A 56,409-nucleotide genomic window follows, 5' to 3' on the forward strand; every position below is an offset into this window, starting at 1 on the left:
TCGTGTGGCCCGTGCGGTCCGTGCCGTGCTCGAACGAGACGGTGCACCGGTAGATCCGGCCGCGGCTCTTGCGGTTCAGCCCGTGCATGACGCGCCCACAGTGGCAGTGAGCAACACCGGACAGCAGATAGCGGTACTTCGACTCGGAGGACTGCCGGCGCTCCGGCGCCGTGAGAATCCCCTCGAGCGCGCGGAAGTCCGCCAGCGTGACGATGGGCGGCCAGGTGTCCGCCACCGTCTCCCCGTGGAACGTCAGCAGGCCGGCATTCCGGGGGCGGAGTAGGCGTTGCCGTACCTGTGTGGTGGTCAAGGTGCGGCCGGTGCGCCCCGTGACGCCCTCAGCGGCCCAGTAGCGGGCCACGTCGCCCAGGGTGTGCCCCTTGAGCACCATGTCCGTCCCCTCCTTGATGAGGGGGCCCGCCACAGGGTCCACTACGAACCGCCCGCCCTGGTGGCGGCGGTTCTCCAGCACCACGTGGGCGACGCGCTGCCAGCCCCACGGGGCCGGCCCTCCCAGGTGCTTCCCCGCGCGCGCGGCCTGTACCTTCTGGGCCCGGATCCGGTCGGCGCGGTGCTCGGACTCGTGCTGCGCCCAGGCGCCGCGCGTCTTAGCGACGGCCCTCCCGGTCGGCGTGGACAGGTCCAACGTGCCGGACGTGACGGTGTACGTCGGGACGCCGCGGGGGTCGCACAAGTCGATGTACCGCTCGAGCTCCCGGGTCTGCCTCAACAGCCGGTCGTGATCCCAGACCACCACGCCGTCCAGGGCGCCCCCTGCAATGTCCTCGATCAGCCGCTCGAACTGGGGGCGGCGGCGGGCCTTCATGGCGGACAGGTCGTTGTCGACGTACTCGTCTACCACGTGCCAGTCCATGCGCGTGGCGAGGTCGCGGCACGCCTCGAGCTGGCGCTCAACGCCTTCCCGTTCGCCCGTGTCGTCCCGGCTGATCCGGGCGTAGATCCCTACCCGCTGTGCGCTCATGGTCCGATCCTACCGGTGTGGTCACTTGACACGCTGGCACCATACGGCATCCTCACGCTCGCCGCCGTCGGCTTCGCCGGCGTCCTGGCCGTCCTGCTCACCAGCCCCGAGGTGCAGGAGATGCTCAAGGACATCATCGCCGAGGCCCTCAAGCGTGACTGAGTCCCGCAACGGCGCGCCCCGGCCCGGACACCCCCGCGGTGGCCGGGCCGGGGCCGTGCCCCGTCGTGAATCGGACGCGCCTCGTCCTGAGGCGGCCATGCCCCGCCCCCGCACCGCGTCGGCAGGCGAGCGCGGCGCCGTCACGGCCGAGTACGCGGCCCTGCTGCCGGCGGTCGTGCTCATCCTCGTGGCCGTGGTCCTCGCCGGGGCCGCCTCCGTCCAGCAGGTGCGCAACGGGGACGCAGCGGCGTCGGCGGCGCGCCTCCTCGCCCGCGGAGACGACGTCGGCGAGGCCAGGAGGACCGTCGAGCGCATAGCGGGGGAGGAGGCCCGCCTGGCGCACGAGGAGGGGGACGGCTGGGTGACCGTGACCGTGAGCCATCCCGGCCCGGGCCCGCTGGGGTGGATCGAGCCGATCGCGCTCGAGGCCGGTGCGGCGGCGCCGCTGCAGCATCCGAACCCGGGGGAGGCGTCGTGACCCCGCACCGCGGCGGTGCGCCGGCCAGGGCACGGCAGGCCCTCGCCGACGAACGCGGCGCGGGCGGGGTCACGGCCCTCGGCACGGTGGCCCTCGGGGCGTCGCTCGTGATCGCGGTGGCCGCCCTGGGCGCGGCCTCCGTCACCGCGTCGCAGGCGGCCGGCGCGGCGGACCTCGCCGCGCTCGCGGCCTCGGACGCCCGCCGCGGGATCACCGCGCAGGAGCCGTGCGCCCTCGCCGCGGAGACGGCCGAGCGGAACCACGCCCGGGTGCTGGACTGCTCGGCGTCCCCGCAGGGCTCGGTGCGCGTCGAGGTGGAGGTGGCCCGGGTGCCGCTGCCGCCCGCCCGCGCGGTGGCCGTGGCCGGCCCGCCCTCGGTGCGGTGAGGAGGCGGTCAGTCCTCGGCCGCCTCCGGCTCATCCACGTCCACCTCCGCGAGCGCATCGAACCGCTCGATCAGGAAGCGCAGCACCGTCAGCGCCCCGGCCTTGTCCAGGGGGCTGTTGCGGTTGCCGCACTTGGGGGACTGCACGCAGGAGGGGCAGCCCTCCGGGCACTCGCACGTGTGAATCGCGGCCGCCGTCGCCGTGACCCAGCGGCGCGCCTGCTCGAAGCCGCGCTCCGCGAAGCCCGCCCCGCCGGGGCGGCCGTCGTACACGAACACCGCGGGCGAGCCGGTGTCCGGGTGCAGCACCATGGACACGCCGCCGATGTCCCAGCGGTCATTCGAGGCCACCAGGGGCATCATCCCGATCATGGCGTGCTCGGCCGCGTGCAGGGCGCCGGGCAGCCGGTCCATCGTCAGGCCCGCCGCCACGAGCTCCTCGGAGGAGGCCTGGAACCACACGGCGGAGGTGAACAGGTCCCGGGCCGGCAGATCGAGCGGCTCCTCGCCGAGCACCTCGCCGGAGAGCAGGGCCTTGCGCTGGAAGGAGACCACCTGCGTGCGCACCTGCACGTCGCCCAGGCACCAGCGCAGGGAGCTGCCGTGCGCGTCGAGCCGACGCTCCACGGCCACGATCTCGATCTCCGTGACGTCCCGGGCCTGCGTCGTGAAGTCCGGCCACGCGCGCGTGACGAGCACGGCGTGGGCGTCCTCGTCGAGGTCCTCCACGAGGAACGTGCGGTCCTGGTGCACGTACACCGCGCCCGGGTGCGCCTGGTAGTGGGTCTGCGGGGAGTCCATCGTGCCCAGCAGTGCCCCAGACTCGACGTCGATGATGTCCATGGGGCCGCCGCCGTCGTCGCGGAGGGAGACCAGTCCGGCCGCGTGCTCGGCGTGCGTCCAGAACCAGCCTGCGGGGCGCCGGCGCAGCAGGCCCTGCGCCACGAGGGCGTCGAGCAGCTCCCGTACGCGCGCCGGCGTGCCGAACCAGCCGAGCGCGTCCGGGGTGATCGGCAGCTCAGCGGCGGCGGCGCACAGCTGGGGGCCGAGCAGGTGCGGGTTCTGCGGGTCCACCACGGTGTCCTCCACGCCCAGGTCGAACACGGCCTCGGGGTGGTCCACCACGAAGGTGTCGAGCGGGTCGTCGGAGGCCACGAAGAACGCGAGCGCGTCCTGACCGCCGCGCCCGGCCCGGCCGATCTGCTGGAAGAAGGACGCGCGGGTCCCGGGCCAGCCGGCCACCACCACGGCGTCGAGCCCGGCCACGTCGATCCCCATCTCGAGCGCCGGGGTCGAGGCCATGCCGAGCAGCCGCCCCGAGCGGAGGGCCTCTTCGAGCGCGCGCCGCTCCTCCGGCAGATAGCCGGAGCGGTACGCCGCGATCCGGGTGCCGAGTCCGGCCTCGACCTCCTCGAGCTGACGCTTCGCGGTGCCCGCGATCGCCTCCGCGCCGCGTCGGGATGTGATGAACGCGAGGGTGCGGGTCTGCTGGAGGGCGAGGTCGGTGACGAGGTCGGCGGCGGTCGCCATGGCCGAGCGCCGCACGGGAGCGCCGTTCTCGCCCCGCCGGTCGGTCAGCTCGGGCTGCCAGAAGCCCACGTGCACCGCGCCGTGGGGGGAGCCGTCCTCCGTCACCGCCCTCGCGGGCGCACCGATCAGCGTGGTGAAGTGCGCGGCCGGGTCCGCCGAGGTGGCGGAGGCGCCCACGAACACGGTCTCGGGGCGTTCGCCCCGGCAGTGCGCCGCCACCCGGCGCAGGCGGCGCAGCAGGATGCCCACCTGCGAGCCGAACACCCCGCGGTACGTGTGCGACTCGTCGACGATCACGTGCGTCAGGTTCCGGAAGAACACGGCCCACCGCTCGTGGTGCGGCAGGATCCCCACGTGCAGCATGTCCGGGTTGGTCAGCAGGATGTTCGCGTGCTCCCGCGCCCAGACCCGGTCCTGGGGAGCGGTGTCCCCGTCGTAGGGGGCGGCGCGCAGCCAGCGGGCGCCGTCGCGCTCGAGGGCGCGCCACGACGCCAGCTGGTCGGCGGCGAGGGCCTTGGTCGGTGCCAGGTAGAGCACGGTGGCGTTCGGGTCGGCGGCCAGGGCCGTGCCCACCGCCAGCTGGTAGCCGAGGGACTTGCCCGACGCCGTCCCCGTCGCCAGCACCGTGTGCGCGCCCTGTGCCAGGGCGAGGGCGGCCTCCACCTGGTGGGCCCAGGGCCGCTCGACGCCCCGGGCCGCGAAGGCCTCGACCAGCCCCTCCGGTGTGCCCGCCGGCCAGTCGACGGGGCGCGCCGCGCGGGACGGGACCGTGCGCACGTGCAGCACCTGCTCCGGCAGCATGCGGCGCCCGAGCGCCGTGGCGAGGGCCGCGCGCGCGTGGTCGGGAGCGGCCGGGGGCACGGGCACGTCCCACCCGGCGGCGGGGTCCTCCCAAGGCGAGGGGACGTCAGAGGGCGGGGGCGGCGGGGTCACCCACCCATGGTGCCCGTGTGCTCGGGGGTCGCGGCGCCCTCGACACGGTCGCGGCTGAAGATGGCCACCGGAGCCACATCGGTCCAGCCGAGGTGGGCGTAGAGCTTCTGGCCGTCCGGGGAGGCCACGAGCAGGCCGCGGCGAACCTCGCCCTCGCTCATCACCTCGCTGGTCAGGTGGCGCATCACGAGGGAGCCCATGCCGCGGCGCCGGTGGTTCGGCGCGGTCCAGATGCGGTCGTAGACGGCGGTGGCGTCCTGGAACGTGACCCAGCCGAGCGCGGCGAGCTCCTCCTCGCCCTCGGGCGCCGTGGAGGCCCCCACGGCCACCACGCGCAGGCGGCGGCTGCCGTCCACGGGCTCGTCCACGCGGGCCTCGTACCCCTCCGGGAGCAGCGGCGGCTCGACGTCGAGCAGTTCGGGGTCCATCTCGAGGGCCATGAGCCGCTCGGCGTCCACCTGGCAGGCCAGGCCGAGGCCGGCGAGGTCCCCCTCGGCCTCCCCGAACACGGTGACGAGGGAGTCGGGTGCGTCGTCGAGGATGGGCTCCAGCGCGTCCAGCTCCTCCTGGCCCGGCGTCACGAGGACGTGCTCCCACGTGGCGGGGACGTCCACCGAGGCCCGGCCGGAGCCGCCGGGGATCATGCGGGCGGGGCGCTGCGTGCGCAGGGCCGCGCGCCGGCCGCCCTCCGTGTCGGTCCGGTAGCCGCGCGAACGGGCCCACGCCTCGAACCAGGTGTCCACCAGTGCCGTGTCCAGATGCTGCGTCATGACACGAGGCTAAGGTGTGACCGCCGTCACGGGAACACCCGTGACCCCATTGCAACATCCGAGGCCACAGAGGCGGTGCCGCGCCGGGACCTACCCTGGACCGGTGAGTCCTTCCCCCGTCTCCCGCATCGCGCTCTACTACCGCTTCACGCCGCTCGCCGATCCCGAGGCCGTGCGGCTGTGGCAGCGCACCCTGGCGGCCTCCCTGGGCCTGACCGGCCGGATCATCGTCTCCCCGCAGGGCATCAACGGCACGGTCGGTGGGCCGGTCGAGGCGGTGAAGGCCTACGTCAGGGCCACGCGCGAGCACCCCGCGTTCCGCGCTCTCGACGTCACGTGGTCCGCGGGCTCCGCGGCGGACTTCCCCCGCCTCTCCGTGAAGGTCCGCCCCGAGCTCGTCGCCTTCGGCGCCCCCGAGCGGATCCGGGTGGACGAGCGAGGCGTGGTCGGCACGGGGGAGCATCTCACGCCGCAGCAGCTCGCGGACCTCGTCGCCGAGCGCGCCGCCACGGACAGCCCCGTCCGGTTCCTGGACGGGCGCAACAGCGTCGAGGCCGCCATCGGCCGGTTCGAGGGGGCCGTGGTGCCCCAGGCGGAGACCACGCGGGACCTGCTGGCCGCCGTCGACTCCGGCGCCCTGGACCACCTCAAGGACGCGCCCGTCGTCGCCTACTGCACCGGCGGGGTGCGCTGCGAGGTCCTCTCCGCCCTGCTCAAGGACCGCGGCTTCGCCGAGGTCTACCAGCTCGAGGGCGGGATCGTCCGCTATGGGGAGGCCTTCGGCGACGCCGGCCTGTGGCGCGGCGAGCTCGCCGTCTTCGACCGGCGCATGGCCACCCGCTTCACCGACGACGCCGAGACCATCGGCCGCTGCCACCTGTGCGGCGAGCCCACCTCGGACCTGCGCAACTGCGCCGACCCCGCCTGCACCACCCTCGAGGTCCGCTGCGCCGCCTGCGCCGCGGCCCACCCCGACCACCGGTGCCACGTCTGCGCCGAGAGGAGCGCCGCCTGATGCACGCCGCCACGCCGTCCACCCCGCTCGGCTCCCACCCCGCGCCCCGCCTGACGCCCGTGGCCGCCGCCGCGCTCGCGGCCGATCTCGCCGACCTCCCCTACACCGCGGAGTCGGTCGAGGCGCTGCTCGGACCCGTCGCCGCGGACTCCCTCGCGCGCGAGCGCCCCGAGGCGGCCCGCCTCGCGGTCGCCCGAGCGCGGGACGTCGAGGGCCTGGAGGACGAGGCCACGGGCCACGACGCCGCCCTCCCGCGGTCGGCGCACCGTCCGCTCGCCGCGCTCGTGGGAGCGTGGATGCTCGGCGACCCCGTCCCCGCCTCCGACCTCGCCGCCGCCCTGCCGCGCACGGGCCTGCCCGGTGCGCTCGCGGCCGGCCTGGTGGTGGAGGCCGGCGAGGGGCTCGTGCGCGGGACCGTGGAGCTCACCCCGTACGAGGTGGACGAGCCCGGGCGGATGTGGGTGGCCGCGGACCAGACCGCGCTCCAGCGCCGCGGTCCGCTGCCGGAGGACCACGTGCTCGGCATCGGGCGGGCCTCGCTCACCCTCGCCGGTGCCACGCAGCGCCGTCCGGTGGGTCGCGCCCTGGACGTCGGCACCGGCTGCGGCATCCAGACCCTGCACCTGCTCGCCCACGCCGAGCACGTCACCGCCACGGACCTCTCCGAGCGGGCCCTCGGGTTCACCCGGTTCAACCTCCTGCTGAACGCGGAGGTGCTCGGCCTCGACCGGGAGCGGATCGAGGACCGCGTGCGCCTGCTCGCCGGGGACATGCTGGCCCCGGTGGCGGGGGAGCGCTTCGACCTCGTGGTCTCCAACCCGCCGTTCGTCATCACGCCGCGCACCGACCCGGACGCCCCCGTCCTCACCTACCGGGACGGCGGCCGCGAGGGCGATCGGATCGTGGCCGAGCTGATCGCCGCCCTGCCGGATCACCTGACCGAGGGCGGCACCGCGCAGCTGCTCGCCAACTGGGAGATCCCGGCCGAGGGCGACGGCGCCGCCGCCTGGGACGCGCGCCCCCGCTCGTGGATCGCCCCCGGCGTCCAGGCCTGGATCATCCAGCGCGACGCCCAGGACCCGGCCGGCTACGCCGAGACCTGGCTGCGGGACTCCTCCCTGGAGCTGGACCCGCACGCCTACGAGGCGGCGTATCGCGGCTATCTGGAGGACTTCGCCGCCCGTGGGGTCTCCGGGGTGGGCTTCGGCCACGTGTGGCTGCGCCGCCCCGCCGCGGACGGCTCGCAGGGTCGGGGCTGGACGGTCGCCGAGGAGCTGACCCAGCCGGTCGACGAGGCGCTCGGCGCCGCGTGGGCGGCCGCCGTCGCCCGCCGGGACCGGCTCGCCGTGGTCCTGGACCGCGCCGGTGGCGTGTCGGGCGACGTCGTCGGCGACCCGGCGCTGACCGCCCTGCGCTCCCTCCACCTGCGCGTGGCGGACGACGTCACGGAGGAGCGCCACCAGCGCTTCGGCGCCGAGCACCCGGAGGTGATCCTGGCCCGGCAGGGCGGCGGCTTCCGGCGCACCGCGCGCCTGGACACCGCGACGGCGGGCGTCCTCTCCGCCTCGGACGGCGAGCTGAGCGTGGGGCAGCTGGTGGGCGCCGTCGTCGCCCTGCTGGAGCTGGACGACGCCGGCCGGGCCGGCCTGCTCGCGGCGCTGCGGGAGCTCTACGAGGACGGGTTCCTCGTGGAGGGGGCCTGACCGCTCCGCTCCGCCTCCTCTGCGGGCGCACGGAGACCCAACCGTTATGGTGGGCCACGCGCCCCCTACGATGTGGGGACGTCCGTCCGCCATGTCCGCGCCACCCCGGCGCCGCCGGCAGGCCCGCAGCACTCACCGTCCAGGAGGACTCCGTTGACCACCACCCCCGCTTCCGTGACCGGCTCCGTGCCCCAGGGCAAGAAGCTGGTCATCGTGGAGTCCCCGGCCAAGAGCAAGTCCATCGCGAAGTACCTGAACGCGGTGGGCGAGGGCTGGGTGGTGGACTCCTCCGTGGGCCACATCCGTGACCTGCCCAAGCCCTCCGACCTGCCGGCGGACATGAAGAAGGGTCCCTACGGCAAGTTCGCGGTGGACACGGAGCACGGCTTCGACCCCTACTACGTGGTGCACCCGGACAAGAAGAAGAAGGTCACTGAGCTCAAGCGCGAGCTCAAGGACGCCGAGGCCCTCTACCTCGCCACGGATGCGGACCGCGAGGGCGAGGCCATCGCGTGGCACCTCCTGGACACCCTCAAGCCCAAGGTCCCCGTGTACCGCATGACCTTCGGCGAGATCACCAAGGAGGGCGTGCAGCGCGGCCTGCAGAACATCCGCGACTTGGACACCCACCTGGTGGACGCCCAGGAGACGCGCCGCATCCTGGACCGCCTCTTCGGCTACGAGCTCTCCCCGGTGCTGTGGCGCAAGGTCTCCCGCGGCCTCTCCGCCGGCCGCGTGCAGTCCGTGGCCACCCGCCTCGTGGTGGAGCGCGAGCGTGAGCGCATGGCGTTCGTGCCCGCGCAGTACTGGGGTGTGGAGGGCACGTTCACCGTCGCCGAGGGCGCGCAGGCCGCCGACGCCGTCGGCGCCTCCTTCACCGCCCGACTCTCCACCGTGGACGGTGAGCGCGTGGCCACCGGCCGCGACTTCGACGACGCCGGCCGCCTGAAGTCCGCCCCGGGCAAGAAGGTCGCGCACCTGGACGCGGCCGCCGCCACCTCCCTGGCCGAGGGGCTGCGCGGCGCGGACTTCACGGTGGACGCCGTGGAGGACAAGCCGTACACGCGCCGGCCGGCCGCGCCGTTCACCACGTCGACCATGCAGCAGGAGGCCTCGCGCAAGCTGCGGATGAGCTCCCGCGTCTCCATGCAGGTGGCCCAGCGCCTGTACGAGAACGGCTACATCACCTACATGCGCACCGACTCGGTGAACCTGTCCCAGGAGGCCATCGGGGCCGCCCGCACGCAGGCCGCCGAGCTCTACGGGTCCGACGCCGTGCCGGCGCAGCCGCGCACGTACGCCAAGCGCTCCGAGAACGCGCAGGAGGCGCACGAGGCCATCCGCCCCGCGGGCGACTCCTTCCGCACCCCCGCCCAGGTGAAGAACGAGCTGCGCCCGGACGAGTTCCGCCTCTACGAGCTGATCTGGAAGCGCACCGTGGCCTCCCAGATGGCGGACGCGAAGGGCTACACCGCCACGCTGCGATTCTCCGCGCAGGCGAAGGACGGCCGCACCGCCCAGTTCGCCGCCTCCGGCACCGTGATCACGTTCAAGGGCTTCCTCGACGCCTACGAGGAGGGCAAGGACGCGGAGAGCGAGGAGGAGAGGGCCGAGGCCAGAGACCGCCGCCTGCCGCAGGTGGCCGAGGGGGAGCGGCTGACCGGCGAGCCGATCGAGGCCACCGGTCACGAGACCTCCCCGCCGGCCCGCTACACCGAGGCCTCCATCGTGGCCGAGCTGGAGCGCCGGGAGATCGGCCGCCCCTCCACGTACGCCCCCACGATCTCCACGATCATGGACCGCGGCTACGTCACCAAGCGCGGCAACGCCCTGGTCCCGTCGTGGACCGCGTTCGCCGTGATCGGCCTGCTCGAGGACTACTTCAGCAGGTACGTGGACTACGACTTCACGGCCCGCATGGAGGACGACCTCGACCGCATCGCCGCGGGCGAGCTGGCCCGCGAGGCCTGGCTGCAGACCTTCTACTTCGGCGCCCCGGCCTCGGATGCCGAGAAGGGCATGGACGGCCTCCAGCAGGTGGTGGAGAACCTGGGAGACATCGACGCCCGCGCGGTGAACTCCCTGCCGATCACCGAGGACATCACCCTGCGCGTGGGCCAGTACGGCCCGTACCTCGAGAAGCCGCTGCCCGCCGGCGCCGAGGAGGGCTCGACGCCGCCGCGCGCCAACGTCCCCGAGGACTTGGCCCCGGACGAGCTCACCCCCGCCAAGGCGGAGGAGCTGTTCGCCACCGCCAAGCCCTCCGAGCGCGCGCTGGGCACGGACCCGGAGACGGGCCACGCCGTCGTCGCCAAGGACGGGCGCTACGGCCCCTACGTCACCGAGGTCATCCCCGAGATGACCGAGGAGCAGCTGCAGGCGTGGCTGGACGCGCAGCCCACCGAGTACTACAAGAACGGCAAGCCGAAGCCCAAGAAGAAGCCCGCGGCGCAGAAGCCCCGCACCGGCTCGCTCTTCACGAGCATGGCCGTGGACACCGTGACCCTCGAACAGGCGCTGCAGCTGATGTCCCTGCCGCGCATCGTGGGGGCGGACGCGGAAGGTGAGGTCATCACCGCGCAGAACGGCCGGTTCGGCCCCTACCTGAAGAAGGGGACCGACTCGCGCTCGCTCGAGTCGGAGGACCAGATCTTCAGCATCACCGAGGACCAGGCCCGGGAGGTCTACGCCCAGCCCAAGCAGCGCGGACGCGGCACCGCGAAGCCGCCGCTCGCGGAGTTCGGCGAGGACCCGGTGTCCGGCAAGAGGGTCACCGTGAAGGAGGGCCGCTTCGGCCCGTACGTCACGGACGGCGTCACCAACATCACCGTGCCCCGCGGCCGCGTGCCCGAGGAGCTGACGGCCGAGGAGGCCTACCAGCTGCTCGCGGACAAGCGCGCCAAGGGCCCGGCTCCCAAGAAGGCACCGGCCCGCAAGCCGGCCGCCACGAAGGCCCCTGCGAAGAAGCCGGCCGCGAAGACCACCCCTCGGAAGAGGGCCTGACGCATGCGCCTCGGCGTGCTGGACATCGGCTCGAACACCGTCCACCTGCTCCTCGTGGACGCCCACCCAGGCGCCCGCCCCACCGCGTACGCCGACCACAAGCGCTCGCTGCCGCTCATCCGCTTCCTCGACGCCGAGGGCGCCATCAGCGAGGAGGGCCAGCGCGAGCTCGTGGACTTCATCCAGGAGGCGGTGGCCTTCGCGGAGGAGAACCGCGCGGAGGACATGGTCTCCTTCTGCACCTCGGCCATCCGCGAGGCGGCCAACGGGAAGGCCGTGCTCGCCCGCGTGGAGGAGCAGACCGGCGTGCACCTCGTGGAGCTCTCCGGCGAGCAGGAGTCCGCGATGACCTACTTCGCGGTGCGCCGCTGGCAGGGCTGGGACGCCGGCTCCATCCTGAACTTCGACATCGGCGGCGGCTCGTTCGAGATCGCCTACGGTCAGGACGAGCTGCCCTCCCACGCGGTGTCCCTGCCGCTCGGCGCGGGGCGCCTCACGCGGGACCGCCTCCCGGACGACCCGCCGCACCCCAGGGACGTCAAGCAGCTGCGCAAGTACGTGTCGACGCACATGGAGGCGGCCTTCGCCTCCTTCCCCCCGGTGACCCCGCCGGTCGTCGTCACCGCCACGTCGAAGACGTTCCGCTCGCTGGCCCGCCTCACCGGCGCGGCGCCGTCCGCCGCGGGACCCTTCGTCAAGCGGCACCTGCGCGCGGACGACCTGCACCTCTGGGTCAACCGCCTCGCCGCGATGCCCTCGGCCGAGCGCGCGGACCTGCCCGGGGTCTCCGAGGTCCGGGCCCAGCAGATGCTCGCCGGCGCGATCGTGGCGCTCACCGCGATGCGCACCTTCGGCGTGGTGCAGCTGGAGATCTGCCCCTGGGCCCTGCGTGAGGGCCTCATCCTCAACCGCCTGGACGCCCTCATGCTCGAGGGCCACCTCACGCGGGACGGCGTGCCCGGCGTCGGGCGCGTGGACCTGAACACGGACACGCTGCTGCCCGGCCTGCGCCTCGGGGTGCGCTGAGATGCCGCTGATCTCCACCGGGCATCTCGCCCCCGCCCCGCGCTTCGGCGCGGACATCCCGGTGACCCTGTCCTCGTCGTCGGTGTTCCCCCTGGGGACGCAGGACGTCTTCGCCACCGCGCAGGACCTGGGCTACGACGGCGTCGAGGTCATGGTCACCCACAACGGATGGAGCCAGGACGCCGACCGGCTGCGCACCCTCGCGGAGCGCACCGGCATGCGGATCGACTCGATCCACGCGCCGACCCTGCTCTTCACCCAGCAGGTGTGGGGATCCGCGTGGACGAAGATCCGGCGCTCCGTGGAGATGGCCCAGGCCGTGGGGGCGGCCACCGTCGTGGCCCACCCCCCGTTCCGCTGGCAGGGCACGTACGCCGAGCGCTTCGCGGAGGGGATCGCCGACCTCATGGCCGAGTCCGGCGTGGTGATCGCGGTGGAGAACATGTACCCGTGGCGCGCCTACGGCCGCGAGACCAAGATGTACCTGCCCCACTGGGATCCGGTCCCGGAGCCGTACGAGCACGTGTGCTGGGACTTCTCCCACGCGGCCATCGCCCGCGAGGACTCCCTCGCGGCGCTGACGGCGCTCGGGCCCCGCGTGCGCCACGTCCACCTCACCGACGGCACCGACAGCCACAAGGACGAGCACCTGATCCCCGGCGAGGGCACCCAGCCCGTCGCCGCGTCCCTGCGCCACCTCGCCCGCACCGGCCTGGCCGGCACGGTGTGCGTGGAGGTGGGCACGCGCGGCATGGACTACGCCGGGCAGCGCGAGGAGCGGCTCGCCGCCTCGCTCGCCTTCGCCCGGACGCACCTCACCCTCGACGACGAGACCACCGACGACGAAGGAGCACGATCGTGAAGCTGACCATCCTGGGCCTGGGCACCATGACGGGCGCCATCCTGACCGGCGCCCTCGACTCGGGCGCCGTGCAGGCCGCCGACGTCACCGCCACCACCCGCTCGGAGGACTCCGCCGCGGCCGCGCGCGAGCGCTTCGCGGGGGTGGACGTGCGCGCCGCCGGCGGTGCGGACGAGGCCAACGCGGACGCCGTGCGCGAGGCCGACGTCGTGCTGCTCGGCATGAAGCCCAAGGACCTCGTGGCCGCCGCGCGCGGCATCGCGGACGCCCTGCCCGCGGACGCCGTGGTGGTCTCGGTGGCTGCCGGCGTCACGGCCGGGACGATCGCGGGCGCGCTGCGTCCGGGCCAGCCGCTCGTGCGCACCATGCCGAACACGCCGCTGACGGTGGGCTCGGGCGTCGTGGGCGTGGCCCCCGCCGAGGGCGTGGGGGAGGAGCAGGCCGCTGCCGTGGAGGGTCTGTTCTCCGGCTCGGGCCTGGTCGTGCGCGTGGACGAGCGGCAGCTGCCCGCCGTCGTGGCCGCGGCCGGCTCGGCCCCGGCCTACGTGTTCCTGCTGGCCGAGGCGATCGCGCAGCATGCCGTGGAGCTCGGCCTGGACCGCGCGGACGCGGAGGCGATGGCCGCCGCGACCGTGAAGGGCGCGGGCCTCATGCTCGAGCGCGCGGTGGAGTCGGGAGAGCAGACCGCCGAGGACCTGCGCCGCGCCGTCATGAGCCCCAACGGCACCACGGAGCGGGCCGTGACCGCGCTGCAGGACGGCGGTCTGCCGCAGCTCGTGGCCCGCGCGATGCACGCCGCGGCCGAGCGCGACCGCGAGATGGGTCGCGAGTTCGCCGGCTGAGGCGAGCGGCACGGACCGCCACGCGGCCGGGGGCCGGGATGCGGCGCGGGCACCCGGCGGGCCCGTGGCTCAGGGGCGGGCGGCGAAACGGTCGATCAGCTCGGTGTGCCCGGAGACGATGAGCGTGTCGCGGGGCCCCACGCGCGTGTCCGGCTGGGCGTAGGTGAAGTCCTCGCCGGGGGTCTTCACGCCCACCACGGTCACGCCGTACTTGGCGCGCACGTTCGACTCGCCGAGGGTGAAGCCCACGCACTCGGACGGCGGGTACATCTTCACGATCGCGAAGTCGTCGTCGAACTCGATGAAGTCCATCATGCGGCCGTTCACGAGGTGCGCGGCGCGCACGCCCGCGTCGTGCTCCGGGAAGATGATGTGGTTCGCGCCGATCCGCCGCAGGATGGTGCCGTGCTTCTCGCTGATCGCCTTGACCCACACGTGGGGGATCTCGAGGTCCACGAGGTTGACCGTGATGAGCACGGACGCCTCGATCGAGGTGCCCACGCCCACGACGGCGGTGGAGAAGTCCTGCGCGCCGAGCTGGCGCAGGGCCTCGGCGTCGGTGGCGTCGGCCTCCACCACGTGGGTGAGCGTGGGGGCGAAGCGCTGGACGAGCACGGGGTCCCGCTCGATCGCGAGCACCTCGCGGCCCTGGGAGACGAGCTCCTCCGCGGTCGCCGCTCCGAAGCGGCCGAGGCCGACCACGAGCACGGGGGCGTTGGGATCGGAGCGCTGGTGCTCAGCCAAGGATCGGCCTCTCGTTGGGGTAGCGGTAGAGGACGCGGCGCGAGCGCAGGGCCAGGGCCGCGGCGAACGTGATCGTACCAACGCGGCCGGCGAACATCATGGCCGTCAGGAGGTACTTGCCGGCCGGCGGCGCGGCCTCGGAGATGCCCACGGAGAGGCCGCACGTGCCGAACGCGGAGATCACCTCGAAGAGGGGCCGCTGCAGCGACTCGTCGAGGATCGAGACCAGGATGAGGGTTGCCACGAGCACGAGGGTCGCGCCGAGGGCGAGCACCGAGATGGCCACGCGGAGGGTCTCCGGGGCGATCGTGCGGCCATGCGCGGTGACCTCGCGGTCGCCGCGCGCCTCGGCCATGATGGCCAGGAACATGACCGCCAGCGTCGTCACCTTGATGCCGCCGCCGGTGGAGGCGGATCCGCCGCCCACGAACATGAGGGCGTCCATGAGGAGCAGGGACTCCGGGCGGTGCACGTCCGGGTTGTCGATCGCGAACCCGCCGGAGCGGGTCATGATCGAGCCGAAGAGCGAGTGGCCGACCCGCTCCCAGAACGTCAGGTCGCCCTGCGTGAGCGGGTTGCCGGACTCGAAGACGAAGAGCAGGACGGCGCCCAGCACCAGCAGGATCAGCGTCACCTCCACCGTGAGCTTGGTGTGCAGGTTCCACGCGCGGAAGCGCCACCCCTTGTCCATCAGCACCATGACCACGGGGAAGCCCAGTGCCCCGGCGAACACGCCCACGGCGATCACGGTGAGGATCACGGGGTCGTGCGCGAACTCCGCGATGCCGCCGGGGTGGATGGCGAACCCCGCGTTGTTGAACGCGCTGATGGAGTAGAACACGCCCTCCCAGAGGCCGGTCAGCCACGAGCCGGAGTGCGCCGCGAAGCGCGGCACGAGGAACACGGCCACGGCTGCCTCGCACGTCAGGACGGTGAGGACGACGACCCGCAGCAGGCGGGCGACCTCTCCCACGTTGCCCGTGGTCATGCCCGCCTCCTGCGTGTTCAGCTTGGACTTGACGCCCAGGTGGCGGGAGACGGCGAGCGTCAGCAGGGACGCCATGGAGAGGATGCCGAGGCCGCCGACCTGGATGGCGAGCAGGATGACGATGTCCCCGAACACGGACCAGTGCTCCGCCGTGTTCACGGCCGTCAGACCGGTCACCGAGAACGCGGAGACGGCCGTGAACATCGCGTCGTGCAGCGGCGTCACCTGACCGTCCTCGGCGGCCGCGGGGAGCATCAGGAGGGCGGTGAACAGCAGGGACATGAGTGCGAACGCGGACAGGGCCGCGCGGGCGGGGGAGCCGCCGACCGCATCCGTGACGCGGCGCCGGGAGCGGTGCAGCGCGGTCGCCAGGCCGCCGGAGGGCTCCAGGCTGGACCCGGCACCGGGCCGGGGCGTCACCCGTGGCGCGGGGCGCCGGCGGGAGCGCGCGAAGCCCACGCGGGCCGGGTCGTCGTCGAGGGAGGCGCGGCGCGGCGCCCAGTCGCCACGGCCCGGTCCGCCCTGTGGGTCCGTGGCCCGGGGGCGAGTGCCCATGGTGCACCTCCTGCGTGCCGTGACGGGTGTCGGACCGCGTGCGGGCCCGTCCCAGTATCGCCCCGCGCCCGTCATGCGCCGGTCATGTGCGCGTCCGCCCATGGCCTCGGGCGGTCGAGGGATCTACTCTGGAACGTGATGAGTGCCACCCTCGAGCCCGATGCCCCCACGCCCGCCGCGGTCGTGTGGGATCCGAGCCTGCTCCGCTACCGCTTCAGCGCCGAGCACCCGATGGCACCCCTGCGGCTGGACCTCACCCACCGCCTCGTGGACGCCCTCGGCCTCCTCGACGCCCCGCACGTGAGCATCCTGCAGCCCCCGGTGGCCACGGACGACGAGCTCGCCGCCGTGCACGGGCGCGAGTACATCGCCGCGGTGCGCGCGGCCTCGGCGCAGACCTCCTCCGACGACGCCGCACACGGCCTGGGCACGGAGGACTGCCCCGTGTTCCCCGACCTGCACGAGTCGGCGGCCCGCATCGCGGGAGGCTCGCTCGTGGCCGCCGAGGCCGTCTGGTCCGGGCGCGTGAGCCGCGCGGTCAACTTCGCGGGCGGGATGCACCACGCCGCGCGGGACAAGGCCTCGGGGTTCTGCATCTACAACGACTGCGCCGTGGCCATCCAGCGCCTCCTCGACCTCGGCGCCGAGCGCGTGGCCTACGTGGACGTGGACGCGCACCACGGGGACGGCACGCAGGCGATCTTCTACGACGACCCCCGCGTCCTGACGATCTCCGTCCACGAGACCGGCATGAGCCTCTTCCCGGGCACGGGCTTCGCCAACGAGACCGGCGGGCCTGCGGCGGAGGGGACCGCGGCCAACGTGGCCGTCCCGCCGCGCACGGGCGACGCCGGCTTCCTCCGCGCCGTGCACGCCGTGGTGCCGCCGCTGCTGCAGGCGTTCGCCCCGGACGTGATCGTGAGCCAGCACGGCTGCGACTCCCACCACGCCGATCCCCTCGCGGACCTGCGCCTGACGGTGGACGGCCAGCGCCAGCTCGCCTTCGACATGGCGGACTGGGCGGAGCGCTTCGCGCACGGCCGGTGGCTGGCCACGGGCGGCGGCGGATACAACCCGCTCAAGGTGGTGCCGCGCGCGTGGACGCACCTGACCGCCGCGGTGCTGGGGACGCCGGTGCCGCTGCGGGCGCCGATCCCCGCCGAGTGGCTGGCCCACGCCCGGGAGCTCACGTCGGAGGACCTCACGGGGGACATGTCCCTGCACGAGGGCGCGGAGGACGAGCGGATCCCCACGACGATGGGCGAGGACGCGGACGTGTGGTGGCGCTCGTGGGAGGTGGGCTACGACCCCGCCGATCCTGTGGACCAGTCGATCATGGCCACCCGCCGGGAGGTCTTCCCGCTGCACGGGCTGGATCCCTGGTTCGACTGAGGCTCGTCCGCCCGGTATTGTGACCGAGAACGTTTTCATGCGTTCCACACCCGGTGGAATGCGGGTCGGCGTGTCCGGGAGCCCGGATGCCCGCGGTCCCCACCAGCCGCCGACCCTCACCCCGACGCAAGGAGTCCCCATGGGATCTGTCATCAAGAAGCGCCGCAAGCGCATGGCGAAGAAGAAGCACCGCAAGCTGCTTCGCAAGACCCGCCACCAGCGTCGCAACAAGAAGTGACGCCCGCGCTCGTCGAGAGCGCCAGCGAGGCCGCCCGTTCCGTCAGGAGCGGGCGGCCTCGTCGTGTCCGTAGCATGGTCGCCATGACCGCCGACCTGCCCGCCTCCGCCGCCCGCGTCCAGCTCCTCGTGAAGCCGGGGTGCCACCTGTGCGAGGAGGCGGCCGGCGTCGTCGCGCAGGTGTGCGCCGAGCGGGGCCAGACGTGGGAGCCCGTGGACGGCGCGGCCCACCCCGAGCTGCTCGAGCGGTTCGCGGACGAGGTGCCCGTGCTGTTCGTGGACGGCGTCCAGCGCGACTTCTGGCGTGTGGACGCCGCGCGCCTGGGCCGCCTGCTCGACGCGGCCTGAGAGCCCCGCCGCCGGCGGCGTCAGCGGCGTCCGGCGCGCTCCCACGCCTTGAGGCGCATGAACTCGGTGGCGTCCTTGCGGTAGGCCATGACGATGCCGGCCACGCCCAGGCCCACCCAGAGCAGCTCGAACACGGAGAACGCGCCCATCGCCAGGTTGGCGAGCAGCATGAGCACGGAGAGCACCGCGAGCACGGTGCCCACGGTGCGGGCGGCCCGGGATCCGCCGCGGATCTTGACGGCGATCAGCAGGTAGAGCAGGAACCCGAGAACGCCGAGCACGGCCGTCGTCGTGAGGACGGCGGGCACAGCGCCCAGCATCATGGCTTCCATCTCGGACGCCTGGTCCGCCGGCAGGCCCGCCTGCCCCACCGCGTCCCGCAGGGTCTGCTCGAGCAGGGCGCGGCCCTCCGGGGTGTTCGCGGCGAGCAGGCCGAGCGCGGTGCTGAGGAGCTGGACGAGCCCCGCGGACACGATCAGCCAGAAGGCCGCGGTGATCGAGCCGGGGCGCGCGGGGGCGGGCATGCCGACGCCGGGCACGGCGCCCTGCGGGTGGCCCACGCCCGGCATGGCCGCCGGGGAGGGCGAGGGCGCCTGGGCGCCCCACGGGGCCGCACCGTCCTCGGGGCGGCCGTACGGGTTCTGCTCGTGCGCGCCGGGGGCGGTCCCGTAGGGGTTCGCGGCGCCCGCGGGCTCCTGCCCGGACGGAGTGCCCTGGCCGTACGGGTTCTGGCCGTAGGGATTGGTCGAGCCGGTCATGGGTGCCTCCTGGGGAAGCGCCGCCGCGGGGAGGGCGACGGCGGCGGGGACGGTGGGAGCCCTGTGCGCCCGGCGCTCGCGACGCCGGCGGGCTGCTGCTCCCCACCGTACCGGGCCGGCCGGTCTGCCAGACTGGTGGCATGCAGACGATCGCGACCGTCCACCTCGTCCGTCACGGCGAGGTCCACAACCCCGACCGCGTCCTCTACGGCCGTCTGGACGGGTTCGGCCTCTCGGAGCTGGGGCACCGGATGGCCGACGGCGTGGCCGAGTGGTTCCTGCACCGCGCGAACCGCATCCGGCGGCATCCGGCCCTGGTGGCGGCCTCCCCGCTGCTGCGCGCTCAGCAGACCGCCGCGCCGATCGCCGGCGCCTTCTCCCGGCCGCTGCTCACCGAGCCGAACCTCATCGAGGCCGAGAACGCCTTCGAGGGGATGTCCCAGGTGGTCGACTCCCTCAAGCGGGACCCGCGCCTCTGGCCGAAGCTGCGCAATCCCCTGCGCCCCTCGTGGGGCGAGCCCTACCACCAGCAGGCCGCGCGCATGCTCGAGGTGGTGGACCGCGTGAAGGGGGAGGCGGTGGACACCCTCGGCCCCGGCGCGGAGGCCATCCTCGTCTCCCACCAGCTCCCCATCTGGGTCACCCGCCTCGCGGTCGAGGGCCGGCCCCTGTGGCACGATCCGCGTCAGCGCGAGTGCTCCCTCACCTCGGTGACCTCCCTCGTGTTCGAGGAGGGCCGGGCCACCCCGCGCGTCGAGTACCACGAGCCCAACCGCGAGCTCCTCAAGGACGCCTCCTCCCTGCCCGGCGCCTGAGGCCCCCGGGACGGCTGACGCCCAGGGTTCAGTCAGGATCAGGGGCGGAGGGTAGACTCGATCAGGCCCCCGCGGGGGCCCTCCGACTCCCTCCCGTCCGCCTCGCCTGGAGCGCCCGCCCATGACCCTGCAGTCCCCGCTCACCCGCCGTCGCGTGCTCGCCGGCCTCACGGCCGCCGGCCTGGCGCCCGTGCTCGCGGCCTGCTCCGGCGGGGATGACTCCCTGGCCGCTCAGGCCGGCAACGGGGACGGCAAGAACTACATCGCCGGCGACGGATCGGTGCTCGAGTTCGCCCCGGCCGACCGCGGGGAGCCCGTGGAGTTCACCGCGACGCGCTTCGACGGCACGCCCGTGAGCGGGGAGAGCCTGCGCGGCGCGCCCGCCCTCCTCAACTTCTGGTACGCCGCGTGTGCGCCGTGCCGCGTCGAGGCGCCCCACCTGGTCTCGCTCCACGAGGAGTTCGCCCCGCAGGGGGTGAACTTCCTCGGCGTGAACGTGCGGGACACGGCCACCACGGCGCAGGCCTTCGAGCGGTCCTTCGAGATCCCCTACCCCTCCGTGGAGGACGCGCGCGGCGACGTCCTGCTGCGCATGACCGACTACGTGCCCCCGCAGGCCGTGCCGTCCACCCTCGTGCTGGACGCCCAGGGCCGCGTCTCCGCCCGCGTGCTCGGCGCGATCGAGGAGTCCACGCTCCGGGCGCTGCTCAAGACCGTGGTGGACGAGGCCGCGGCCTGAGCCGCCGGCAGAGCCCATGCGCGACAACCCCTTCGCCGAGATCGCCCTGCAGGGCTCCCTCCTGCTCGCGGCGCCGGTCGCTCTGCTCGCCGGCCTCGTCTCCTTCCTCTCCCCGTGTGTCCTCCCGCTCGTGCCCGGCTACCTCGGCTACGTCACCGGCCTGGGCGGGGACGTGCTCACCTCGCGCCGTCGCGGGCGCCTCGCCCTCGGGGCGGTGCTCTTCGTGCTCGGGTTCGCGGTGGTCTTCGTGGCCGTCAGCGTGGTGTTCACGCAGGCCCTGTTGTGGCTGCAGCGCGACGGCGTGTGGGTCACCCGCCTGCTCGGCGTGCTCGTGATGCTGATGGGCGTCATCTTCATGGGCGGCGGCGGGCGCCTGCAGCAGGAGCGCCGGGTGCACGCCAAGCCCGGCATGGGCCTGGCCGGCGCCCCCCTGCTCGGCATGACCTTCGGGCTCGGCTGGGCCCCGTGCATCGGCCCCACGATGGCCGCCGTCCTGGCGATGTCCACGGTGGGCGGCGGCGAGGGCTCCCTGGGCCGCGCCGCGCTCCTGGCCTTCCTCTACTGCCTCGGCCTCGGCGTGCCGTTCGTGCTGATCGCCCTGGGCATGGAGCGTGGCCTGCGGGCCCTGGCCTTCTTCCGCACGCACCGCGTGCTCATCATGCGCCTGGGCGGCGCCCTGCTGATCCTCCTCGGGCTGCTCATGGCCACCGGGGTGTGGACCGTGTGGACCACCCAGCTGCAGTTCTGGTTCGCGAACGAATGGGAGATGCCCCTGTGAGCTCCTCGACGGGCCACGGCTCCTCGGCCCCCCAGCCCGCCCGCGCGCGGGACGTCGCCCTCCCCTCGCTCGGGCTGGCCGGGACCCTGCGCTGGATGTGGACGCAGCTGACGAGCATGCGCACGGCGCTCATGCTGCTGCTCCTGCTGGCCGTGGCCGCCGTGCCCGGCTCCCTCGTGCCGCAGCGCCGCGCGGGCCCCGAGGTGGTGGACCGCTGGATCGAGGACAACCCGTTCTGGGGCCCGGTGCTGGACGCGCTGCAGTTCTTCGACGTCTACACCTCCGCCTGGTTCTCCGCCATCTACCTGCTGCTGTTCATCTCCCTCGTGGGCTGCGTGTGGCCCCGCGCCGTCAAGCACGCCCACGCCCTGCGCCAGCCCCCGGCGCGCACACCGCGCCGCCTCGAGCGGCTGCCGGAGTCCGGCGTCGTGGTGCTCGAGGAGGGCGGCCCCGCCCCCGAGGACGCCGTCCGGCAGGCGCAGGCCTGGCTGAAGAGGCGCCGCTACCGCGTGGAGTACCGGCCCGAGGAAGGCGGCGCGTCCGTGGGGGCGGAGCGCGGCTACGTCCGGGAGATCGGCAACATCCTGTTCCACCTCTCGCTCATCGGCGTGCTCGTGTTCATGGCGTACGGCGGCATGACCAAGTACACGGGGCAGAAGATCATCGTGGAGGGGGAGGGCTTCGCCAACAACCTCGTGGCCTACGACTCCTTCACGCCGGGCGCCCGCTTCGACCCGAACAGCCTGCAGCCCTTCTCCCTGGCGCTGACGTCCTTCGACGCGCGGTTCGAGCGCCAGTCCGAGGCGCACTGGGGCCAGCCGCTCGACTACACGGCCGTGATGGAGGTCCGCGAGGGCGCCGGCGGCGAGGCCCACGAGGAGATCCTGAAGGTCAACCACCCGCTCTCCGTGGACGGCGCCCGCGTCTACCTCATGGGCAACGGCTACGCCCCGGTGGTCACCGTGCGGGACGGCAACGGGGACATCGCCTTCCAGGGCCCCGTGGTCACCCGCGTGCAGGACCAGAACTTCAACTCGATGGCCGTGGTCAAGGCGCCCGACGCGCGGCCGGAGCAGCTGGGCTTCGTGGGCCAGTTCATGCCCGCGGCGGACGACCCCACGGGCTCCGGGGTGCAGGTCTCGGTGGACCCCGAGCTGCTGAACCCGACGCTGATCCTCAACTCGTACGCCGGGGACCTCGGCCTGGACCGCGGCGTGCCGCAGAACGTGTACGTGCTCGACACCGAGTCCCTCACCGAGCTGAACAGCCGCAAGAGCGAGAACGGCGGCATCACGCTGACCCCGGGGCAGACCCACCAGCTGCCGGACGGCAAGGGCTCGATCAGCTTCGACGGCGTCCGCCGCTATGTGGGCGTGGACATCCACTACGACCCGGGCAAGTGGGGCGTGGGCCTGTTCGCCGTGACGGCCCTGCTCGGCCTCGCCACCAGCCTGTTCGTGCGGCGCCGCCGCGCGTGGGTGCGCGCCGCCGTCGGCGACGACGGCCGCACCCGCGTCGAGTACGCCCTCCTCGCCCGCGGCGAGGAGTTCGGGCTGCGCGAGGAGCACCTCGCCCTGCGCGCGGCCATGGACCGCATGTGGCCCGTCTCCGCGCCGGACGCCGAGGAGCACCGGCCCGACCCCTCCGGCGCGGTGGCCGCGACGGCCGCGCCCCGCGCCCCCCACGCCGACCCCGGCATCACCCATCCCGCCTCAGGAGCCTGACTGTGTACAACCCCACGGCACCCGTGAACGAGCAGCTGGCGCAGTACAGCGACCTGTTCATGCTCATCGCCGCCCTCGTCTACGCGGCGGCCTTCATCCTCTTCGCCGTCGACATGGCGATCTCCTCCTCCACCATCCGTCGCATCGAGACCCAGCTCGCGGCCGAGCGCGGCACGGCCGGCGTCGTCCCCGCGGCGACGCGGGAGCCGGCCGGCGTCGGCGCCCGCTCCGCCGCCAACGGCACGGTCGGCGGCTCCGGCACCACCGCCCTGCCCGCCGAGACGCGCCACGCGGGAGCCGGCAACGGCCTCGTGGACGAGGACATGGACTACACCGGCACGGGCCGCCGCCCCGTCGCCAACGTGGCCGTGGCCGTGCTCGCGATCGGCTGGGCCCTGCACGCCTTCGCCGTGGTCGCCCGCAGCATCGCCGCGCACCGCGTGCCGTGGGGCAACCTCTACGAGTTCATGACCACGGGCGCGCTCGTCATCGTGACGGTGTACCTCGCGTTCCTGATCCGCAAGGATCTGCGCTTCGTGGGCTCCTTCGTCACGGGCCTCGTGGTGGCCATGATGTGCGCCGCCACCATGGGCTTCCCGACGCCGGTGGGCCACCTCCAGCCGCCGCTGCAGTCGCCGTGGCTCGTGATCCACGTGTCCATCGCCGTGCTGGCCAGCTCTCTCTTCGCGCTGACCGCCGCCATGTCCGTGCTCCAGCTCCTGCAGGACCGCGCCGAGCGGCGGGCCGCCGCGGGAGAGCACTCCTGGTCCTTCCTGCGCCTCGTGCCCTCGGCCTTCGCGCTCGAGAACTGGTCCTACCGCCTCAACGCGGTCGCCTTCGTGATGTGGACCTTCACCGTGATCGCCGGCGCCATCTGGGCCGAGGCCTCGTGGGGGCGCTACTGGAACTGGGACACCAAGGAGGTCTGGTCCTTCGTGATCTGGGTGGTCTACGCGGCGTACCTGCACGCCCGCGCCACCCGCGGCTGGACCGGCTCCCGCGCCGCGTGGCTGAGCATCGTGGGCTTCGCCTGCATCGTGTTCAACTACACGATCGTCAACAAGTTCTTCCCCGGCCTGCACTCGTACGCGGGCCTGCCGAGCTGACCGGAGGTCAGGCCTCGGGACCGTCCGGCTCCTGACCCGTCTCCCGGCGGCGGCGCAGCTCCTCCTCGCGGGCGCGCAGCTCGGCGTCCCGCCGGTCCAGCTCGCGCTCCCGCTCGGCCTGACGACGCTGGGTGCGCAGGGTGCGCAGGAAGTCCTCGTCGTCGTCGGGGGAGGCGGGACGGGCGGGGGGGCGGCCCGTGGCGCCCGCCGGGCGGGCGCGGCCGAGGCACAGCCACAGCAGGGGCCCCACGAGCGGGACCAGCACGACGACGGCCACCCACGCCCACTTGGGCATCGAGCGCACCTGGTGCGCCGGGGTGAGCAGCGCCTCGAAGAGGGCGTACAGGGTGAGGCCGACGAGGACGATCGCGGCGGGGATGAGGAAGCGGCCCATCGGTCCAGTCTATTCGGCGGCGGAGCGCTCCTAGAATGGACGGGTGCGTCTCTTCCTCTACGGCCTCGTCCGCGTGCTCCTGTTCTTCGCCGTCTGGGGCGTCAGCCTCTGGCTGGGCCTGGGACTGGTGATGTCCACGATCGTGGCCGCGGTGCTGACCTTCGCGATCAGCTACCTCTTCCTCACACGGCTGCGCCTGGGCGCCACGCAGGACCTCGCGGCCGCGTGGGAGGGCCGGCCCGGGCGGCGCGGCCGGATCGAGCAGACCGACGCGGACGCCGAGGACGCCTACACCGAGGGACGCTTCCGGGGCTGACGAGCCCCGGCACCGGTCAGAGGGCCGCGCCGAGCGCGAAGGTGATCGCGTAGAGCAGGCCGATGACGCCCGTCGCGCGCAGCACGGGGATGAGCCGGCGGCGGTCCTGGGCGCGCAGCACCGTGCGGGCCGGACGGACGGCGAGCGCCGCCGCCAGCAGCACGAGCAGCATCCACGGGTGGGAGTCCACGAACAGCAGCGGCAGCAGCACGGCGACCGCCAGCATGACGGCGTAGGATGCGCGGGCCGGGGCGTCCCCGATGCGGGCGGCCAGGGTCATCTTGCCGGCCGCGCGGTCCGTGGGGATGTCCCGGATGTTGTTCACCATGAGCAGTGCCGTGGAGATCAGCCCGCAGCCCACGGCGCCGGCCCAGGTCAGGCCGGAGACCGTGCCCGCCTGGGTGTACGTGGTGCCGAGCACCGCCACGAGGCCGAAGAACACGAACACGAACACCTCGCCCAGGCCCAGGTAGCCGTAGGGCTTCTTGCCGCCCGTGTAGTACCACGCGGCCGCCACGCACAGCAGGCCCACGGCGATCAGCCACCACTGGCCGGCCAGCAGCACGAGCCACAGCCCGGCGAGCATCGCCAGCGCGAAGCAGGCGAACGCGGCGAGCTTCACATGCTTCGCGGGAACGAGCTTGGACGCCGTGAGGCGGAAGGGGCCCACCCGGTCGTCGTCGGTGCCGCGGATGCCGTCGGAGTAGTCGTTGGCGTAGTTCACGCCCACCTGCAGGGCGAGCGAGACCACGAGCGCGAGCAGGGCGCGGCCCACGTGGAGGGACCCGAGGTCCGCCGCGGCGGCCGAGCCGACGATCACGGGCGCCACCGCCATCGGCAGCGTGCGCAGGCGCGCGGCGGCGACCCACTGGGAGAGCGAGGCGGACATGGTCGGGGGACCTCCTGGAGACGATGCGATGCGGGGCGATGCGATGCGGGGCGGTGCGAGGCGGGTCAGCGAGGGGACGCGTGCGACGTCGACGCGGTGGGGGGACGTCCGGCTCGGGGATGGCGCACTTCACGAACGCCTCGAACGGGGGGACTGCGAACTCAGCGTAGCCGTGCTGGGGGGTGGAGAGGAGGCCGAGGGTGATGACGTCGGCCTCAGGGGGCGACCTGGGATGACGCGCGGCCCATCCGGGCGGCCACGGCCTGCGCCCTCCGCCTCCCCGGGCCGAGCTCCGCCCTGGCCGGCTCCCCCACCGCGCGGACGGCGTCATCCGTGTCCCGGCTGCCGCTCCGGGGAGAGGCAGCGTCACGCCTCGGCGAACCGCCGGGTGAGCTCCTGCCGGTCCGTCTTCCCGGTGCTCAGCAGTGGCAGCGCGTCGAGGGCCAGCCACGTCTTCGGGACGGCGGCCGGCCCGAGCCCGGTGCGCACGCGGGAGCGCAGCTCATCCTCGAGGGCCGCGGGGAGGGCCCCGCCGGGGAGGACGTCGCCCTCGGCCGGCACCACCGCCGCGCACAGCCGCTGCCCCCACTCGGGATCGGCCACGCCCGCCACGTGGGCGGCCGCGACGCCCGGGTGCGCCTCGAGCGCGGCGGCCACCGCGGCGGCCGAGACCTTCACACCGCCCGTGATGACGACGTCGTCCAGGCGCCCGGTGACGGACAGGCGCGTGCCGCCGTCGGGGGTGCCGGACACCGTGCCCGTGTCCTCGGTGAGGAAGGCGGGGGCGCCGTCCGCGCCGCGCGGGAAGTGCGCCGCGGTGCGGACGGGGTCGTCGAGGTAGCCGGCGGCCACCATGGGCCCGGCGAGGCGCACCCGCGGACTGGCGGCCGGGTCGGCGGGGTCGGACGGGACGGTGTCCGCCGTGACGCCGGGCAGCGGGACGCCGTCGTACACGCAGCCGCCGCACGTCTCCGCCATGCCGTAGGTCGCGGTGACACGCACACCGGCGGCCTCGGCGGACGCGCGCAGCTCGGGGGCCAGGCGCGCCCCGCCCACCAGCACGCGGTCGAAGGCGCGCAGCGCCGCCACGCCGGCCGGGTCGGCTCCGGGCGCCAGGAGCCGGGCGAGCTGGGTGGGGACGAGCGAGACGAAGCGCGGGCCGCCGTCGTCCGGGAGGCGGGCGGCCCCTGCGGCGAAGGCGGCGGGCGTGAACGGGCCGTGCGGCAGCGCGACGGGCGCGGTGCCGGCCGCGATGGTGCGGGAGAGCACGGCCAGGCCGGCCACGTAGTGGACGCCGACCGCGAGGAGCCAGTGCCCCTCGCCGCCCGTGCCCTCCCCGCCGAGCCGCTGCGCGGTGGCGGCGGCCGAGGCGCGCAGGGCGCCGCGGGTCAGGACGATCTGCTTCGGCGTGCCCGTCGAGCCGGACGTGCGGACGACGGCGACGGCGTCCGGGTGGCCGCAGCGCGCCGGATCGCGGGCCTGGGGGCGCAGGGCCACGGTGCCGTCCGCCGTGAACTCGACGGGCGCGCCGCCGTCGAACGCCGTGGCGAGGGCGGAGCGGGCAGTGGCCAGGGCGTCGGGGGTCAGCGGCATGAGACCACGGTAATCGTGGGCGGGGACGCTCTAGGCTTCACGCATGACCGCCCCGGACACCGCCGCCACGCCCGCCGCCGAGATCGGCCCCGTCACGCTCACCGGCCGCCTCGTCCGGCTGGAGCCGCTGAGCCACGACCACCACGACGAGCTCGTCGAGGCGGTGCAGGACGGCCGGCAGTGGGAGCTCTGGTACACCGCCGTGCCCACCCCCGAGGGCATGGCCGCGGAGATCGACCGTCGCCTGGCCCTGCAGGAGGCCGGGTCCATGGTCCCCTTCGCCACCCGTCGGCTCTCCGACGGGCGGGTCATCGGCATGACGACGTTCATGAACATCGACCGTTCCGTGCCCCGCGTGGAGGTCGGCAGCACCTGGAACGCGGCCTCCGCCTCCGGCACGGGGACGAACGCCGATGCCAAGCTGCTCCTGCTCGGCCACGCCTTCGAGGTCTGGGGCGTCGCGGCCGTCGAGTTCCGCACGGACTGGATGAACATGCAGTCCCGCGCGGCGATCGAGCGGCTCGGTGCCAAGCGGGACGGGGTGCTGCGCCAGCAGGCACAGCGCAACGGCTACGTGCGGGACACGGTGGTCTACTCCGTCGTCGCCGCGGAGTGGCCCGCAGTGAGGAAGGGCCTCGAGTTCCGCGTGGGGCGCCGGGCTCAGAAGTAGTAGGGGAACGGCGTCCAGTCCGGTTCGCGCTTCTGCAGGAACGCGTCCCGGCCCTCCACGGCCTCGTCCGTCATGTAGGCCATGCGCGTGGCCTCGCCGGCGAACACCTGCTGGCCGGCCATGCCGTCGTCGGGCAGGTTGAACGCGAACTTGAGCATGCGGATGGCCTGCGGGGACTGCGCGTTGATGTCCGCCGCATACTCCAGCGCGACCTCCTCGAGGCGCTCGTGGTCCACGGCCTCGTTGACGGCGCCCATCTCGACCATCTGCTCGGCCGAGTACTCGCGCGCCGTGAAGAAGATCTCCCGCGCCCGCTTCTGGCCCACCTGGCGGGCGAGCAGGGCAGAGCCGTAGCCGGCGTCGAAGGAGCCGACGGTGGCGTCCGTCTGCTTGAACTTCCCGTGCTGGCGGGAGGCGAGCGTGAGGTCGGCGACCACGTGCAGCGAGTGCCCGCCGCCGGCCGCCCACCCGTTCACGACGGCGACGATCGCCTTGGGCGAGGTGCGCATCAGGCGCTGGACCTCGAGGACGTGCAGACGTCCGTGGCGCGGGCGAGGGCGTCGGCGGTGGCGGGCATGGCCCCGAGTGTAGGAGGCCCGACGGTCGGACGGATCCGCCCCGCAGGCGGGATCCGCCCGGCCGGTCAGAGCATGAACGGCACGGTGGCGATTTTGACCACCATGATCAGCGCGAACAGCTGGGCGTACCCCTCGGTCACGCGGGCGTCGGTGGAGCGGGAGAGCGCGTAGTCCAGGATCGCCGGCTGGCCCGTGATGCCCGCCAGCGCCCCGTAGGTGCGATCCACGGACTGCCCCAGCAGCCGTGCAGCGGCGATGAGCAGGGCCGCGGTCAGCGCGGTGAGCACGGCGGACATCAGGATGGCCAGCCCGCCGACCCGGGTGAACACCGTCTCGATGAACGCCGGGCCGGCGGCCAGGCCCACCACGCCCAGGAAGAGCATGAGGCCGAACTGCCGCAGCGTCAGCGCGATCTCCGTGGACGGCTCCCACACGGTGGGTCCCGTTCGGCCGATCGCACCGAGGGCGAGGCCGACGAGGATGCACCCGGCCGCCGGGCCGAGGGAGAAGGAGGCCCCGCCCGGAAGCGGGATCGTCACCATGCCCAGCAGGTAGCCCAGCGCCATGCCCGTTCCCAGGGAGATCCAGTCCAGGTTCGAGAGCCCGCGCGTCGAGTTGCCGAAGAAGTCGCGCACCGCCTCCATGCGCGGCGCGGTGGTCACGATGAGCACCCGGTCGCCGACCTTGAGCTCGGTCTGCGGGGTGGCCAGCGACTCGACGTCGTCGCGCCGCAGCCGGGCGACGTCGGTGCCGAAGCGCTCGCGCAGGGACAGCGTGCCCAGGCGACGATCGGCCAGGGTGCGGGCCGTGACGATGACCATGGAGGTCTGCAGCGGGTTCATCACCCGCGCCGGGTCGGCGTCGGTGCGGCGGCCGAAGGCCTGCACGGCCTCGTCGATGTTCTTCTCCGTGCCGTCCAGGACGACCTTGTCCCCGGGTTCGATCCGGTCGGCAGAGCCGGCGATCCGGGCCACGCCGCCGCGGCGCAGCGCCACCACGCGCAGCAGCCCCTCGGAGATCCCCGGGATGTCCCGCACGGCGCGGGCGGAGGTGGCGGCCGCGGCGGTGAAGCGCAGCTTGCCGTCGGTCACCGGCGCCGGATCGCGCGGGGAACTGCGCCACGGGCGGGCGGCGAGCAGGGTGATCGCGATGATGGTGCCGACCACGCCCACCAGGTAGGACAGCCCGTAGCCCACGGCCGGGGCCTGCCCGCCGGTGAGCTGGTTCGCCAGCGCCATCGCCGGCGTCGCGGTGAGCGAACCCGTCCACACGCCGATCGCCGTCGGCAGGTCCAGGGTGAACAGCGCGGCCAGCGGATGCACCGTGAAGGCGGTGAGGATCACCACGACGACGGCGGCCAGCATCAGGGGCAGATTGCGGCGCAGGTCCCGGAAGAACACCTTGCCGGCGCCGAGCCCGATCAGGTACGCGAACAGGGCCAGGCCGAAGCTCTGGAACAGGGCCAGCCGGTCGCCGACGTCGGGCAGCACCGCCCCGACGAGCAGGCCCACGAACAGTGCTCCCGAGGCGCCGAGGCGGATCCTTCCCAGGGGGATGGTGCCGACGGCGGCGCCCAGGGCGACGGTGGCCATGAGGACGAGGATGGGCTGGTCGTTGAGCAGTGCGAGCATGGGCGGGTCTCCGTCCTGCCGTGGTGGTCGGTCAGAAGTGGTACGGGAAGGCGGACCAGTCCGGGTCGCGCTTCTGCAGGAACGCGTCCCGGCCCTCCACGGCCTCGTCCGTCATGTAGGCCATGCGCGTGGCCTCACCCGCGAACACCTGCTGGCCGGCCATGCCGTCGTCGGGCAGGTTGAACGCGAACTTGAGCATGCGGATGGCCTGCGGGGACTGCGCGTTGATGTCCGCCGCATACTCGAGGGCGACCTCCTCGAGGCGCTCGTGGTCCACGGCCTCGTTGACGGCGCCCATCTCGACCATCTGCTCGGCCGAGTACTCGCGCGCCGTGAAGAAGATCTCCCGGGCGCGCTTCTGGCCCACCTGGCGGGCGAGCAGGGCGGAGCCGTAGCCGGCGTCGAAGGAGCCGACGGTGGCGTCCGTCTGCTTGAACTTCCCGTGCTGGCGGGAGGCGAGCGTGAGGTCGGCGACCACGTGGAGCGAGTGGCCGCCGCCGGCCGCCCAGCCGTTCACGACGGCGATGATCGCCTTGGGGGAGGTGCGCATCAGGCGCTGGACCTCGAGGATGTGGAGGCGTCCGGCGCGGGCGGGGTCGATGGTCTCCGCCGTGTCCCCCTCGGCGTAGCGGTAGCCGTCGCGGCCGCGGATGCGCTGGTCCCCGCCGGAGCAGAACGCGTGGCCCCCGTCCTTGGGGGAGGGGCCGTTGCCGGTGAGCAGCACCGTGCCCACGTCCGGGGTCATGCGGGCGTGGTCGAGGGCGCGGTAGAGCTCGTCCACGGTGCCGGGGCGGAACGCGTTGCGGACCTCGGGGCGGTCGAAGGCGATGCGCACCGTGGGCAGGTCGCGCACCCAGCGGCCCTCGGCGTCGCGCTCCACCTGCCGGTGGTAGGTCATGTCCTCAAAGTCGAAGCCCTCGACCATGCGCCAGCGCGTCGGGTCGAAGAGGTCGGAGACCTTCTCGGGGAGGCGGTCGCGGTCGGGGCGGGCGGAGGTCGGCTCGGTCATGGGGCCGAGTCTAGTGAGGGTCTTGACGGGGGTGCTTGACTTCTGCCCAGCCCGTGCGAGCGCCCGGGCCGCGGCCGGCGCGGGAGGTGACCACGCCCCCCGGGTGCCGCCGAGCCCGAAGGAAGGACCGCGATGTCCGACATCCATGCCCGGACCGTCGACGGCGTCGAGGTGCACCACCTCGACGCCGAGGGCCCGCTCACCGCCGACCTGCTGTTCCGGGTCGGTGCCGCGGACGAGACGGTCTCCACGCTGGGCCTGTCCCATCTCGTCGAGCACCTCGCGCTCGACGGGGTGGAGGGGCTCGAACCGGACGTCGACGGCGAATCGGCCATGACCTACACCGTCATGCGCGTGAGGGGGACGCCGGAGCGGGTCGCCGACCGCCTCGAGAGGATCTGCGCCCGGCTCTCCGCCCTCGCCGCCGGCGGCGTCTCCGACGCGGAGCTGGCCCACGCCCGTCGGGTGCTCGAGGCCGAGGGCGGAGGCCCCATGGCCGACGGACCCCACGCGGCCGAGCACCTCCACCACCGTCTGGGGGCCGCGGGCTTCGGGCTCGGGGTGGTGCCCGCGCGCTTCCTCGCCCGGATCACGCCGGCGGAGGTCGCCGACTGGGCCGGCACGCGGTTCACGGCCGGCAACGCGATGCTGGTGCTCAGCGGACCGGCGCCGGAGACGCTCCGGCTCCCCCTGCCGCCCGGCGCACGCCGGCCCCTGCCGGAGATCCCGTTCCTGGAGCGGCGGTACCCGGCCGAGTACCTCTCCGGAGGGGAGGAGCCCTCGGTCTCATTTGTGCTCGACGACGTCCACGACACCTCCCCCGCAGCCCTCGTCCTGCTGCTCTCCGTCCTCCGCGCGCGGGTGTTCCGGACTCTGCGGCAGGAGCAGGGCATCGTCGACGACGTCACCGTGGACACCGCCGTCCTGGGACGACACGGCCTGCTCGCCGTGGTGGTGCGGTGCGCCGAGAAGGACGCCGTGCCCGCCGTGCAGGGTGTCCTGGAGATCCTGCGCGGCCTGCGCGACGGTGGCGCCCATGACGACGAACGGCAGCGGGCGTCGCAGGAGTACGAGGCCGACGAGGCCGGGGCGACCGCCGTGGACATGCATCTCCACGACCACCAGAGCCGGTTCCTGGGCCACCCCTCCATGGAGGGCGTCGACGGGCCGGCGGTGCAGGCCGTGCCGGACGCCGAGATCGCCCGACTCCTCTCGCGACTGGAGGACACGCTGCTGGTCGGGTTCCCGCCGGCCGGCCGCGAGGAGGGCCAGCTGCTCGGCGCGGAGACCCTCATGTTCCCGCATGTCGAGGTCGACGACGGCCCGGTCGTGGCCGGTGAGGAGTTCCGCCCCGGCTGGGCGGCCCGGATGGGAGGGTTCCGGCTCCGCTGCACCGTGGGCGCGGAGGGGATCGGCCTGGACTTCGTCGACGGTTCCCTCGGCATCCGGTGGGACGACGTCGTCGCCTGGTCTCTGGGCCGGGACGAGCACGGAGCCGAGGTGCTGACCCTCGAAGCCCGGGACGGATCGGGCGGCGACATCCCCCTGTCCCTGTTCAAGAATGCCGAACGCCTGCGGTCGCTCGTGCTCGCCCACCTGCCCGAGCGCCTGCGCCTTCCCGAGGAGGGCTGACCCCGCTGCGGTTGTGGTCACGACACGCCGCGGCGTGGACTGCCGGCACGGCGTGTCGTGACCACAGCGCGTCACGGGACGGGCTGGAGAGGGGCGCGTCGTCCAGGGGTGGGCGACGGCCGCCAGCCGTTGGGGCGAGGGCTGGTCAGTCGCCCACCCGCTCCACGGCGCCGAGCGCGGTGAGCAGGAACGCGTGCTCCCACGCCGTGTCCTCCCAGCCCTGGTAGCGGCCGGAGGCGCCGCCATGGCCGCCGTCCATCTCGGTGCGCAGCAGGATGGGCGAGCCGCCCTCAGCCAGCGGCGTGGCCTGGTCCGAGGTGACCGTGCGGCGCAGCTGCGCCACCCACTTGGCGGGCTCCACGTAGAGCACGCGGGTGTCGTTGAGCGAGGTCACCGCGGCGATCGCCGGGTAGTCCACGGCCCGCACGTTCTCGTATGGGGTGTAGGACTTCATGAGCCGGTAGATCTCCGGGTCGGTGATCGGGTTGCCCCACTCCTCCCACTCCAGTGCGGACAGCGGGAGGTCCGGGTCGAGGATGGTGGTCAGCGCGTCCACGAACGGCACCACGGCCAGGCACGCGCGGTACAGCTCGGGCGCTCGGTTGAGGACGGCACCCATGAGCAGCCCGCCGGCCGAGCCGCCCGTCGCCGCGATCCGCGTCGGGTCCACCCACCCGGAGTCCGCCACGAAGCGGGTGGCGTCCACGAAGTCGGTGAACGTGTGCGCCTTCGCGGCCTTCTTGCCGTCCTCGTACCAGGCCCGGCCCAGCTCGCCGCCGCCGCGCACGTGGGCCACCACGTAGACGACGCCACGGTCCAGCAGGGACAGCCGGGCCACCCCGAACGCCGGGTCCATGGACATCTCGTAGGAGCCGTAGCCGTACACCACGCACGGCGCGCTCGCGTCCTGCGCCACGTCCTTGCGGCGGATCACCGTGAGTGGCACGCGCACGTCCGCACCCGTGGCGGCGGAGGGCTCCGAGGCCGGCGCCCACCAGCGCTCCACCGCGTAGTCGGCCGGGTCGTGGCCGGGCACCTCCACCTCGCGGCGCAGGTGCACCTCGCCGGTGGCCGCGACGACGTCCAGCACGCGGGCCGGCGTGATCCAGGACGTGTAGGCCAGGCGCAGGAACGGCGACTCGGCCGCCGTCGACGCCAGGTGGCACGCGTAGAGCTCCTCCTCGAACGCAGGCTCGCGCCAGCCCACGGAACCCGCGTCCCCTGAGCCCAGCACCGCGTCCAGCTCCGCGACGACGACGCGCGGCGTCGTCTCCCGGCGCACCGCGAGCGCGGCGTGGGTCAGCGTCACCATGACGCCGTCCACCTTCACGTCCTCGCGGTGGGGGACCACGGTGCGCCACGTGGAGCGGTCGGCCACGTCCGCCTCCGTGACCACCGAGAGCATGCCGTTGGGCGCGAGGCGCTCGGCGCCGTCGCCGGTGAGCTCCGCATCGTGCACGATCAGCAGGCGGCGGACGCCGTCGCCGCCCGTGACGGGCTCGACGTCGGCGAGCATGCCCCACGCGCGGGGGATCAGCAGGCGCGGGGCCGGCAGGGGCTCGTCCGCGGACTCGGGCAGGTCGACGACCCAGGTCTCGGACACCTCCGAGTTCCCGACGCCGATGAGCAGCTGGGTGCGGTCCGCGACGCCCTCGAATCCCGTCCACATGCCGGGGTCGGACTCCTCGTAGACCAGCACGTCCTCGGCCGGGTCCGTGCCGAGCGTGTGCACCATGACGCGGTACGGGCGCCACGAGTCGTCCCACAGCGTGTAGAAGACGCGCGCGCCCGAGCGGTCGAAGCGCACCCCGTGGGCGATGTTCTCCACCGCGTCCGGCAGGTCCTCGCCGGTGGCGATGTCCCGGACGCGCAGGGTGAAGCGCTCGTCGCCCGCGTGGTCCACGGCGTACGCCACACGCTCGCCGTCCGGGCTGATGTGCATCCCGCCGAGGGAGAAGAAGGGGTGGCCGGCGGCCTCGGCGTTGCCGTCCAGGATCACCTGCTCGCCGGGCAGCGTCTCGCCCGCGGCGACGACGGGCGGCGTCCAGTCCGCCTCGAGGTCCCCGGTGTCCCGCGCGGGCACGCGGCAGTGCACGGGGTACTGCTCGCCCTCGATCGTGCGCACGAAGTACCACCAGCGATCCCGGCGAGCGGGCACGGACTGGTCCGTCTCCACGGTGTGCGCCTTGATCTCGCCGAAGATCGCCGCGCGCAGATCGGCCTGGTCCGCGGTGACGGCCTCGGTGTAGGCGTTCTCGGCATGCAGGTGGTCCAGCACGCGCTGGTCTTCCTTGGCGCGCAGCCACTCGTAGTCGTCGGCGAACTCCTCGCCGTGCACGGTGCGCGTCGTCGGGACGACGGCTGCCACGGGCGGCGTCGGGCGTGCGGCGGGGGAGCGGTGCGCGAGGGCGTCGGGCTGGGTGGCGACGACGTCGTCGGCGCGGTGCTGGGCGTCAGGCATGGTCCCCATCCCATCACAGGAGCGTCGCGCGCGAGGGCACAGGCTGCCTCGACGCGCAACGGGGGCGGGACACGCCCGAAAGGTTCCGCCTTCCGGGCGTGTCCCGCCCCCGAAGCCCGTGAGGGCGCCGGCTCAGAGGGCGCGGGCCACGAGCATCTTCATGATCTCGTTGGTGCCGCCGTAGATCTTCTGCACGCGCGCGGCGGTGAAGGCGCGCGCGATCGGGAACTCCTCCATGTAGCCGTAGCCGCCGAACAGCTGCAGGCAGCGGTCGACCACCGTGTTCTGCATGTCGGTGGCGAAGAACTTCACCATCGAGGCGTCGGCCGCGGTCAGCTTGCCCTCCACGTGCGCCACGATGCATTGGTCCACCAGGGTGCGTGTGGCGAGCGTGTCCGCCACGCACTCGGCGAGCACGAACTGCGTGTTCTGGAAGCCCAGCAGGGGGCTGCCGAACGCGTGACGCTCCTTGGTGTAGCGGATGGTCTCGTGCACCGCGGCCTCGCAGGCCGCGGCGGCCGTGACGGCCAGCGTCAGGCGCTCCTGGGGCAGCTGGGACATGAGCTGGATGAAGCCCTGGCCCTCGGCCTCGCCCAGGAGGTTGGCCACGGGCACCCGCATGTCCGAGAAGGACAGCTCACGGGTGTCCTGGCCGTGCTGGCCGATCTTGTTCAGCACGCGGCCGCGCTCGAAGCCCTCGAGCCCGGCGGTCTCCGCGACGATCAGGGACAGCCCCCGGCCGCCCGGCTGGTCGCCCGTGCGCGCCACGATGACCAGGAGGTCACAGTGCGTGGCGTTCGAGATGAACGTCTTCGAGCCGTTGATCACGTAGTCGTCGCCGTCGCGCACGGCGCGGGTGCGCACGGCCTGCAGGTCGGAGCCCGTGCCCGGCTCGGTCATGGCGACCGCGCCGACCAGCTCGCCGGTGACCATGCCCGGCAGCCACTTCTGCTTCTGCTCCTCGGTGCCGTAGGCCAGGATGTAGTGCGCCACGATGGGGGAGTGGACGCCGAAGCCCCACGCGTCGTCGAAGCAGCGCGCCTGCCCCGTCATGACGGCGGCCTCCAGTGCGAAGGTGCCGCCGATGCCCCCGTACTCCTCGGGGATGGAGGGGCACAGCAGGCCGGCCTCGCCGGCCTTGTTCCAGAAGTCGCGGTCCACGCCGTGCTGCTCGGCCCAGCGGGAGAAGTTCGGCACGGCCTCGCGGGCCATGAACTCGTCGGTGAGCTCGAGCAGGGACTCGGCGTCCTCGGTGAGCCAGGGGGAACGGTAGCTGTCCAGGATCATGGGGGTCTCCTCGGTGTCGGTGTGGCTCGGTGGGGCGGTCAGCGCGCGGCCATGCGGATGGCGCCGTCGAGCCGGATGGTCTCGCCGTTGATCATCTGGTTCTCCACGAGGTGGGTCACCAGGTGGGCGCACTCGGACGGGTCGCCGAGGCGTGAGGGGAACGGGACCTGCTGGCCCAGGGACTCCCTCGCCTTCTCCGGCAGGTGGCTCATCATGGGCGTGAGGAAGAGCCCGGGGGCGATCGTGTTCACGCGGATGCCGTGCGCTGCCAGCTCGCGCGCGATGGGCAGGGTCATGGCCACGACGCCGCCCTTGGAGGCCGAGTAGCCGGCCTGGCCGATCTGGCCCTCGAACGCGGCCACCGACGCGGTGTTGACGATGACGCCGCGGCCGCCGTCCTCGTCCGGCTCGTTGCCCGCCATGGCCTGGGCGGCCAGGCGGATGACGTTGAAGGTGCCCACGAGGTTGACGGCGATGATCTTCTCGAAGGCCTCGAGCGGCTGCGCCCCCTCGCGGGAGAGGACCTTCGCGGGCGTGCCGATGCCGGCGCAGTTCACGACGCCGGAGAGCGGCCCGGGCTGGCGGGTCGCCTCCTCGACCGCGCGGGCCACCTGGTCCGAGTCGGTCACGTCGGTCTCCACGAGCACGGCGCCCTCGGGGGCGGACCCGGCGAGGTCGGCCACCACGACGTGGGCGCCGCGCTCGAGCAGCGCCGTCGTGGTGGCCTCGCCGAGGCCGGAGGCCCCGCCGGTGACGATGAAGGTGCGGTCCTTGATCTGCATGGTCGTGATCTCGATTCTCGTCCCGCGGGACGGGTGGTGGGGTCGGGCTGAGGCGGCGCCGCTCGAGGACGGAGGCGCCGGCGGGGGTCAGGCCTGCGCGGCGGGGTCGGCCGATCCGACGGGTCCGTCGAGCTGGGCCCGCAGCCGGTGCTTGAGGATCTTCCCGGACAGGTTGCGCGGGATCTCCGCGATCACGAGGTCGTGGGGGAGCTTGAAGCGGGCGATCCGGCTCTCGCCGTACGCGCGGAGGTCCTCCAGGGTCACGGTGGCCCCCGGCGCGGGGGTGACCACGGCGACGATGCTCTCCCCGAAGTCCGGGTGGTCGCGGCCGACGATCGCGAGCTCGGCGACGCCGGGGCAGCCGGCGAGCGCGTTCTCCACCTCCACCGAGTAGACGTTGCGGCCGCCGGTGATGATCAGGTCCTTGAGGCGGTCGACGATCGTGAGGTAGCCGCCCTCGTCCACGCGGGTCAGGTCGCCGGTGTGCACCCAGCCGTCGACCACGGTGGCGGCCGTGGCCTCGGGGTTGCGCCAGTAGCCCTTCATCATCGTCTCGCCGCGCATGATCATCTCGCCCACCTCGCCGACGGCCACGTCCTCGCCGTCGGCGTCGACGACGCGCACCTCCGTGTTCGGCATGGCCAGGCGTCCGCTGGCGGACGGGTGGGCCATGACCTCCTCGTGGGTGAGGAGGATGCCGCCGGGACCGCCCTCCGTCTGGCCGCAGGCCTGGACGATGTCCACGTGCGGGAGGGCGGCGACGAGCGCCTCCGCGGTGCTCGCGGGCATCGGGGCGGCTCCGTAGAAGAGGTGGCGCAGGTGGGAGAGGTCCCGGGCGGCCATCTGCGGGCTGCGCAGCATGGAGGCGAACATCGTGGGGACGCCGAAGAACACCGTGACCTTCTCGCGCTCCAGCGCCTCCAGCACGTCGTCCGGCGCGAACGCGGGCATCAGCACCTGGGTGGCGCCCAGCATCACGCCGTTGAAGAGCAGCAGGTTGAGGGACGCGGAGTGGTAGAGCGGGGCCACGTGCAGCATCGTCTCGTCCAGGCGGAGGCCGAGGCCCATGGTGATGCTCTGCCCCACCCAGAGCACGCGGTGGTGGTCGAACAGGGCGCCCTTGGGCCGGCCGGTGGTGCCCGAGGTGTAGATGATCAGCGCGTCGTCGTCCTCGGACAGCTCGCGCTCGAACGTCGACTCGTCGCGGGCCAGCGCCGCGGCGAGCACGTCGTCGAACCCGTCCAGCTCGCCGAGGCCGAGGGCCGTCGCCGTCCCCAGCCCGCCGTCGTCGGCCTGCAGTGCGCGGACGCCGTCGCCGGCAGCCGGGTCAACGAGGACCATCGACGACTCGGTGTCGGCGAGGAAGTGCCGGAGCTCGGGCGCGGCGGAGCGGGGGTTGACGGGAACGGCGATGGCCCCGGCGCGCAGCGCGCCGTAGATCCCGACCACGAAGGCCATGGTGTTGCCCGCGACGAGGACCACGCGGTCCCCCCGCTGGACGCCGCGGTCGGCGAGCTCTGCCGCGAGGCGGGTGACGGTGCGGTCCAGCTCCCCGTACGTGAGGGAGGACTCGCCCCACCGCAGCGCGGGGCGGTCCGGGACGCGGCGGGCGGTGGAGGCGAGGACGCCGGGCAGGGTGGGCATGGGGTGCTCCTGGGTCGCGTGCGGAAGCGGGCGGTCAGACGTGTGATGTCCGTCTCATCCGTGGATGCTATGCGACTGTATGGCGATCTGCACGAATGTGCAATGATGACGCGTAGGCGGATCGGACGGACGAGGCGCACGGAGCCCTGGCGTCGCGAGGAGAAGGAGCCGACCGGAGATGCGAGACGACGAGGCACGGATGCGGGGCGCCGGACTGTACGCCGAGGACTTCCCGGTGGGGACGCGGTCATCGATGGGCTCGTACCCGGTCACCGAGGAGGAGGTCATGGCGTTCGCCCGCCAGTGGGACCCCCAGTTCATCCACACGGACCCGGAGCGCAGCGTCACCCACGGGCGCTACGGGGGACTGATCGCGAGCGGCATCCACACCGTGGCGATCCTCCAGCGGCTCCAGGTGCTCGCCCGCACGGACCACTGGCACGTGATCGCGGGGCGAGGCATCGACCGCCTGCGCTTCGTGCGCCCGGTTCGGCCCGGGGACGTCCTCACCGGGGACGCGGTCGTGACCGAGCTGACGCTCGAGCCGGAGCAGGGACGGGGTCTCATGGTGTTCGCGTCCCGGGTGTGCAACCAGGACGGCAAGGACGTGCTCACCATGGAGATCTCCGCGTACCTGGAGATGCGGACCGCGGCGCTCCCGCACTGAGCGGCCGCCGGGGGTCAGGCCAGGCCGAGGATCCCCCGCACCACGCCCATGCCGAAGAACACCACGAACGCGGCGGCGACCAGCCACAGCAGCGGGTGCACCTCACGGGCGCGGCCCTGGCCGGCGCGGATGACCGCGTAGGCGATCATGCCGGCGCCGATGCCGTTGGCGATCGAGTACGTGAACGGCATGAGGATGAACGTGAGGAAGGCCGGCAGCGCGGCACCCCAGTCCGACCAGTCGATGCGCGTCACCTGCGCGCACATCATGAAGCCCACCACCACGAGGGCGGGCGCCACCGCCTCGAACGGGACGAGGTGGATCAGGGGCGTGAGGAACATGGCCAGCAGGAACAGCAGGCCCGTGACCACGGAGGCCAGGCCCGTGCGGGCGCCCTCGCCGATGCCGGTGCCGGACTCCACGAAGATCTGGTTGGCGGAGCCGGACGCGCCGCCGCCGGCGGTCACCGCGAGGGCGTCCACCATGAGCACCCGGTTGAGGTCCGGGATGGTGCCGTCGGGCTCCACGGTGCCGGCCTCGCGGGCCAGGCCCACGGAGGTGCCCATCGCGTCGAAGAACACCGAGAGCAGGATCGCGAAGACGAGCAGCGACGCCATGAGCCCGCCGAGGGTGTCGAAGGCGCCGAAGAGGGACACGTGGCCCAGCAGCGAGAGGTCCGGGGCCGCCCAGTCCGGAACGGACGGCGCCACGAGGGACCAGCCGAGCGGGTTCACGGTGCCGTCCGCGGCCACGGAGGGGCCGATGTGGAACACGGCCTCGAGGATGTTGGCCAGCACGGTGGCCACCACGATGCCGATGAGGATGGCCCCGCGCGTCCCGCGGATGACGAGGATCGCCGTGACCGCCAGGCCCACGATGAACACGAGCACCGGCCAGCCGGCCAGCTCGCCGCCCATGCCCAGGCCCACGGGCACGGTGGTGCCCGCAGCGTCGGGGAGGCGGCGCACGAACCCGGCGTTGACGAGGCCGACCAGGGCGATGAACAGGCCGATGCCGACGACGATGGCCGTCTTCAGCGCCTCCGGCACCGCGTTGAACACCGCCGTGCGGAAGCCGGTGGCCACGAGCACCACCATCACCAGGCCCGCGAGCACCACGAGTCCCATGACGTCCGGCCACGTCATGCCCGGGGTGGTGGCCACGGTGATGGCCACGAACGCGTTGATGCCCAGGCCCGCGGCGAGGGCGAACGGGTGCCGCGCCCACACGCCCATCACGATGGTCGCGACGCCGGCCACGAGCGCGGTCACGGCGGCCACGCGCGGCACGCCGAGCACGTTCCCGTGGGCGTCCGCGCCGGAGAGCACGAGCGGGTTGAGCACGATGATGTAGCTCATGGCCAGGAACGTGGCGAGGCCGCCGCGCATCTCCTGGCCGACGGTGGAGCCGCGTGCCGAGATGCGGAAGAAGCGGTCGAGGCCGGAGGCGGGGGCCGGCGGGCGTGCGGGCCCGGGCGGGGCGGCGGGGGAGGAGGCGGTGCGCGAGGACATGGCACCAGGGTAGTGAGCGGCCTGGACGCGGCGCGCCAGTGCGGGCAGACTCGACCGGTGAGCTCTCCCACCCCCGCGACCCGGTCCCGCCTCGGCGACCTGCGGGGGGCCTTCCAGATCTACGCGCCGTCCGTGGTCTACGCGATCGGCCTCGGCGCCATGACGCCGGCCATCGCCTCCGCGGCGCTCGCCCTCGGCCTCACCACGGCCCAGGCCGCCGCCGTCGTCGTCCTGGTGGGCCTCGGCTCGCTCGTGGCCAACGGCCCGGCCTCGCTCCTCGCCGCCCGCGCGGGGGAGCGGCTCACCATGATCGTCTCGGCGGTGCTCGGCACGGCCGGGGCGGGCCTGGCCTGGGGCACGACGGCGGCCCTCGCCTCGGCCGCCGTCGTCCCGGGCGGCGGGGTGAGCGAGCCGGGCCGGCTCGCCCTGTTCCTGCTGGCCGTGCTCCTGGTGGGCGTCGCGGGGGCGGGGTTCAACCTCGCCCGGCAGGCCTACCTGGCGGTCGCCATCCCGGCCACCCACCGCGCGCGGGCGATGTCCACGCTCGGGGGGACCATCCGCATCGGCGTGTTCTCCGGTCCCTTCCTCGGCGCCGCCGTCCAGGCGGGGCTGGGGCTGTCCGGCGCCTTCGCCGCCGCGACGGCGACCATGGCGGCCGGCGCGGTCCTGTGCCTGCGCATCCGCGAGCTGACGGTGCCCGGGGAGACGGCCGGCGTCGCGGCCCGGGGGACGGCGGCGGGGGCCGGGGGCGGTGCACCCCGGATCGGGCAAGGGCGCCCGCGCGTCGCGGACGTGGCGCGCGCCCAGCGCGGGGTGCTGCTGACGGCGGGCTTCGGCGTCATGGCCGTCTCGGCGGCCCGCGCGGCGCGCAACGCGGTGATCCCGCTGTGGGCCGCCCACCTCGGCCTCGACCCGGCGGCCGCCTCGCTCGCCTTCGGCCTCGCAGGCGCCGCGGACCTGCTCCTGTTCTATCCGTCCGGGCGGCTCATGGACCGGTACGGCCGACGTGCGGTCGCGGTGCCCTGCCTCGCGCTGCTCGGGGCGGGGTTCCTCGCGGTGAGCCTCTCCGCGCACCCGCTCGCCTTCGCGGCGGCCGCGCTGCTGCTGGGGATCGGCAACGGGTTCGGCTCGGGGATCGTCATGACGCTCGGTGCGGACTACTCGCCGGCCAACGCCCGCCCCCAGTTCCTGGGGCTGTGGCGGTCCATGTCCGACGCCGGCATGCTCGCCGGCCCGCTGCTGGTCTCCCTGGTCACCGCGGCGGCCGGCCTCGCGTGGGGCGTCGGCGCGCTCGCGACGGTGTGCGCGGCGGGCGCCGTCGTGTTCCGCATCGTGCTGCCGGCGGGGCCGGGTGCCGTCGCCGAACCGGCCGACGTGGCGGTGCGGCCGCGGGCGTGAACGCGTCCCGCTGGAGCGCGGGTCAGGCGGCCGCCGGGTCCTCCGGGGGGACCGTCTGCCCGGAGGCGTGGTCGTCGAAGATCATGTAGGTCTGGGTGTCGACGACGCCGGGCAGGGTCTGCAGCTCGTCGAAGATGACCCGGCGCAGGTCCGCGTTGTCCCGGGCGCGCACCAGCAGGATCACGTCCATGTTCCCGCCCACGAGGGAGACGTGCCACACCTCCGGGATGGCCAGCAGGGTGGCGCGCAGCTCGCGCCAGTTGTGCTGGCGCAGCTTGAGGGTGACGTGCGCCGAGGCGCCCAGGCCGACCTTGACGGGGTCCACGCGCACCGTGAATCCGGTGATGACGCCGGCGTCCTGCAGCCGGTTGAGGCGCGAGTAGCAGTGCGCGCGGGAGATGTGCACGCGCTCGGCCAGCGCGGCAACGGAGAGGCGGCCGTCCTGGGTCAGCTCGCGCACGATCGCGCGGTCCAGGGTATCGATGGCCATGGGATCTCCTCGAGAGCTGGGGCAGGATGGGGACGGCGGGCCGCGGCCGCTCCGACGGGCAGCTCGGGGGCCGCCGCCGACGCGGGACTGGCGCCTTGCACGGTCCGTCTCCGTGTCACCGGTCACACTAGCAGAACGTCTCCAGCAACAGGCCAAAGCATTCCATTGATCCACTGATTATCCGCCGGCGGGCGACAGAATGCCCTCGACCGGCACACTGTAGGCCACAGATCGAGAGGACCCAACGTGAGTGACTCCACCCCCGCCGTGCCCGGCACGGCCGCCGACGAGGCGGCCAAGGCCGCGGCGAGCGCCAACGCCGGCGCCGCCTTCGGCATCTCCCTCGAGGAGTACCTGCTCCCCGCGACCCGCCGCATCCAGCTCATCGGCGAGGACGGCACGCTGCTCTCCCCGGAGGAGCAGGGCACCGAGCCCGGCCACGAGTACCCGCTGCCCTCGGACGAGACCCTGCTGGAGGCCTACCGCCACCTCGTGATCGGCCGCCGCGTCAACGACCAGAACTACGCGCTGGTGCGCCAGGGCCGCATGGCCGTGTACCCGTCCTCCCACGGCCAGGAGGCAGCCGAGGTCGCCGCCGCGGTGTGCCTGGGCCAGGACGACTGGCTCTTCCCGACCTACCGCGACACCGTAGCCGTGATCGCCCGCGGCGTGGACCCCCTCGACGTCATGGTGGCCTACCAGGGCACGTGGCATCAGGGCTACGACCCCAAGGAGCACCGCGTCTCCGTGCAGGCGACGCCGCTGACCACCCAGATGCTGCACGCCGTCGGCCTGGCCAAGGCGGCCCGCCTGCGCGGCGAGGACGTCGTCTGCCTGGCCATGGTCGGCGACGGCGGCACCTCCGAGGGCGACTTCCACGAGGCGCTGAACTTCGCCGCCGTGTTCAAGCTGCCGGTGATCTTCTTCGTGCAAAACAACAAGTACGCGATCTCCGTGCCCTTCGCGAAGCAGTCCGCCGCCCCGTCCCTGGCCCACAAGGCCGTGGGCTACGGCCTGGCCGGCGAGCGCGTGGACGGCAATGACCTCGCCGCCCTCCTGGCCGTCCTCGGCCGTGCCGTGGACCTGTGCCGCGCGGGTCAGGGCCCCTTCCTCGTGGAGGCGGACACCTACCGCATGCAGGCGCACACCAACACCGACGACCCCACGCGGTACCGCGAGGACGCCGAGGTGCAGATGTGGGCCGAGCGCGACCCGCTGCGCCGCATGACCGCGTACCTGCAGGGCACCGGCGCCCTCACCGACGAGGTGTCCGAGCAGATCACCCAGGACGCCGAGGACGTCGCGGCCCGCCTGCGCGACGCCATGAACGCCGAGGTCGAGCTGGACCCGCTCGAGCTCTTCGACCACGTGTACACCGTGCAGACCCCCCAGCTCGCCGCCCAGCGCGCGCAGCTGGCCGAGGAGCTGTCCCGCACCGAGACCCAGGAGGCCTGAGCATGGCGACCCTGACCTTCGCCGCCGCGCTCAACGCGGCCCTGGCCGACGAGATGGCCGCCGACCCGATGGTGGTCGTGTTCGGCGAGGACGTCGGCACCCTCGGCGGCGTCTTCCGCATCACCGACGGCCTGACGAAGCGCTTCGGGGAGGAGCGCTGCTTCGACACCCCGCTGGCCGAGTCCGGCATCGCGGGCATGGCCGTGGGCATGGCCCTCGGCGGCGCCCGCCCGGTCATCGAGATGCAGTTCGACGCCTTCGCCTACCCCGCGTTCGAGCAGATCGCGAGCCACGTGGCCAAGATGCGCAACCGCACCAAGGGCGCGGCCCCCATGCCCATGACCATCCGCATCCCCTACGGCGGCGGCATCGGCGGCGTGGAGCACCACTGCGACTCCTCCGAGTCCTACTACGCGCACACCCCCGGCCTGAAGGTGTACACCCCGGCCTCGGTCAAGGACGCCTACATGATGCTGCGCTCGGCCATCCGCCTGGACGACCCGGTCGTCTTCATGGAGCCCAAGAAGATGTACTGGACCAAGGCAGAGCTGGACCTGGACGAGCTGCGCGCCGAGTTCGAGGAGCGCTGGGCCCGCGTCGAGGAGAAGAAGGAGCACGGCGAGGCCTGGGCCCAGGCCGCCGTCGTCCGCACCGGCACCGACGTCACCCTGGTGTCCTACGGCCCGTCCGTGCCCACCTGCCTGGCCGCCGCCGCGGCCGCGGAGGAGGAGGGCTACAGCGTGGAGGTCGTGGACCTGCGCACCGTGAACCCGCTGGACGAGGAGACCGTCGCGGCCTCCGTGTCCAAGACGGGCCGCGCCGTCGTCGTCGCCGAGCCCCAGGGCTTCGCGTCCGTGGCCTCGGAGCTCGTGGCGCGCGTCCAGCAGCGCTGCTTCCACTCGCTCGCCGCTCCGGTGCTGCGCGTGACCGGCTTCGACATCCCCTTCCCCGCCCCGAAGCTCGAGGAGCACCACCTGCCGAACGTGGACCGCATCCTCGACGCGATCGACGACCTGAACTGGGACCTGGAGCCCGAGGAGGCCCGCGCATGAGCAACATCTTCCTGCTGCCCGACCTGGGCGAGGGCCTCACCGAGGCCGACCTGGTCCGCTGGCTCGTGGCCGAGGGCGACGAGATCGCCGTCGACCAGCCCGTGTGCGAGGTCGAGACCGCCAAGGCGATCGTGGAGGTGCCCAGCCCCTACGCCGGCACGGTCCTGACGCTGCACGGCGCCGAGGGCCAGACCATGGAGGTCGGCAAGCCGCTGTTCACCGTCGGCGCGGCCGACGATGCCGGCGCACCCGCCGCGGCCCCTGCCGCTCCCGCGGCCTCGGACGCGACCCCCGGCTCCGCGGCCGACGCCGACGCGGCCCCCGCGGCCGACGGCGCCGTGCCCGGCGCGCTGTCCTACCGCGAGGAGGAGCGCGCCGGCGTGCAGCCCGCGCCGGACAAGGCCCGCGGCGGCGACGGCGACGTGGAGGGCTCCGACGAGGAGGCCTCCGGCGCCGTGCTGATCGGCTACGGCACCTCCGGCCACAAGGCCAAGGGCCGCACCCGCCCGTCCAAGCGCTCGCGCAGCGGCGCCCCCGCCGGTCCGGCCCGCTCCGGCGCCGCGCCGGCCACCCCCGGGAAGGCGCCGCGCGTGGCCTCCCCGATCGTGCGCAAGCTCGCCCGGGAGACCGGCGTGGACGTGGCCGCCGTGACCGGCACCGGCCCGGACGGCCTCATCACCCGCGCCGACGTGCTCGCCGCCTCCTCCGGCGCGGCCGACGTCCCCTCCGCGGCCGCCTCGACGGGCGCGCTGGCCGCCTCGGCCGTGCTCGCCGGGACCGCGGCCGAGCAGACGCCGGCCGAGAAGTCGGTCGCCGTCGGCGCCGCCGAGGGCCAGGCCGCGCCCGCGGCGCAGTCCCTGAGCGCCACCGCCGCGCAGGGGCAGGCGGACGCCCGCACGGGCCTGTCCGTCACCGCCCGCACCCCGATCTCGGGTGTGCGCAAGGTGATCGCGGACCAGCTCTCCCGCTCCCGCCGCGAGGTCCCCGAGGTCACCGCGTGGCTGGACGTGGACGTCACCGCCCTGCTTCAGCTGCGCGCGCAGCTGAAGAAGGCGGACCCGGAGAACGCCCCGAGCCTGCTCGGCCTGATCGCCCGCTTCACGCTGGCCGGCCTGCGCCGGTACCCGGTGATGAACGCACGCATCGAGGCCGGCGCCGGCGGCCGTGACGAGATCGTGGAGGTGGACGGCGTCCACCTCGGGCTCGCGGTGCAGACGCCCCGCGGCCTCATGGTGCCCTCCGTGGAGCACGCGGAGCGGCTGTCCGCGGACGAGCTGACCCGCGCGATCAACGAGACCGTCACCCGTGCCCGCGACGGCAAGGCCGCCCCGGCCGAGCTGACCCGCGGCACGTTCACGCTCAACAACTACGGACCGCTCGGCACCGACGGCGCCACCCCCATCCTCAACATCCCCGAGGTGGGCATGCTCGGCATCGGCCGCATCATGGACCGCCCGTGGGTCGTGGACGGGGAGATCGTGGTCCGCAAGGTCACCGAGATGACCGTGACCTTCGACCACCGCGTCACCGACGGCGCCACTGCGAGCGCGTTCCTCACGTTTGTGGCGGACTGCCTCAACGACCCGACGGCGGCCCTCGCCCGGATCTGACGGGCCCGCCCCTCCTGGACGAGTCCTGGGCAGGTGTGCCCCTCCGATGCGGAGGGGCACACCTGCGCAGGGCTCGTCCTGCTCTGGTGTGGCGTTCGTGGACGCACGACGGCGGCGCGTCACGCAGGCTTCATCGGAGCGTCACGCGACCGTCGCCTGGGGGCTCCTCCGCCTGGGGTGCCGCGTGCCTAGCCTGGGGCCATGAACCGCGTTCCCTCCGCGCACGGTCCGTCCTCCTCCATCGACACGCCCGCCGCGGGCGAGGCCGCCGCGCGGCCGCGCATCACGCTGGACCCGGAGTCCCTCATCTCGGCGCGTGAGGCGCTCGGCCCGTTCGGCAACCTCGCCCGCCAGGAGCCCATCGAATGGGCCGCCGAGGAGCCGCTGCCCACGGATCTGGCGGACTTCTACCGCTACGTGGGCCCGGAGTGGCTCGAGATCGACACCGTGGGGCTGCCGCTGCTGTTCTTCCCGCTGGACCGCCTGTGGGACGAGCAGGCCGGCTACCGCTGGAACCATCGCACCGGCGCCCTGCTCGTGGACTGGAACGACGACTGGACGGTGGTGGCGAAGCAGGGCGCCGACCCGTTCATCCACGAGGCCGCCACCGGCCGCATCCTCATGGCTCCCGGCGAGGACGGCTGGGAGGACCGCAGGGACGAGCCCGAGCCGGTCTTCCGGGACGTCACCGAGATGGCCCGCGCCCTCGCCGCGGTCGGCACCGCGTGGGCCCGCTTCGACGATCCGTTCACCCCGGACTGGCACCTCACGGACGAGGTGGTGGCCGCCGTCGTCGCCGGCCTCGAGGGCGTGCTCGGCTCGCATGAGCGGGCCGCGGGCCTGGCCCGCAAGCTCGGCTACCTCGCCGCGCGCTGACCCCGCCGTCGGGGACGCCCGGGAGACGCCAGCCTCCCGGACGCCCGCGCGGGCGACGGCGGCCCCCCGCCCCTAGGCTGGCCGCATGACGTCGCCTGACCCCGCGCAGCCGGACCGTGCGCAGCCCGGCCCCGACGGCCTGCACCCCGCTCCGTCCCTCCCGCCCCTGCCCGGTGCCCCCGGCGGCTGCGCCCTGCCCTCGGTGGAGGAGCTGCTGGCCGGCGCGGTGGCCGTGGAGCTGCCCATGACGGTGCGCTTCCGGGGCACCGCCGCGCGCCAGGCGCTCCTGCTGCGCGGGCCCGCGGGATGGGCCGAGTTCTCCCCGTTCCCCGAGTACGGCCCGGAGGAGTCCTCCCGGTGGCTCGCGGCGGCTGTCGAGGCCGGCTGGCAGGGCTGGCCGGCGCCGGTGCGGGACGCGGTGCCTGTCAACGCGACCGTCCCCGCCGTGGGGGCAGCCGAGGTCGAGGACGTCCTCGAGCGCTTCGGCCCCGTGCCCGCGGTGAAGGTCAAGGTGGCCGAGCACCGCCCCGGCGGCGGCCTGGTGGCGGGCGGCCACGCGGCCGACCTCGCCCGGGTGCGGCGGGTGCGCGAGCTGCTCCCGGAGGCCGCGATCCGCATCGACGCCAACGCCGGCTGGACCGAGGACGAGGCGCTGAACATGCTCACCGAGCTGGCCGACGTCGGCCTCGAGTACGCCGAGCAGCCCGTGCCGGGCATCGCCCCGCTGGCCCGTGTGCGCCGCGCCCTGCGCGAGCGCGGCGTCGCCACCCCGATCGCCGCCGACGAGGCCGTCCGCAAGGAGGACGACCCGCTGGCCGTGGCCGCGGCGGGCGCGGCCGACCTGATCGTGGTCAAGGTGCAGCCCCTCGGCGGAGTGCGGCGCGCCGCGGCGATCGTGGCGGCGGCGGGGCTGCCCGCCGTCGTCTCCTCGGCCCTGGACACCTCCGTGGGACTGGCCGGGGGAGCGGCCCTGGCCGCGCACCTGCCCTCCCTGCCGCACGCGTGCGGCCTGGGCACGGCGGCGCTGTTCGCCGACGACGTGGTCGCGCCCCCGTGGCGTCCGGTGGACGGGACGCTCCCCGCCCCCGGCGTCCGCGCTCCCGAACCGGACCCGGGTGCGCTGCGCCGGCTGCAGCTGGACCGGGAGGGGCGACGGCGGTGGGCCGAACGCGTGCAGCACGCTCACGCGGTCCTCGCGCAGATCTCCGGCTGACCTGGGGCGATGACGCGCCTCCTGGGATCTCGCCCCCCAGGGGGGACCCAGAGGGCAATACGACACGTCGACGAGACGAAATCTCGGTGCCACGCACTGTTTCGTCCCGGTTCACCTTGGTGTCCTTCGCCGCTCGACTCGGGGGGACAGGGTGGGGGAATGTCCGCGGGTGTCCGCGGGCATCGTGGCCCGGGGCCGCCCCACGGGCGGGCCCACCCCCTCTTGAACGACGCGAAGGACTCCCCATGCTCAAGCGCCTCCTGCCCATGTCCGGTCATACCCGCGGCAACCGTTCGGCTGTCACCTGCGAGCTCAAGTGCGGCAACGCGTGCTCGCACCCGATCCCGAACACCTCGGACAACGCCACCTTCCAGCAGATCGCCGAGACCGCGATCTCCCGCCGCTCGGCCCTCATGGGCGGCACCGGCCTGGCCGCGGCCGTCGTGATCGGCGCGAACATGGCCCAGGCCCCCGAGGCCCTGGCGGACAACGGCAACCACCCCACCGGCGGCGGCAAGCTGGACTTCACGGCCATCAAGCCCGTCCCGCGCACCGTGGACGACGTCACGGTCCCCGAGGGCTACGAGTGGGGCACGATCATCCGCTGGGGCGACCCGCTCTTCAAGGACTCCGAGGAGTTCGACATCCAGCACCAGACGGGGAAGTCGGCGGCCGGCCAGTTCGGCTACAACAACGACTACCTGAACATCATCTCCGACGGCGGCAACGACCGCTCGGGCTACCTCGTGTCCAACCACGAGTACACCAACGAGAACATCATGTTCTCCCCGGAGTACATCATCTCCCACCGCAAGGACGTGGTGGACGCCGGCATCCAGTCGCACGGCCTGTCCGTGGTGGAGCTGGAGCGCGCCAAGCGCGGCCAGAAGTGGGAGTACGTGCAGGGCGGCCGTCGCAACCGCCGCATCACCGGCACCACCCCCTTCAAGGTCACCGGCCCGGCCGCCGGCCACGCCCTGCTGAAGACCGTCGAGGACCCCACCGGCACCCGCGTGCTGGGCACCCTCAACAACTGCGCCGGCGGCACCACGCCGTGGGGCACCGTGCTCTCCGGCGAGGAGAACTTCAACCAGTACTTCAAGGGCCGCGGCACCGCCGAGGAGAAGCGCTACGGCATCGACACCAAGGCCACGCAGCGCGGCTGGGAGCTCTTCTACGACCGCTTCGACCTCACCAAGGACGGCTACGAGAACGAGGCCAACCGCTTCGGCTGGGTCGTCGAGGTCGACCCTGAGGACCCCACCTCCACCCCGGTGAAGCACACCCTCCTGGGCCGCTTCAAGCATGAGGCCGGCACCGCCGTCCTCTCCGGCGACGGCCGCGCCGTGGTCTACTCGGGCGACGACGAGCGCCACGACTACCTCTACAAGTTCGTCTCCGCGAAGAAGTTCGTCGAGGGCGACAAGAAGCACAACATGCGCCTCCTGGACGAGGGCACCCTCTACGTGGCCAAGTTCAAGGGCGACTCCCCGAAGTCCGAGATCGACGGCAAGGGCACCCTGCCCTCCGACGGCGCGTTCGACGGCGCCGGCGAGTGGATCGCCCTGGCGACCGACAAGAAGTCCCTCGTGCCCGGCATGTCCCTGGCCGAGGTCCTCGTCTACACCCGCCTCGCCGCGGACAAGATGGGCGCCACCAAGATGGACCGCCCGGAGGACGTGGAGACCAACCCGGTCAACGGCAAGGTCTACATGGCGCTGACCAACAACACGAAGCGCACCGAGGTGGACGAGGCCAACCCGGTCGTGGGCAACCGCGACGGCCACGTCGTCGAGCTGACCGAGAAGGGCGGCGACCACACCGCCACGACGTTCAACTGGGTCATCCTGCTGCTCGCCGGCGATCCGGCGGTCTCCTCCTCGGTCTACTTCGCCGGGTACCCCAAGGAGCTCGTGTCCCCGATCTCCTGCCCGGACAACGTGGCGTTCGACTCCGAGGGCAACCTCTGGATCTCCACCGACGGCCAGCCCGGCACGATCGGCCTCGCCGACGCCCTCCACAAGGTCACCCTGGACGGCCCGGAGCGCGGCCGCGTCGAGCAGTTCCTCGCCGTCCCCCGTGACGCCGAGACCTGCGGCCCGGTCATCCACGACCGCGACAACTCCGTGTTCGTCAACGTCCAGCACCCGGGCGAGGACGGCAACTGGGGCGCCCACACGTCCTCCTTCCCGGACTTCCTGTCCCCGGCCGGCCCCGTGCAGGTCGGCGACAAGGTCGCGGCCCCCCGTCCCTCCGTCGTGCAGGTCTTCAACGTGACTGGCAACAACGGCGTGGGCAAGGGCTCCGGCAAGGAGAAGGGCAACAAGGGCAAGGGCAACAACGGCCACGGCAACTCCGCCTTCGGCCACGCGCAGGGCAACGGCCCCAAGAAGTGACCCGGTGCGGGGAGTGATCCCCGCGCGGACGGGGCCGGACCCGCAGCATGGGGGCCGGCCGAGTCCCCCCTGACGAGGCCGCCACGGCACACCGCCGTGGCGGCCTCGCCGCGTCCGGGGGTCGCGCCGCCCCCGCTGTGCGGGGACGGCACGGGCCGGGGCCGTCCGGCTCTGCCCGCCTAGACTGGGGGCCACCATGACTTCCGCCGACTCCCTCTCCGTGGCGCGCGCCGTCGCCGCCGCCCTGACCGACGCCGGGATGAGGGACGCGGTGATCTGCCCCGGCTCCCGCTCCGCGCCCCTCGTGTACGCGCTGGCCGACCTCGAACGGCAGGGCCGGATCCGGCTGCACGTGCGGGTGGACGAGCGCGCGGCGGGCTTCCTCGCCCACGGGCTCTCCCTGGCCTCGGGCCGCCCCGTGGGGGTGCTCACGACGTCGGGCACGGCGGTCGGGAACCTGCTGCCAGCCCTCATGGAGTCCTTCCACGCCGGCACCCGCCTCGTGGCCCTCACGGCGGACCGGCCCGCGGAGCTGCACGGCTCGGGCGCCAACCAGACCACCGAGCAGGACGGCGTCTTCGGGCACCACACCCGCTTCTCGGCCACCATCGAGGCGGATCCCGCGGCGGGCCGTTCGGCGCAGCAGCACCTGAACGACGCCGGGGCCACCGTGCGCCAGGCCCTGCTGGCGGCGGACGGCTTCGTGTGCGACCCCGACGCCGGGTGCCCGGCCACGCGGGAGGCCGCCGTCCACGTCCGTGACGCCCCCGCGGGACCGGTGCACCTGAACCTGCGCTTCCGCGCCCCGCTGGTGCCGGACCCCCGGGAGGCCGCGGACATGGGCGCCCGCATCCCCGCGCAGACGCCCCCGTGCCCGGACGCCGACCACGGGCTGCCGGACCTCTCGGCCGACTCCCGCGCGCTGCCCGCCGTCGGCGACGCGCGCCGCGACGCCGCGGCCCGGGCCCCGTGGCGACCGGCCGGCGCGGACCTGTCCGGCCTGCCCGACCTCGACGCCTCCCGGCTGCGGGAGCGGCGCACCGTGGTGCTCGCCTGCCACGGCGCCGGTCCGGTGGCGGCCGCGTTCGCCGTCTCCCTGGGCCTGCCGCTGCTGGCCGAGCCCAGCTCGAACGCCCGGTTCTCCGTCAACGCGGTGGCGGCCTATCCAGCGCTGATCGGCTCCCACGGCGGGCGCGGCGCGGACAGCCACCCGCTGGCCGGGCGCATCGAGCGCGTCGTGCTCTTCGGCCGCCCCACGCTCACCCGCTCCGTCACGGCGCTGCTCGCACGCCCGGACGTGGAGACCGCGATCCTCCTGACCGAGCCCGCCCCGTGGTTCGAGGTGGGCCGCCGCGCCGAGCGGGTCGTGGGCTCCCTCGCGGAGCTCGCGTCCTTCGCGGGTCAGGGCGAGCCGGGATGGCTCGCCGCATGGCAGACGGCCTCGATGCGCGCCCAGGCCGCGGTGGAGGACGTCGTGCTGGACGAGGACACCGCGCACGGGCTCAGCCCGCAGAGCGTCGCCCAGGTGTGCGCGTCCGTGACACGGGGTCCGCTCGTGCTGGGATCCTCGTCCCTGATCCGGGACGTGGACCTCGCGTGGCGGCCCCCGACGCTGGCCCACGTGCACGTGTACGCCAACCGCGGCCTCGCCGGGATCGACGGGACGGTGTCCACCGCCATGGGGATCGCCCTGGGCACGGGCCGCCGCACCGTCGCCCTCCTGGGCGACCTCACGGCGCTGCACGACGCCGGCGGGCTGCTGGTGGGGACCACAGAGGCCGACCCTGACGTGGACCTCGTGGTGGTCAACGACACGGGCGGCGCGATCTTCGCCGGCCTCGAGCACGGCACCGTGGCACGGGCCCCGGGGATGGCCGGCGCCGTGGAGCGCTTCTTCGGCACCCCGCACGCCGTGGACCTGGAGGGCCTGGCCGCCGCGTACGGCGTGCCGTACGTCTGCGCCGCGGACCGGGTGGGGCTCGTGCACCTCCTCGCGGTCCCGGTGCGCGGCCGACGGCTCGTGGAGGTCCGCTGCGACCGCGCCGAGCGCCCGCGCGTGGCCGCCGCGATCGCCGCTGCCGTGCGCTCCACCTTCCCGGACCCCGCGTCCGAGCCCGCCAGCCCCGAGGAGGCCGCCCGATGACCGCAGAGACCCCGCGCCCGTCGTCCGCCACGGGCGCCGCCGATCTGCCCCGCCGCGCGGACGTGCTCATCTCCGGCGGCGGCCCCGCCGGGGCCACCGCCGCCGCGCACCTGGCCGCCGCGGGCCTGGACGTGGTGGTGCTGGAGAAGTCCGCGCACCCTCGCGAGAAGGTGTGCGGCGACGGCCTCACTCCGCAGGCCGTCCGCGAGCTGCAGCTGCTCGGCGTGCCCCACCGCGGGGAGGCCGGCGACGACGGCGGCTGGCAGCGCATCCGCGGCCTGCGCCTGCGTGCGGGCCGGCGCGGGGTGGACGTGCCGTGGCCGAGCACGCAGACGTGGCCGGACTACGCCCTGACGCGCACCCGCCGGGACTTCGACGCCATCCTCGTGGACCTCGCCCGAGAGCGCGGTGCCACCGTGCTCGAGCGCCACGCCGTCACAGGCGTCACCCGGGACGGCGCCGGACGCGTCGACGGGCTGAGCGCCGAGCTGATCGGGGAGAACGGCCGCAAGACCGGCGAGAGCGTCACCTGGCACGCCCCGATCGTGCTCTCGTGCGACGGCGTCTCGGCCCGTGCGGCCGTCTCCGCGGGCCTGCACCGGCGCGAGGACCGCCCCATGGGCGTGGCCGTCCGCGCGTACTACACGGCCGGCGCGGCCGTGGGAGGCGCCGCGCCCGTCCTGCCGGGGGACCGGGCGGAGTGGATGGAGTCCTGGCTGCGCCTGCCGGACGAGCAGGGGAATCCGCTGCCCGGCTACGGCTGGCTCTTCCCGCTCGCCGACGGCACGGTGAACGTGGGGCTGGGCATCCTCGACACCTCGCCCCTGTTCGGGACGCTGGACTACCGCGGCCTGCTGACCTCGTGGTCCGGCGCACTGACCGAGGAGTGGGGGATCTCAGAGGAGACCCGGTCCTCGAAGATCCTCGGTGCGGCCCTGCCGATGGCCTTCAACCGCACGCCCCAGCACGTGCCCGGGCTGCTGCTCGTGGGCGACGCCGCCGGCATGGTCTCCCCGTTCAACGGAGAGGGCATCGGCTTCGCGATGGAGGCCGCCCGCCACGCCGCGGACCTGGCGGTGGAGGCGCTCGCGGCGGGCAGCGCCGCCGGTGCGGACAGCGTGCTGGCCCGCTACCCCGTGCTCACGCAGCACCTGTGGGGCCGCCACTTCGCCCTCGGCGCCCGCTTCGCCCGCCTGATCGGCGACCCGCGCGTGATGCGCGCCGCGCTCGGCACGGGCATGGCCGTCCCTCCGCTGCTGCGTGCCGTGGTCAAGGTCATGGGCAACACGGTGGACGCGGAGGGAGGCGACGTCGTCGACCGTGCCGTCCGCCTCCTCGAGGCGGCCACCCCGTCGCTCACCACGGCGGACGACCCGCGGTTGGGTAGGCTGGCCGGGTGAGCACTGACCACGTCGGCATCGCCCTGCCCCCCGGATTCGACCACCTGGCCGAGCACGGCCGCGTGCTGGAGACCGTGCTGTCGGCCCTCGAGCAGGTGGAGGCGCAGCTGGAGGAGGCGCTTGCCTTCGACGACGAGTTCTCGCAGACCGCCACGGCCCACCTGCTGGCCGCCGGCGGCAAGCGCGTGCGTCCCGTGCTCACGGTGCTCGCCGCGCTGCTGGGCGATCCGGAGCTGGCCTCCGGGCAGGTGGCGCCCGTGGGGGCGCAGGCGCGCCAGGCCGCCGTCGTGATGGAGCTGACGCACCTGGCCACCCTGTACCACGACGACGTGATGGACGAGGCGGCCGTGCGCCGCGGCGCGCCCGCCGCGCACCGGCTGTGGGGCAACGCGGCGGCCATCCTGGCGGGCGACCTGATCTTCGCGCGCGCCTCCCAGCTCATGAGCGAGCTCGGACCGCGCGCGGTGCGAATCCAGGCGGAGACCTTCGAGCGTCTCGTGCAGGGGCAGCTGTGGGAGACCCGCGGCCCGTCCGCCGGCCAGGACCCCATCGAGCACTACTACCGGGTGCTCGGCGGCAAGACCGGCTCGCTCATCGCGGCATCGGGCGTGCTCGGCGCGCTGCTCGGCGGGGCGGACGAGTCCGCCGTCGCGGTGATGGGGGAGTACGGGGAGAAGGTGGGCCTGGCCTTCCAGCTCGCCGACGACCTGCTGGACCTCACCAGCACCGCCGAGACGCTCGGCAAGACCCCCGGCACGGACCTGCGTGAGCGCGTGGCCACCCTGAGCACGCTGCTGCTGGACCGCGCCGCGGCGTCCGAGGACGCGGCCGAGGCCGCCGAGGCCCGCCGCGTGAAGGAGCTCGTGGACGGCCCCCTCGACGACGACGCTCAGCTGGGCGCCGCCGTCGCCGCGCTGGTGGCACACCCCGCGTTCACGCGGGCGTGGGAGACGACGCACGACTGGGCGGACCAGGCCAAGGCCGCGCTGGCGCCCCTGCCGGACTCCGTGGTGAAGGAGTCCCTCGCGGGGTTCGCCGACTACGTGGTGGACCGCGCGAGCTGACGCCGGGCCGGGCCGGGCCGGCAGGTCCCGGTCGGCGAGCCGCCCGGGGATGACGGGCTGCTCCGGCGGCGACCCGACGGGCCTCAGTCGAGGAACGTCGGCGCGGGGTCGAGTGCGGCGGCCAGCTCCCGGGCCTTGCGCTCCCGGACCTCGGGGGCGACGGCGTGGCGCAGCTGCCGGTAGAGCAGGTCGCCCTCGTAGCGGGGGAAGACGTGCAGGTGGTAGTGCCACACGTGCTGGTTGCCGGCGGGCTCGTTGTGCTGGCGCGTGGAGATCCCGTCCGGGCTCCAGGCCGCCTTCATGGCCAGCGCCACCTGCTTCTCCATCAGGGCGATCCGCTGAAGCACACGGGAGGGCAGCTCGTAGAGGTTCT

Annotated in this window: 49 protein-coding genes and 1 pseudogene (2 of these 50 only partly in view); 31 read left to right on the plus strand and 19 right to left on the minus strand. The window is 73.9% G+C overall.

Annotation, left to right across the window (positions count from 1 at the left end):
• Nucleotides 1–982, minus strand: partial view of a recombinase family protein gene (locus tag NJC10_RS00295; RefSeq protein WP_319073878.1) — the 5' portion only. 554 nt of this gene lie to the left of the window's left edge; 982 of the gene's 1,536 nt are visible here — the first part of the coding sequence; the start codon lies at nt 980–982; its stop codon lies beyond the left edge, outside the window.
• A 15-nt stretch (nt 983–997) separates the two neighbouring features.
• Here NJC10_RS00295 and NJC10_RS00300 point away from each other — a divergent pair, with 15 nt between their 5' ends.
• The 3 genes from NJC10_RS00300 (at nt 998) to NJC10_RS00310 (ending at nt 2,008) form a co-directional block, all read left to right on the plus strand.
• Nucleotides 998–1,144 (plus strand): DUF4244 domain-containing protein, encoded by a 147-nt coding sequence (locus NJC10_RS00300; protein ID WP_319073879.1) that lies wholly within the window; start codon nt 998–1,000, stop codon nt 1,142–1,144.
• A 97-nt stretch (nt 1,145–1,241) separates the two neighbouring features.
• A complete protein-coding gene (locus NJC10_RS00305) occupies nt 1,242–1,622 on the plus strand; it encodes a TadE family type IV pilus minor pilin (RefSeq protein WP_319073880.1) in 381 nt (126 codons plus the stop codon).
• Nucleotides 1,619–2,008 carry an Rv3654c family TadE-like protein gene (locus tag NJC10_RS00310; protein WP_248117970.1) on the plus strand — a complete coding sequence of 130 codons (390 nt, stop codon included), beginning with the start codon at nt 1,619–1,621 and terminating at the stop codon, nt 2,006–2,008. The genes NJC10_RS00305 and NJC10_RS00310 overlap by 4 nt, the downstream gene beginning before the upstream one ends.
• 8 nt (nt 2,009–2,016) lie before the next feature.
• Here NJC10_RS00310 and NJC10_RS00315 read toward each other — a convergent pair whose 3' ends face one another.
• Nucleotides 2,017–4,338: a DEAD/DEAH box helicase gene (locus tag NJC10_RS00315; protein WP_319074171.1), complete on the minus strand. Its 2,322-nt coding sequence runs from the start codon at nt 4,336–4,338 to the stop codon at nt 2,017–2,019.
• Between the two features lie 128 nt (nt 4,339–4,466).
• Complete coding sequence (locus tag NJC10_RS00320) at nt 4,467–5,240, minus strand: GNAT family N-acetyltransferase (RefSeq protein WP_319073881.1); 774 nt, start codon at nt 5,238–5,240, stop codon at nt 4,467–4,469.
• A gap of 103 nt (nt 5,241–5,343) precedes the next feature.
• Here NJC10_RS00320 and NJC10_RS00325 point away from each other — a divergent pair, with 103 nt between their 5' ends.
• The 6 genes from NJC10_RS00325 (at nt 5,344) to proC (ending at nt 13,691) form a co-directional block, all read left to right on the plus strand.
• On the plus strand, nt 5,344–6,255 hold the full coding sequence (locus NJC10_RS00325; RefSeq protein ID WP_298712637.1) for a rhodanese-related sulfurtransferase: 912 nt from the start codon (nt 5,344–5,346) through the stop codon (nt 6,253–6,255).
• On the plus strand, nt 6,255–7,958 hold the full coding sequence (locus NJC10_RS00330) for a methyltransferase (protein ID WP_319073882.1): 1,704 nt from the start codon (nt 6,255–6,257) through the stop codon (nt 7,956–7,958). The genes NJC10_RS00325 and NJC10_RS00330 overlap by 1 nt, the downstream gene beginning before the upstream one ends.
• 153 nt (nt 7,959–8,111) lie before the next feature.
• Nucleotides 8,112–10,961 carry a type I DNA topoisomerase gene (topA, locus tag NJC10_RS00335; RefSeq protein ID WP_319073883.1) on the plus strand — a complete coding sequence of 950 codons (2,850 nt, stop codon included), beginning with the start codon at nt 8,112–8,114 and terminating at the stop codon, nt 10,959–10,961.
• Between the two features lie 3 nt (nt 10,962–10,964).
• Nucleotides 10,965–11,987, plus strand: coding sequence for a Ppx/GppA family phosphatase (locus NJC10_RS00340; RefSeq protein WP_248117980.1), 1,023 nt, complete (start codon nt 10,965–10,967; stop codon nt 11,985–11,987).
• 1 nt (nt 11,988) lies between these two features.
• On the plus strand, nt 11,989–12,849 hold the full coding sequence (locus tag NJC10_RS00345) for a sugar phosphate isomerase/epimerase family protein (protein ID WP_319073885.1): 861 nt from the start codon (nt 11,989–11,991) through the stop codon (nt 12,847–12,849).
• Nucleotides 12,846–13,691 (plus strand): pyrroline-5-carboxylate reductase, encoded by an 846-nt coding sequence (proC, locus tag NJC10_RS00350; protein WP_319073886.1) that lies wholly within the window; start codon nt 12,846–12,848, stop codon nt 13,689–13,691. Before NJC10_RS00345 ends, proC begins: the two co-directional genes overlap by 4 nt.
• Nucleotides 13,692–13,760: 69 nt before the next feature.
• Here proC and NJC10_RS00355 read toward each other — a convergent pair whose 3' ends face one another.
• Entirely contained in the window at nt 13,761–14,399 is a 639-nt protein-coding gene (locus NJC10_RS00355) for a potassium channel family protein (protein ID WP_404466016.1), read from the minus strand.
• A 28-nt stretch (nt 14,400–14,427) separates the two neighbouring features.
• A complete protein-coding gene (locus tag NJC10_RS00360; RefSeq protein ID WP_319073888.1) occupies nt 14,428–15,978 on the minus strand; it encodes a TrkH family potassium uptake protein in 1,551 nt (516 codons plus the stop codon).
• A 138-nt stretch (nt 15,979–16,116) separates the two neighbouring features.
• Between NJC10_RS00360 and NJC10_RS00365 the strand changes: the two genes are divergently transcribed.
• The 3 genes from NJC10_RS00365 to NJC10_RS00375 all read left to right on the plus strand — a co-directional run bounded on the left by NJC10_RS00365 (nt 16,117) and on the right by NJC10_RS00375 (nt 17,955).
• Nucleotides 16,117–17,370: an acetoin utilization protein AcuC gene (locus NJC10_RS00365; protein ID WP_319073889.1), complete on the plus strand. Its 1,254-nt coding sequence runs from the start codon at nt 16,117–16,119 to the stop codon at nt 17,368–17,370.
• Nucleotides 17,371–17,509: 139 nt separating this feature from the next.
• On the plus strand, nt 17,510–17,608 hold the full coding sequence (locus NJC10_RS00370) for a 30S ribosomal protein bS22 (RefSeq protein ID WP_003792170.1): 99 nt from the start codon (nt 17,510–17,512) through the stop codon (nt 17,606–17,608).
• Nucleotides 17,609–17,691: 83 nt separating this feature from the next.
• Nucleotides 17,692–17,955, plus strand: a complete 264-nt coding sequence (locus NJC10_RS00375; RefSeq protein ID WP_248117992.1) for a glutaredoxin family protein — start codon at nt 17,692–17,694, stop codon at nt 17,953–17,955.
• Nucleotides 17,956–17,975: 20 nt separating this feature from the next.
• On the opposite strand, the gene NJC10_RS00380 is transcribed toward NJC10_RS00375, so the two are convergent.
• Nucleotides 17,976–18,713, minus strand: coding sequence for a hypothetical protein (locus tag NJC10_RS00380; protein ID WP_319073891.1), 738 nt, complete (start codon nt 18,711–18,713; stop codon nt 17,976–17,978).
• Between the two features lie 140 nt (nt 18,714–18,853).
• Between NJC10_RS00380 and NJC10_RS00385 the strand changes: the two genes are divergently transcribed.
• The 5 genes from NJC10_RS00385 (at nt 18,854) to ccsB (ending at nt 23,875) form a co-directional block, all read left to right on the plus strand.
• Entirely contained in the window at nt 18,854–19,528 is a 675-nt protein-coding gene (locus NJC10_RS00385) for a histidine phosphatase family protein (protein WP_248117995.1), read from the plus strand.
• A 121-nt stretch (nt 19,529–19,649) separates the two neighbouring features.
• Nucleotides 19,650–20,267, plus strand: a complete 618-nt coding sequence (locus tag NJC10_RS00390; RefSeq protein ID WP_413466362.1) for a TlpA family protein disulfide reductase — start codon at nt 19,650–19,652, stop codon at nt 20,265–20,267.
• Between the two features lie 16 nt (nt 20,268–20,283).
• Complete coding sequence (locus NJC10_RS00395) at nt 20,284–21,045, plus strand: cytochrome c biogenesis CcdA family protein (protein ID WP_248117997.1); 762 nt, start codon at nt 20,284–20,286, stop codon at nt 21,043–21,045.
• A complete protein-coding gene (locus NJC10_RS00400; RefSeq protein ID WP_413466363.1) occupies nt 21,027–22,769 on the plus strand; it encodes a cytochrome c biogenesis protein ResB in 1,743 nt (580 codons plus the stop codon). Before NJC10_RS00395 ends, NJC10_RS00400 begins: the two co-directional genes overlap by 19 nt.
• Nucleotides 22,770–22,771: 2 nt before the next feature.
• On the plus strand, nt 22,772–23,875 hold the full coding sequence (ccsB, locus tag NJC10_RS00405) for a c-type cytochrome biogenesis protein CcsB (RefSeq protein WP_248118001.1): 1,104 nt from the start codon (nt 22,772–22,774) through the stop codon (nt 23,873–23,875).
• Between the two features lie 7 nt (nt 23,876–23,882).
• Here the strand turns inward: ccsB and NJC10_RS00410 are convergent, their stop codons facing one another.
• On the minus strand, nt 23,883–24,269 hold the full coding sequence (locus tag NJC10_RS00410; RefSeq protein WP_248118003.1) for a PLDc N-terminal domain-containing protein: 387 nt from the start codon (nt 24,267–24,269) through the stop codon (nt 23,883–23,885).
• 43 nt (nt 24,270–24,312) lie between these two features.
• Between NJC10_RS00410 and NJC10_RS00415 the strand changes: the two genes are divergently transcribed.
• Nucleotides 24,313–24,585 carry a DUF4229 domain-containing protein gene (locus NJC10_RS00415; protein WP_248118005.1) on the plus strand — a complete coding sequence of 91 codons (273 nt, stop codon included), beginning with the start codon at nt 24,313–24,315 and terminating at the stop codon, nt 24,583–24,585.
• 16 nt (nt 24,586–24,601) lie between these two features.
• Here the strand turns inward: NJC10_RS00415 and NJC10_RS00420 are convergent, their stop codons facing one another.
• Together NJC10_RS00420 and NJC10_RS00425 are read right to left on the minus strand one after the other, a co-directional pair.
• Complete coding sequence (locus NJC10_RS00420) at nt 24,602–25,474, minus strand: 1,4-dihydroxy-2-naphthoate polyprenyltransferase (RefSeq protein WP_319073897.1); 873 nt, start codon at nt 25,472–25,474, stop codon at nt 24,602–24,604.
• A 366-nt stretch (nt 25,475–25,840) separates the two neighbouring features.
• A complete protein-coding gene (locus tag NJC10_RS00425; RefSeq protein ID WP_319073899.1) occupies nt 25,841–27,067 on the minus strand; it encodes an AMP-binding protein in 1,227 nt (408 codons plus the stop codon).
• Nucleotides 27,068–27,110: 43 nt separating this feature from the next.
• Here NJC10_RS00425 and NJC10_RS00430 point away from each other — a divergent pair, with 43 nt between their 5' ends.
• Nucleotides 27,111–27,737 (plus strand): GNAT family N-acetyltransferase, encoded by a 627-nt coding sequence (locus NJC10_RS00430; RefSeq protein ID WP_319073901.1) that lies wholly within the window; start codon nt 27,111–27,113, stop codon nt 27,735–27,737.
• On the opposite strand, the pseudogene NJC10_RS00435 reads toward NJC10_RS00430, so the two are convergent.
• The 3 genes and pseudogenes from NJC10_RS00435 to NJC10_RS00445 form a co-directional block, all read right to left on the minus strand.
• Nucleotides 27,728–28,285 (minus strand): annotated as a pseudogene (locus NJC10_RS00435) (enoyl-CoA hydratase-related protein); the annotation flags it as partial. The gene NJC10_RS00430 and the pseudogene NJC10_RS00435 sit on opposite strands and share 10 nt — an antisense overlap.
• A gap of 95 nt (nt 28,286–28,380) precedes the next feature.
• Nucleotides 28,381–29,946, minus strand: coding sequence for a TrkA C-terminal domain-containing protein (locus NJC10_RS00440; protein ID WP_319073903.1), 1,566 nt, complete (start codon nt 29,944–29,946; stop codon nt 28,381–28,383).
• 31 nt (nt 29,947–29,977) lie between these two features.
• Complete coding sequence (locus NJC10_RS00445) at nt 29,978–30,955, minus strand: 1,4-dihydroxy-2-naphthoyl-CoA synthase (protein WP_319073905.1); 978 nt, start codon at nt 30,953–30,955, stop codon at nt 29,978–29,980.
• 132 nt (nt 30,956–31,087) lie between these two features.
• On the opposite strand from NJC10_RS00445, the gene NJC10_RS00450 reads away from it, so the two are divergent.
• Nucleotides 31,088–32,587: an insulinase family protein gene (locus tag NJC10_RS00450; RefSeq protein ID WP_319073906.1), complete on the plus strand. Its 1,500-nt coding sequence runs from the start codon at nt 31,088–31,090 to the stop codon at nt 32,585–32,587.
• 145 nt (nt 32,588–32,732) lie between these two features.
• On the opposite strand, the gene NJC10_RS00455 is transcribed toward NJC10_RS00450, so the two are convergent.
• The 4 genes from NJC10_RS00455 to NJC10_RS00470 all read right to left on the minus strand — a co-directional run bounded on the left by NJC10_RS00455 (nt 32,733) and on the right by NJC10_RS00470 (nt 38,761).
• Nucleotides 32,733–35,048 carry a S9 family peptidase gene (locus NJC10_RS00455; RefSeq protein WP_319073908.1) on the minus strand — a complete coding sequence of 772 codons (2,316 nt, stop codon included), beginning with the start codon at nt 35,046–35,048 and terminating at the stop codon, nt 32,733–32,735.
• Between the two features lie 132 nt (nt 35,049–35,180).
• Entirely contained in the window at nt 35,181–36,335 is a 1,155-nt protein-coding gene (locus NJC10_RS00460) for an acyl-CoA dehydrogenase family protein (RefSeq protein ID WP_319073910.1), read from the minus strand.
• A 38-nt stretch (nt 36,336–36,373) separates the two neighbouring features.
• On the minus strand, nt 36,374–37,117 hold the full coding sequence (locus NJC10_RS00465; protein WP_319073912.1) for a 3-hydroxyacyl-CoA dehydrogenase: 744 nt from the start codon (nt 37,115–37,117) through the stop codon (nt 36,374–36,376).
• An 87-nt stretch (nt 37,118–37,204) separates the two neighbouring features.
• Nucleotides 37,205–38,761 carry a class I adenylate-forming enzyme family protein gene (locus NJC10_RS00470; RefSeq protein ID WP_319073914.1) on the minus strand — a complete coding sequence of 519 codons (1,557 nt, stop codon included), beginning with the start codon at nt 38,759–38,761 and terminating at the stop codon, nt 37,205–37,207.
• Between the two features lie 178 nt (nt 38,762–38,939).
• On the opposite strand from NJC10_RS00470, the gene NJC10_RS00475 reads away from it, so the two are divergent.
• Nucleotides 38,940–39,428 (plus strand): MaoC/PaaZ C-terminal domain-containing protein, encoded by a 489-nt coding sequence (locus tag NJC10_RS00475; protein WP_319073916.1) that lies wholly within the window; start codon nt 38,940–38,942, stop codon nt 39,426–39,428.
• 14 nt (nt 39,429–39,442) lie between these two features.
• On the opposite strand, the gene NJC10_RS00480 is transcribed toward NJC10_RS00475, so the two are convergent.
• Complete coding sequence (locus NJC10_RS00480) at nt 39,443–40,939, minus strand: NCS2 family permease (protein WP_319073917.1); 1,497 nt, start codon at nt 40,937–40,939, stop codon at nt 39,443–39,445.
• Between the two features lie 57 nt (nt 40,940–40,996).
• Here NJC10_RS00480 and NJC10_RS00485 point away from each other — a divergent pair, with 57 nt between their 5' ends.
• On the plus strand, nt 40,997–42,337 hold the full coding sequence (locus NJC10_RS00485; RefSeq protein WP_319073919.1) for an MFS transporter: 1,341 nt from the start codon (nt 40,997–40,999) through the stop codon (nt 42,335–42,337).
• 22 nt (nt 42,338–42,359) lie between these two features.
• Here NJC10_RS00485 and NJC10_RS00490 read toward each other — a convergent pair whose 3' ends face one another.
• Nucleotides 42,360–42,827, minus strand: a complete 468-nt coding sequence (locus tag NJC10_RS00490; RefSeq protein WP_319073920.1) for an Lrp/AsnC family transcriptional regulator — start codon at nt 42,825–42,827, stop codon at nt 42,360–42,362.
• 246 nt (nt 42,828–43,073) lie between these two features.
• Here NJC10_RS00490 and NJC10_RS00495 point away from each other — a divergent pair, with 246 nt between their 5' ends.
• The 9 genes from NJC10_RS00495 (at nt 43,074) to NJC10_RS00535 (ending at nt 56,036) form a co-directional block, all read left to right on the plus strand.
• Nucleotides 43,074–44,282: a thiamine pyrophosphate-dependent dehydrogenase E1 component subunit alpha gene (locus NJC10_RS00495; protein ID WP_319073923.1), complete on the plus strand. Its 1,209-nt coding sequence runs from the start codon at nt 43,074–43,076 to the stop codon at nt 44,280–44,282.
• 2 nt (nt 44,283–44,284) lie between these two features.
• Nucleotides 44,285–45,334, plus strand: coding sequence for an alpha-ketoacid dehydrogenase subunit beta (locus NJC10_RS00500; protein ID WP_248116134.1), 1,050 nt, complete (start codon nt 44,285–44,287; stop codon nt 45,332–45,334).
• Nucleotides 45,331–46,944 (plus strand): dihydrolipoamide acetyltransferase family protein, encoded by a 1,614-nt coding sequence (locus NJC10_RS00505; protein ID WP_319073926.1) that lies wholly within the window; start codon nt 45,331–45,333, stop codon nt 46,942–46,944. The genes NJC10_RS00500 and NJC10_RS00505 overlap by 4 nt, the downstream gene beginning before the upstream one ends.
• A gap of 201 nt (nt 46,945–47,145) precedes the next feature.
• Complete coding sequence (locus NJC10_RS00510; RefSeq protein WP_319073928.1) at nt 47,146–47,820, plus strand: hypothetical protein; 675 nt, start codon at nt 47,146–47,148, stop codon at nt 47,818–47,820.
• 244 nt (nt 47,821–48,064) lie between these two features.
• The gene (locus NJC10_RS00515; protein WP_413466367.1) at nt 48,065–49,033 is read left to right on the plus strand and encodes an o-succinylbenzoate synthase; all 969 of its coding nucleotides are present in this window, start codon (nt 48,065–48,067) and stop codon (nt 49,031–49,033) included.
• A gap of 245 nt (nt 49,034–49,278) precedes the next feature.
• A complete protein-coding gene (locus tag NJC10_RS00520; RefSeq protein WP_319073931.1) occupies nt 49,279–51,429 on the plus strand; it encodes a PhoX family phosphatase in 2,151 nt (716 codons plus the stop codon).
• Nucleotides 51,430–51,625: 196 nt separating this feature from the next.
• Nucleotides 51,626–53,572 (plus strand): 2-succinyl-5-enolpyruvyl-6-hydroxy-3-cyclohexene-1-carboxylic-acid synthase, encoded by a 1,947-nt coding sequence (menD, locus tag NJC10_RS00525; RefSeq protein ID WP_319073932.1) that lies wholly within the window; start codon nt 51,626–51,628, stop codon nt 53,570–53,572.
• A complete protein-coding gene (locus tag NJC10_RS00530) occupies nt 53,569–54,972 on the plus strand; it encodes a geranylgeranyl reductase family protein (protein WP_319073934.1) in 1,404 nt (467 codons plus the stop codon). Before menD ends, NJC10_RS00530 begins: the two co-directional genes overlap by 4 nt.
• Nucleotides 54,969–56,036, plus strand: coding sequence for a polyprenyl synthetase family protein (locus NJC10_RS00535; RefSeq protein ID WP_319073937.1), 1,068 nt, complete (start codon nt 54,969–54,971; stop codon nt 56,034–56,036). The genes NJC10_RS00530 and NJC10_RS00535 overlap by 4 nt, the downstream gene beginning before the upstream one ends.
• 83 nt (nt 56,037–56,119) lie before the next feature.
• Here NJC10_RS00535 and NJC10_RS00540 read toward each other — a convergent pair whose 3' ends face one another.
• Nucleotides 56,120–56,409, minus strand: the 3' portion of a protein-coding gene (locus NJC10_RS00540; RefSeq protein WP_248116121.1) for an HIT family protein. The gene runs 235 nt beyond the window's last position; only the last 290 of its 525 coding nucleotides appear in the window; its start codon lies off the right edge, out of view; the stop codon is at nt 56,120–56,122.

This window comes from Micrococcus sp. M4NT (assembly GCF_033790745.1).
Lineage (GTDB): Bacteria > Actinomycetota > Actinomycetes > Actinomycetales > Micrococcaceae > Micrococcus.

Coding starts and splice junctions, on each gene's coding strand:
- NJC10_RS00510 (WP_319073928.1), top strand. CDS start 47,146: ATGAACCGCGTTCCCTCCGCGCACGGTCCGTCCTCCTCCATCGACACG.
- NJC10_RS00450 (WP_319073906.1), top strand. CDS start 31,088: ATGTCCGACATCCATGCCCGGACCGTCGACGGCGTCGAGGTGCACCAC.
- menD (WP_319073932.1), top strand. CDS start 51,626: ATGACTTCCGCCGACTCCCTCTCCGTGGCGCGCGCCGTCGCCGCCGCC.
- NJC10_RS00410 (WP_248118003.1), bottom strand. CDS start 24,269: ATGGGCCGCTTCCTCATCCCCGCCGCGATCGTCCTCGTCGGCCTCACC.
- NJC10_RS00470 (WP_319073914.1), bottom strand. CDS start 38,761: ATGCCCACCCTGCCCGGCGTCCTCGCCTCCACCGCCCGCCGCGTCCCG.
- NJC10_RS00375 (WP_248117992.1), top strand. CDS start 17,692: ATGACCGCCGACCTGCCCGCCTCCGCCGCCCGCGTCCAGCTCCTCGTG.
- NJC10_RS00500 (WP_248116134.1), top strand. CDS start 44,285: ATGGCGACCCTGACCTTCGCCGCCGCGCTCAACGCGGCCCTGGCCGAC.
- NJC10_RS00400 (WP_413466363.1), top strand. CDS start 21,027: ATGGGAGATGCCCCTGTGAGCTCCTCGACGGGCCACGGCTCCTCGGCC.
- NJC10_RS00385 (WP_248117995.1), top strand. CDS start 18,854: ATGCAGACGATCGCGACCGTCCACCTCGTCCGTCACGGCGAGGTCCAC.
- NJC10_RS00340 (WP_248117980.1), top strand. CDS start 10,965: ATGCGCCTCGGCGTGCTGGACATCGGCTCGAACACCGTCCACCTGCTC.
- NJC10_RS00475 (WP_319073916.1), top strand. CDS start 38,940: ATGCGAGACGACGAGGCACGGATGCGGGGCGCCGGACTGTACGCCGAG.
- NJC10_RS00305 (WP_319073880.1), top strand. CDS start 1,242: ATGCCCCGCCCCCGCACCGCGTCGGCAGGCGAGCGCGGCGCCGTCACG.
- NJC10_RS00380 (WP_319073891.1), bottom strand. CDS start 18,713: ATGACCGGCTCGACCAATCCCTACGGCCAGAACCCGTACGGCCAGGGC.
- NJC10_RS00365 (WP_319073889.1), top strand. CDS start 16,117: ATGAGTGCCACCCTCGAGCCCGATGCCCCCACGCCCGCCGCGGTCGTG.
- NJC10_RS00520 (WP_319073931.1), top strand. CDS start 49,279: ATGCTCAAGCGCCTCCTGCCCATGTCCGGTCATACCCGCGGCAACCGT.
- NJC10_RS00480 (WP_319073917.1), bottom strand. CDS start 40,939: ATGTCCTCGCGCACCGCCTCCTCCCCCGCCGCCCCGCCCGGGCCCGCA.
- NJC10_RS00505 (WP_319073926.1), top strand. CDS start 45,331: ATGAGCAACATCTTCCTGCTGCCCGACCTGGGCGAGGGCCTCACCGAG.
- NJC10_RS00360 (WP_319073888.1), bottom strand. CDS start 15,978: ATGGGCACTCGCCCCCGGGCCACGGACCCACAGGGCGGACCGGGCCGT.
- NJC10_RS00430 (WP_319073901.1), top strand. CDS start 27,111: ATGACCGCCCCGGACACCGCCGCCACGCCCGCCGCCGAGATCGGCCCC.
- NJC10_RS00445 (WP_319073905.1), bottom strand. CDS start 30,955: ATGACCGAGCCGACCTCCGCCCGCCCCGACCGCGACCGCCTCCCCGAG.
- NJC10_RS00320 (WP_319073881.1), bottom strand. CDS start 5,240: ATGACGCAGCATCTGGACACGGCACTGGTGGACACCTGGTTCGAGGCG.
- NJC10_RS00330 (WP_319073882.1), top strand. CDS start 6,255: ATGCACGCCGCCACGCCGTCCACCCCGCTCGGCTCCCACCCCGCGCCC.
- NJC10_RS00515 (WP_413466367.1), top strand. CDS start 48,065: ATGACGGTGCGCTTCCGGGGCACCGCCGCGCGCCAGGCGCTCCTGCTG.
- NJC10_RS00390 (WP_413466362.1), top strand. CDS start 19,650: ATGACCCTGCAGTCCCCGCTCACCCGCCGTCGCGTGCTCGCCGGCCTC.
- NJC10_RS00315 (WP_319074171.1), bottom strand. CDS start 4,338: ATGCTGCCGGAGCAGGTGCTGCACGTGCGCACGGTCCCGTCCCGCGCG.
- NJC10_RS00490 (WP_319073920.1), bottom strand. CDS start 42,827: ATGGCCATCGATACCCTGGACCGCGCGATCGTGCGCGAGCTGACCCAG.
- NJC10_RS00395 (WP_248117997.1), top strand. CDS start 20,284: ATGCGCGACAACCCCTTCGCCGAGATCGCCCTGCAGGGCTCCCTCCTG.
- NJC10_RS00530 (WP_319073934.1), top strand. CDS start 53,569: ATGACCGCAGAGACCCCGCGCCCGTCGTCCGCCACGGGCGCCGCCGAT.
- NJC10_RS00465 (WP_319073912.1), bottom strand. CDS start 37,117: ATGCAGATCAAGGACCGCACCTTCATCGTCACCGGCGGGGCCTCCGGC.
- NJC10_RS00370 (WP_003792170.1), top strand. CDS start 17,510: ATGGGATCTGTCATCAAGAAGCGCCGCAAGCGCATGGCGAAGAAGAAG.
- NJC10_RS00460 (WP_319073910.1), bottom strand. CDS start 36,335: ATGATCCTGGACAGCTACCGTTCCCCCTGGCTCACCGAGGACGCCGAG.
- NJC10_RS00440 (WP_319073903.1), bottom strand. CDS start 29,946: ATGCTCGCACTGCTCAACGACCAGCCCATCCTCGTCCTCATGGCCACC.
- NJC10_RS00420 (WP_319073897.1), bottom strand. CDS start 25,474: ATGTCCGCCTCGCTCTCCCAGTGGGTCGCCGCCGCGCGCCTGCGCACG.
- NJC10_RS00425 (WP_319073899.1), bottom strand. CDS start 27,067: ATGCCGCTGACCCCCGACGCCCTGGCCACTGCCCGCTCCGCCCTCGCC.
- NJC10_RS00345 (WP_319073885.1), top strand. CDS start 11,989: ATGCCGCTGATCTCCACCGGGCATCTCGCCCCCGCCCCGCGCTTCGGC.
- NJC10_RS00455 (WP_319073908.1), bottom strand. CDS start 35,048: ATGCCTGACGCCCAGCACCGCGCCGACGACGTCGTCGCCACCCAGCCC.